The organism is Pseudomonadales bacterium (genome assembly GCA_024234215.1).
GTDB lineage: Bacteria > Pseudomonadota > Gammaproteobacteria > Pseudomonadales > UBA5862 > JACKOQ01.
Genome location: JACKOQ010000001.1, coordinates 168,102 through 224,838, shown reverse-complemented (window position 1 = coordinate 224,838; position 56,737 = coordinate 168,102). Strand labels below are relative to the sequence as shown.

Genomic DNA, 56,737 nt, shown 5'->3' with positions numbered 1-56,737 from the left:
TGCCAGAAAGAGGTCTCAGCCATGGCCCGCCACCCCCGGTCGTGCAAGCACACTGCCGGCCTGCTCCAGCTTCCACAAACCAGTCACCCGCAGATCGCCGGTGGCGATGCGGTGACCCACCGCGATCAGGGCCAGCAGCGCATAGTAGAAGTCGAAATAGGCCAGCCCCAGAAAGAGTCCGGCGGCCGCATAGCCGATCAGCGCCACCTGCAGCATGGCGGCCAGGTCGCGCAGCCAGCGCTGCTGCGGATCATCTCCCACCAGCCGGATGGTGCGCCCGGCCAGCAGCAGCCCCGACAGCCCCAGCAGCAGGAACAGGGCAAGGCCGACAAAGCCATGCTCCCCCAGCACCTCGAAATAGATGCTGTGGGCATCGTGGACATCCCAGGGCACCGGAGCGTAAAGGCCAAAGACCGGCCCCTGGAAGCAGTCGAATCCGCCCCCCATGAGCCGATCCTGCGCCAAATTGAAGGCCATCTTCCAGGCGTTGATCCGCCCCAGCGCCGAGGCATCCTGGTCATAGGTTTCGATCGTGCTCATCCGATAGTGCCAACTGTCCGGCATGAAGCTGTAGATGAAGGCGCCGACGGCCACCATCGGCACCAGCAGCAGCAGCGAGCCGCGACTTTTGAAGAACAGATAGAGGCTCATCACCAGCACGGCGACAAAGGCGCCGCGCGACTGAGTCCCCACCACTGAGACAAAGCAGAGCAACATGCTCAACAGGCAAGCCTGCTTGGCCCAGCGTGCACTGGCCTGCAACTGCAGGTAGCGCAGCAGCGGAATGGTCATGATCAGCGCCAGGCCAATCTCGTTGTTGCCACCGATGAAGGTGCCACCCGGGCCATAGACTGCATAGCTGCCACCGCTGGTCAGCGTGAAGATGCCGCCCTTGACGCCGTAGAAGGCGAGCGACAGCGCCATCACCGCCACCAGCGCCTGGATCCGTTCGCGGCTGACCGCCAGCATCATCACCACGAAAGTCATCAGAAAAATTTTCCACACCTTGTCGAACTGCCGCCAGGCCAGTTCAGGAAAAAAAGCCGTGATATTGGTGATCAGCATCCAGAACAGGAACAGCAGCAGCAGGATGGTGATGCCATTGACCGGCACCTTCTTCTCTTCGCGGGTCAGCAGCAGCGCGGCCAGCGTGGCCAGCGCCACCAGCATCGCGAACGGGAACTCGCGCGCGAACCCCCAGCTCAGCTTGTGCGGGTTGAGATAGCTGAGCCACGACCACATCAGCACACCGAGAAAGGGGCGGCTCAGGATCAGCGGCAGGCTGCCCATCACCACGATCAGCACGAAGAAATCACGAAAGCCGCTCATTCGCACTCCTCACTCTGTTTCGCGGTCAGGCATTCGGTCGCCGGGGCGTTGCCTGGGTGACCGGCCAGCCGGCGGAACTGCTGTACCAATGTGCTGACCCGCTGTTCCCAGCCGTTGCGGCCCACATAGTTGGCCAGATAGCCATGGTCGACCTCGCATCCCAGCCACGCGTCGATCGCCGCGATCAGCGCCGCCTGATCCTCCAGCGCGACGATGGTGCCCAGGCGCGGATCATTGATCACCTCGGCATTGCCGCCGACATCGCTGGCCACCACCGGCAGGCCGCAGGCCAGTGCCTCGAGCAGCACATTGGCCCAGCCCTCGTTGCGGGTCGGCAGCACGAACAGGTCGGCCGCCGACAGCGGCAGCCGCAGCCGCTGCGGTGGCAGGGCCCCGAGAAAGTGAACCCGCCCCTCGAGCCCGAGCGCCTTCACCTGCTCGCGCAGTTGCGGCTCGATGTTGCCCTCGGCGCAGGGACCGCCCACCAGCAGGTAGTGCAGTTGCGGATGGCGCTGCAGCAGGGTCGGCAGCGCCGCGATGACCCGATGAAAACCCTTGCGCTCGACCAGACCACCGACGGTGATCAGGATCCGCGCCTGCGCCGGCAAGCCGAGTTCGGCACGGGCGGCCTGGCGGTCGAGCGGATGGAAGCACGCCCGATCGACGCCATTGGGCACCACCAGCAGCCGTTCCGGCGCCGCGCCCAGCTCCAGCGCCAGCCGGCGCAATGAATCGGAGACGGTAAAGAGCTGGGTCGCGCCAGTCACTGCCTGACGCAACCGGTTGCGCTGCACACCCTGGGCATGTGGCACCTCGGTGCCGCGCAGGGTGATGGTGACCGGTCGCTTCAGCCAGCGGCCGAGCAGCACCGCCGCATAGCCATCGGGGTAGCCGAAGTGGGCATCGATCAGGTCGATCTGCCCGGCGGCGCGCAGCCGACGCAGCAGCGGCCAGCAGCAGAGCGCCATCGACAGGCCATCCCAGCGCCGGCCGATCGCCGGCAGCGCCAGAAAGCGCGGATGGTGGATGGTGATGCCCTGCTGCTGCTCGATGGCGGGCGCCTGCGGCCGGTAGCCGGGCCGGAACCGGCGAATCAGCCCCTGACCGGGAAACCACGGCTGCGGGCTGACCACCTGCAGCGGCAGTTCGCGGGCCACCCGGAACATCCGTTCGCGGATGAACAGTCCGGCCTGCGGCTGCACCACGCTGGGAAACAGCGTGCTGAACAGCAGCAGATGGGGCCGGCTGTCGCTGGACATCAGGCTGCCGTCAGCAGTCGGGCATAGAGGTCGCGGTAACGGGCCACGCTGGCGGGCCAGTTGCGCTCCTGCTCGACAAAGGCGCGGCCGGCGGCGCGGATCTTCGGCCATTCATCGGGCTGGGCCAGAATCTGCTCGGCGCGCCGGGCCAGCGCGGCGGCATCGCCGGCGGGAAAGAGCCAGCCGGTGCGGCCATCCTCGATCAGCTCGCGGTGGCCACCGACATCGGAGGCCAGCAGCAGCTTCTGCTGCGCCATCGCCTCCAGCGGCTTCAGCGGCGTCACCAGATCGGTCAGCCGCATCGAATGGCGCGGATAGAGCAGCAGGTCGATCAGGCTGTAGTAGCGGTTGACCTCCTGGTGCGGCACCCGGCCGGTGAAGATCACCCGCTGGCCGAGGCCGAGCCGCTCGACCTGCGCCCGCAGCGCCTGCTCCTGCGGTCCGCCACCGACCAGCAGCAGCTTCACCGCCGGGTCACCGATCTGTGCCAGTGCCGCCACCGCCAGATCGAGCCCCTCGTAGCCATAGAAGGAGCCGACGAAACCGAGCACCCGCTGGCCGGTCAGCCCCAGTTGCGCCTGCAACGCCGCATCGGGCTCGTCCGCGCTGCCGAACTGGGCCAGATCGACCGCGTTGGGGATCACCGTGATCTTCCCGGCGGCGATGCCGCGGCCGATGATCTCGTCACGCAGACCGGCACAGATGGTGGTGATGGCATCGGCACGGCGAAACACCCAGCTCTCCATCAGCCGGGTCAGCCGGTAGCGCACACCCCATTCACGGCTGGTGCCATGGTCGACGGCAGCATCCTCCCAGAAGGCGCGGCACTCGTAGACCACCGGCAGCCGATGGCGGCGGCCGGCGCGCAGCGCGGCAATGCCATCGAGCGCCGGTGAATGGGCATGCAGCAGGTCGGGGCGCAGCTCCTCGATCACCTGATCGAGTCGCCGGCCGAGCGCCGCGATCACCGCAAGCGGTTCGGGCAGCCAGCCACCGCCCGCCGCAGTGGCTGGCGTGCGGTGGAACAGCAGGCCATCGACCTCCTCACGCTCCAGCGTGCAGCCGGTCTGCTTGGGCCCAGTGAGGTGCGAGGTCTGCCAGCCGAGCGCGCGCTGCTGCCTCAGGATGTTGCGGGTGCGGAAGGTGTAGCCGCTCTGCAGCGGAATCGAATGGTCGAGGATGTGCAGGATGTGCATGGCCGACTCACTGCACGCCGAGGTGACGCAGTGAGGATTCGAACATCAGCAGCGACCAGAGTGCGGCACTGTGGTCGCGCCGCCCCGACTGATGCTGTTCGACCAGTTGGGTGATGCTGTCGCCGTTGAACAGGCCGCTGTCGGCCAGCACCCCCTCCAGCAGCGAACGGCGCAGCCGCTCCTTGAGCGGACCACGGAACCAGTTGGCCAGCGGCACCGCAAAGCCCATCTTGTCGCGGTAGAGAATCTCGTTGGAGAGATGCGGCTCCAGCGCCCGCTTCAGCAGGTATTTGCCCTGCTGGCCCCGCAGCTTGAAATCCGCGGGCAGACCGGAGGCCCACTCGATCAGCGGATGGTCGAGCAGCGGCTCGCGCACCTCCAGCGCATGGGCCATGCTGGCACGGTCGACCTTGGTGAGGATGTCGCCGACCAGATAGGTCTTCATGTCGATGTACTGCACCCGCGCCAGCGGATCCTCGGTGGGGGCCCGCTCTGCATGGTGGCGGAACAGTTCGACGGCACGGTAGCCCTGCAGCTGCCGCTTGAAGGCATCGCTGTAGAGCTGATCACGCTGCGCATCGACCAGAATCGAGAAGTTGTGGAAATAGCCCTCGATCGGGTCGCGCGCCAGCGCCTGAAAGGTGCTCTGGGCACGCAGATAGCGTGGCGCCCAGTCGAGCTTGGGATAGAGACGGCCGAGGGTGCCGAACAGCGGACGGCGGATGGTGCGCGGCAGCAGTCCGCGCAGCCGCTCCTCATTCATGTGCCAGCGGTAGCGGCGGTAACCGGCGAAGTTCTCATCGCCGCCATCACCGGAGAGCGCGACCGTCACCCGTTCGCGCGCCAGTTGGCAGACGCGGTAGGTCGGCAGTGCGGAGCTGTCGGCGAAGGGTTCGTCATAGAGCGCCGCCAGCCGGTCGATCAGATCGAAATCGTTGGGATCGACCCGTTTGACATGGTGCTGGGTGTGGTAGCGCTCTGCCACCTGCAGCGCATAGCTCGACTCGTCGAAGGCCGCGACATCGAAACCGATCGAGCAGGTGTTGACCGGCTCCTGCTGCGCCTGGGCCATCATCGCCACCACCGCGCTCGAATCGACACCTCCGGACAGAAAGGCGCCCAGCGGCACCTCGGCGATCATGCGAATGGTCACCGCCTCGCGCAGCCGCTCGATCAGCTCTTCGGCCAGTTCGGCCTCGCTGGCCTGCGGCAGCGGTGTGAACGGAATGTCCCAATACTCGCGGGAGGCCGGCACGCCCTGACCGCGTTGCAAGCAGAGGGTGTGGCCAGCCGGCAGCTTCTGTACGCTGGAGAGAATGCATTTCGGATCAGGCACATAGCCCAGAGCGAAGTACTCCTCGATCGCCGTCGGGTCGAGGCGGCGCGACAGCCGTGGATCGCACAGCAGCACCTTCAACTCCGAACCGAACAGCAGCCAGCCATCGATCAGTGCGTAGTAGAGCGGCTTGACGCCGAGCCGGTCACGGGCCAGAAACAGCGTCTGCCGTGGTCGATCCCAGAGTGCGAAGGCGAACATGCCGCGAAAGTGGTCGACACACTGCTCGCCCCAGACTGCCCAGCCGGCCAGGATCACCTCGGTGTCGCTGTGGGTGCGGAACTGCTGGCCCAAGGCCTGCAACTTCTTGCGCACTTCGATGAAGTTGTAGATCTCGCCGTTGAACACCACCACCCGTTCGCCATCGGCGCTGTGCATCGGCTGCTGGCCGGCGGAGAGGTCGATGATCGACAGCCGGCGGTGCGCCAGACCGACACCGGCTTCGAGGTGATAACCACCCTCGTCAGGACCGCGATGGAACTGACTCTGGTTCATCCGCTCCAGCAGTGCCCGGTCAGGCTCACGCCGATCGGTCAGGTCGACGATCCCGGCAATTCCACACATTTGGCTTTCCAGTCAATCAGTTGAGTCAGTTCGAGCATGCAGTCCGGCCGCTGTCGAGTCGGTGAACGCAAGTTGCCGATAGAGCCCGCGGTAGCGCTCCACCATGCGGGCGAGGCTCAGCTCGCGCTCGATGCGGGCCCGGCCGGCCGCACCATGGCGCGCACGCAGCGGCGCATCTTCGACATAGTCGAGCACGGCCTGCACCATGCTCTCCGGTTCATCCAGCGGCACCAGTTGCCCGGTCACCCCCGGCTCCACCAGCTCCCGGTTGCCGCCGACCGCGGTGGCCACCACCGGCAGGCCGCAGGCCATGGCTTCGAGAATGGTGTTGGAGATGCCCTCGGCCAGTGACGGCAGCACGAAGAGGTCGAAGCTCTGCATCCATTCGGCGATGTTCTGCTGCGCACCCGCCAGGTAGAGGGCGTGCGCGTGGCCGCTCTTTTGCAGTATAGCCTGCACCGCTTCGCGCTGCGGGCCAGCGCCGACGATGACCAGCCGCGCCCGCTGGCGCAGCTCCGGCCGCTGCTGCAGCAGTTGGCCAAAGGCGTGGGCCAGCGCCACATGGTTCTTCACCTCGGCGAGCCGCCCCACCGAGCCGATGACGACGCCCTGCTCGGGGACGAAACCGGCCGGCAGCAGTGTGTCGCGCCGCCGCGGCAGCGGCTGGAACTGCTCGGCATCGACGCCGTTGATGATCCGCTCGATCTTGCCGGCGGCCACGCCGATCTCATCGTGCAGGTAGCGCTCACCCTCGACCGACAGGGCGATGTAGCGGTCGATCAGCGGCACGAAGAGACGCCGCAGCATGCGGTAACGGCGGTTTTTGCCATGCAGATCGGCCATGTCCCAGCCATGTTCGCCATGCAGCCGCGCCGGCACCCGCGCCAGCCAGCCGATGGCCTGCGCCTCCAGCGTCGCCAGGTTGCGGGTGTGCAGAACGGCCGGACGCAACTGCCGCAACAGCCGGCCGAGTTGCCACAGCATCGCCCAGTCCTGCCCCGGCCGTTTGTGCAGCGCATGGTAGCTGACGGCGGGATGGTGGATGCGGCGGCAGAACTGCGGGTTGTAGTCGGTCAGGCAGATCACGGCATGACGGTACTCACTGCCCAGCCGGTTGATCAGGTTGACGACGCCATTCTCCAGCCCACCGATGTCGAAGCGATGCACGACATGGGCGATCAGCGGCGGTGCGGTGGCTTCAGCCATATTGCCGCTGGATCCAGTCACGGTAGCTGCCATCCATCACCTCACGCCACCAGGCCTCATGGTCGAGGTACCAGGTGACGGTCCGGGCGATGCCCGACTCGAAGCTCTCCAGCGGCCTGAACTGCAATGCCTGCTCGATCTTGCGGGCATCGATCGCATAGCGGCGGTCATGGCCGGCGCGGTCCTGCACATGGGTGATCAGCGTGCGGCTGGCCAGACCCCGCGCAGCCGGCGCATCCGGAAAGCGCACTGCCAGCTCGGGGTTGGCGGCAAAGGCCTGATCGAGCAGCGTGCAGAGGGTGGTGACCACCTCCAGGTTGCTCTTTTCGTTGTTACCGCCGATGTTGTAGGTCTCACCGAGCTGGCCGCGCTCGATCACCGCCTCGATGCCGCGGCAGTGGTCGGTGACATAGAGCCAGTCGCGAATCTGCTGGCCATCGCCATAGATCGGCAATGGACGGCCGAACAGGATGTTGATCAGGCAGAGCGGAATCAGCTTCTCGGGAAAGTGGTAGGGGCCATAGTTGTTGGAGCAGTTGCTGGTGGTGGTGCGCAACCCGTAGGTGTGGTGGTAGGCGCGCACCAGGTGGTCCGATGCCGCCTTGCTCGCCGAATAGGGTGAATTGGGGGCGTAGGGGGTGGTCTCGGCAAAGGGCGGATCGGTCGGCGCCAGCGTGCCATAGACCTCGTCGGTTGAGACATGGTGAAAGTGGTGCGCCTCCACCCTGTTCTGCCCCAGCCAGACGCTGCGGGCTGCCTTCAGCAGGCTGTGGGTGCCGACGACATTGGTGTCGATGAAGGCATCGGGTCCAGTGATCGAACGGTCGACATGGCTCTCGGCCGCGAAGTGGACCAGCGTGTCGATCCGCTCTTCGCGCAGCAGTTGCTCGACCAGCTCGGTGTCGCAGATCGAGCCCTTGACGAAGCGCAACCGCGGGTCATCGGCGACCGGTTGCAGACTGCGCAGGTTGCCGGCATAGGTGAGGGCATCCAGCACCAGCAGCCGGTCGTCGCGATGGCCCGCCAGCCAGTGGTGAACGAAGTTGGCGCCAATGAAACCGGCGCCGCCGGTGACCAGCAGCCGTCGTGGTCGGTGATTCATCTCTGCAGCTCCTTCAGCATGGTACGCAGTTCGACCCGCCAGTGGTCGGGGGTGAAGCCGAATGCCGCCCAGCTCGCCTGCTTGTCGAGCACGCTGTAGGCAGGGCGACGCGCCGGTGTCGGATAGTCGGCAGTGGTGATCGGTCTGATCTGCAGCGGTCGCTGCAGCAGTCCCAACGCCAGCGCCTCTTCCATGATGGCGACGGCGAAGTCATACCAGCTGGCCACGCCGGCATCGGTGTAGTGGTGGATGCCGCGCAGTGCCGGCTGGCCGGCAGCGGCCCACACGGCACGGGCCAGCGTGGCGGCATGGGTCGGGGTGCCGATCTGATCGGCGACCACGCCGAGGCTGTCGCGCTCCGCCATCAGCCGCAGCATCGTCTTGACGAAGTTGCTGCCATGGCTGGCGTAGACCCAGGCGGTGCGGATGATCAGCCAGTCGAGCTGGCTGGAGGCCAGCAGCAGCGCTTCGGCGGCCTGCTTGCTGGCGCCATAGACGCCAAGGGGTGCGGGCGGATCCTCAGTGCGGTAGGGTCGGCTCTGCCGGCCATCGAAGACGAAGTCGGTCGAGATCTGCATCAGCCGGACAGCGCTGGCACTGCAGGCCGCCGCCAGCGCCGCCACCGCCTGGGCATTGATCCGCTGCGCCAGCTCCGGCTCCTGTTCGGCGCGGTCGACGGCGGTGTAGGCTGCCGCGTTGATCAGCAGTGCCGGGCGGTGCTGCTCGATCAGCGCGGCAAGGCCCTCGGGTCGGGCCAGATCGAGTGCGGCACGATCGAGCGCGACCAGCTCGACCGTGGCCGGCGCGCTGCGGATCAACGCGTGACCGAGTTGGCCAGTGGCACCGGTCAGCAGCACCTTCATGGATAGAGCTCCGCGTCGACCAGCCACTGTCCCTGCTGATCCTTGGCCGACAGCAGTGGCGGCTGCTCGGGCAGCAGCGGCCAGTCGATGGCGAGGTCAGGGTCATCCCAGCGCAGGCTGCGCTCATGTTGCGGGGCGTAGTAGTCGGTGCATTTGTAGACGAACTCGGCCACGTCGCTCAGCACATAGAAGCCATGGGCAAAGCCGGGCGGCACCCAGAGCATGCGCGGCTGCTCCGCCGACAGCAGCACCCCGACCCAGCGGCCGAAGGTGGGCGAGCTGCGGCGGATGTCGACCGCGACATCGTAGACCTCGCCCAGCGTCACCCGCACCAGCTTGCCCTGCGGCTGCTGCAACTGGTAATGCAGACCGCGCAGCACCCCCTGGGCCGAACGGCTGTGGTTGTCCTGCACGAAGTCGAGATCGAGCCCGGCGGCAGCGAAGTGGCGACGCTGCCAGGTCTCCATGAAGAAACCGCGCGCATCGCCGAAGCGCTGTGGCTCGATCAGCACGACCTCGGCGATCTCGGTGGGGATGAACTTCATGGTGCGGGCTCCTGCTGTCGGCTCAACAGGCCGAGAAGATAGCTGCCATAGCCGCTCTTCTTCAATGGCTCGGCCAGCCGGGCCAGCTGTGCGGCATCGATGAAACCCATCCGGTAGGCGATCTCTTCGGGGCAGGCGATCTTCAGTCCCTGCCGCTCCTCGACCACCCGGATGAAGTGGGCCGCATCGAGCAGCGAGTTGTGGGTGCCGGTATCGAGCCAGGCGGTGCCACGGCTGAACAGTTCGACGGTGAGGCGGTTGCGCTCCAGGTAGGTCTGATTGACGTCGGTGATCTCGAGCTCGCCGCGCGGTGAGGGGCGCACCGCCTTGGCGATCTCCACCACCTGGTTGTCGTAGAAGTAGAGGCCGGTCACCGCATAGTGCGACTTCGGTTGCTGCGGCTTCTCTTCGAGCGAGACGACGCGGCCGGCGGTGTCGAACTCCACCACGCCGTAGCGCTCTGGGTCCTGCACGTAGTAGCCGAAAACGGTGGCGCCCTCGCTGCGGCTGGCGGCAGTTTGCAGCTTCTTCGACAACCCCTCGCCATAAAAGATGTTGTCGCCAAGGATCAGGCAGACCGGGCTGCGACCGATGAAGGACTCGCCAATGATGAAGGCCTGCGCCAGGCCATCCGGGCTCGGCTGCACCGCATAGCTGAGATTGATGCCCCAGTTGGCACCATCGCCAAGCAGCCGCTGAAAGGCCGCCTGATCGGCCGGGGTGGTGATGATCAGAATATCGCGGATACCGGCCAGCATCAGCGTGGCCAGCGGATAGTAGATCATCGGCTTGTCATAGACCGGCATCAGCTGCTTGCTGACGGTCAGTGTCAACGGATGCAGCCGGGTGCCGGAGCCACCGGCGAGGATGATCCCTTTCGGGGGGTGGGTGACGGGGTTGCTCATCGGGCTGGTTTTTCCATCTGTGATTGCTGGTTCAAAGTCTCGGTCAAGAACTGTGCCACGGCCTGCAGCCGCTGGCGGTCGGCGACACTGTCGGTTTCGCTGTAGGGGGTGAAGATCACCACCCCCACCGCCCGGGTGTCGCCCAGAATCAGCCGGTTGTAGGCGGTCAGCAGTTTGCCCCAGTAGGGATCGGTGGTCTGGGTCGGACCGATCCGGTTCCACGACCAGACCAGCAGCTGCTGTGGCCCATCGAGGCGTCCCTCGCGCACCCGGGTCAATCCCGGCAGCGCCTCGGCCTCGATCAGTCGATCGACCGGTTGATGCCAGCGCGGATGCTTCTGCGGAATCAGCACATTCTGCGAGTTGATCAGTTCGGCATCCTGCCGCTGCAGCGGATAGTAGGCCAGATAGACGCCGACCCACTGACCCTGCTGCCGGTACCAGCCGAGCTGCTCCTGCGCCATGCCCTGATAGTGGGGCTTCCAGTCGGGCGGTGGCGTGCCATCGAGCCGCCGCCAGTCGCCGAGTCGCTCAGGCAGGCTTGGTGCTGCGGCGGTCGGCACCGTCGTGCTCTGCTCACTCCACTGCTCCAGCAGCGGCCAGCCGCCGATCAGCAGCGCGGTGACCAGCAGCGTGCTCCACGCACTGGCCGTGGCGCCAACCGTCGATCTGCTGCGACCCGGTGCTGGTGCGCGGTGAGCGGGCGGCTCGCTCCAGACCATACCGATGGCGAACAGGATGAACATCACCAGACCAAAGAAGACCCAACCATAGATGTAGTGATCGACGCCCAGCGCCAGCTTCATGTCACTGTAGTGGGCAATCATGACGATCATGAAGGCGCGCAGCCCGTTGGCGACGATCGGCACGACGATGAACAGCAGCATGAACAGCAGTCGACGACCGGTCGAGCGGAAGTTGAGGTAGCTGAACAGCGCGCCCAGCGCGATCGAGGCGATCAGATAGCGCACGCCGCTGCAGCCCTCGACCACCGACCAGTTGCCACTCGGCAGCGTGAAGAAGGTGCCCTCGGCGAAGATCGGGATGCCGGTCAGCTTCACCGCGTTGATGGTGAAGAAGGCGGTGAACTGCATCAGCGGTGGAATGAGCCCCTCGCCAAAGGGCACCATGAAGAAGAGATAACCGAGCGGAAAAAGCAGCCGCCAGACCACCGCGCTGCCGAGCACGGCCCACACCGCCAGTGGCAGCATCGCCACCCAGGCCGCCTGCTCGACGACGGCCACATCGACCAGCCGCGCCAGAAACCAGCCCAGCCCGGTCGGCAGCAACAGCAGCCAGGGCCAGCGGCTGGCACTTGGCGTCAACGCCGCCAGTTCGCCGCGGCGCAGCCAGATCAGATAGAGGGTGATCGGCAGGATCAAAAAGGCGTGGGTGAAGGTCTCCGAACGCTCCCAGATCTGCACCATCGAGCTGAAGGTCGGCCAGAAACCGGCAAACAGCAGCGTCAGCAGCAGCGCCAGTCGCAGCAGTGGCCAGCGCCAGGCGAGGATGGGTTGCAGAGGGTCAGTGGCCATGGAGACTCCTTGGGGCGCGATTTTCGATCACGCTGTCGAGCAGATGGTAGCTGTTCTGCCAACTGTAGTGGCTCAGCATGGTCTGGCGGCCCAGCGCCCCCAGGCTGTCGAGCCGCTCTGAAGTCAGCAGCCGGTCGATCCGCTCGACCATCGCCTCGGCGCCCTCGGCGACGATCTCCTGCATCCATGGCTGTGGCGTGATGCCCTCGAGCGCCGCAGCCGAGACCACGATCGGTCGGCCCATCGCCATCGCCTCCAGCACCTTGTTCTGAATGCCCCGCGCCACCCGCAGCGGCGCGACCGCCAGCCGCGCATGTTGCAGATAGGGCCGCACATCGGCCACGCGACCGGTCACCACCACATCGGGCGTGCGCGCCAGCGCCAGCACCTGGGGCGCCGGATTGGAGCCAACGATGTAGAAGCGCAGTGCCGGATGGCGGGCCTTGAGGCGGGGGAAGATCGCCTGCGCGAACCAGCCGACCGCATCGACATTGGCCCAGTAGTCCATCGCACCGGTGAAGACCAGCACCTGCTCCTGCGGATCATAGGGGGATGGCAGGCTGGCATCGGGCGCGAAGTAGTCGAGATCGACGCCATTGGGCACGCTCAGCACCCGCTCGGCGCTCTCGGGCGCGAAGCCGCGGAACAGCGTGGCCTCATGCTCGGAGACGAACAGCGACGCCTGAAACTGCCGGGCGATGCCGCGCTCGAACCGCAGCAGCGTGCGCTGTTCGCGCTGATAGAGCCAGCGCAGCGGCGGGCGATGGCGCTCGCTGTATTGACGCCATTTGTCCGAGTCGACATCGACGAAGTCGATCACCCGATGCAGACCGCGATGCCGCGCAGCCGTCAGGTACTGCGCCATCGGCGACGAGAACAGGAAGGCCTTGCCGATCGGTTCGCGCCGCAGCGTGGCCTCGACCCAGCGGCGCAGGGTCGCGCTGCGGTAGTGGAAATTGGTCAGCGGGGCACCGCGCAACAGCCCCCGTGCGGCCGCCACCGGCAGCGTGCCGCGGCGCAGCCGGATGAAGCAGCTGTCGGCGCAGAGGGCTTCGAGCCGGGCGCGGTGCGGCAGATCGGCCGCGTCATCGATGAAGGTGCCGAGAAACAGCCGATAGCGCTCGGCCAGATGGCGCAGAAAGTGGTAGGAGCGCACCTTGTCGCCCTTGTCGGGCGGATAGGGAATGCGGTGGGCGAGAAACAGCAGCGGCTCCCTGGTCATGGCTCAACCCAGATAGCGCGAGACCCAGGGGCCGATCCACTGACTCAGCCACAGTGGCAGCCGCTGCCAGGTGTTGATCAGCAGGCGATACTTGGGGTTGAGCGGGTTGAGGTCGGGCAGCGCCTGGCCCTTGACCAGGTGGTATTCGTAATAGAGCGGCTCCGGCGTGAAGCCCCAGTTCTTCTTGAAGTCGTAGGCGCCGGTGCCGATCTTGCTGCGGCCATAGTCGAACAGCCTGATGCCACGCCCTGCCGCATGGCACATCAATGCCCAGTACATGAAGTCATTGGCCTTGCAGGCACGGGCCGCCTCGGTGCCGCCGCCATAGTAGGGCAGCACCTGATCGCGAAAGTAGAAGCTCATGACGCTGGCCACCGTCTCGCCCTGCCGGGTGATGGTGAGAATCTCGCACTCATCGCCAAACACCTCGCGCAGCACCCGGAAGTACTTTCGGGAGAAGACCGGCGTGCCCAGGTTGCGCACGCTGCTGCTGTAGGCATGAAAGAAACGGTCGATGCCGGTGTCGATTTCGCTGTGCAGTCCGGCGTCGATGCCCTTGCGCACCACCGCCCGCTGCTTGCGCGGAATCGCCTTGAGGTTCTGCTCGTCGTCGGCCGAGATCTCCTTGCGAAAGGTGACATAGAGCTCCTTGCAGGGCCAGTCGGGCGCCTGCCGGCTCATGCTGCGCAGTTCGAGGTGGTCGACCCCCAGCTCGGTCGCGAGCCGGGTGGCGGCATCGAGCAGTGCATCGCGATGGTGGGGCGCAGTGGCGATGGGTCCGCCATAGACACAGAAGGGGGTCGAAACCAGTGAGTGGCCGAACAGCCGACTCTTCACCTCTGCCAGCGGCAGCACAGCCTCGATCTGCCCCTGCTGCTCCAGATAGAGAAAGTGGGTCCGGTGGCCGAAGGCCTGCTCCAGCACCTGCTGCCAGCCGCTGAGATGAAAGAAGGTGCCCTCCGGCCGGGCGCGCACGAAGGCATCCCAGCGGGCGCGGTTCGACACATCGAGCGGATGGATGGCGTGGTCGGTGGTCAAGCGTCTCTCCTCAAAAGCGGGCGTCCCAGACACTGCAAGCCGGCGTTGTCACGGCAACGGCCGATCTATTCGGACAGAAAGACGCGGTCCATTCGATCCCAGTGAAAATCACCCAGCAGCCGGGAAACCCGTGACTCCATCCGCTCGAGGTTGATGTAGTGACGAAAGCGGCTCCTGAAGCCGGCGCCGGCCGGGCGCGGTTGATCCGGATCGATCTCCCATGGATGAAAATAGAACAGTCCCGGAGACTTTTCCTGCTGGTTGAACCGCAGCAGCGCCTGGCGGTAGAGCTGGTAGGGCAGCAGACGGAAATAACCACCGCCACCGATCGGCCAGTTGCGCCCGCCGAGCCGCAGCGTGGTGATCGGGATCTCGGTCAGGCCGCTGGAGCAGCGATAGGGAAAGCGCGGAGCATCGGGCATGCCGTAGAGGTCATGCCGCACCGGATAGACACTGGAGCTGTAACGGTGACCGGCTTCGGCGATCTCATCGTGCGCCCAGGGGGTAGTGACATCGATCGAGTAGCTGGGGGCGCGGTAACCATGGACCGCCATGCCTGAGAGGTCCTCGATCAGCGCCTTGGCATGGCGGATGTCGCTGCGGAACGCTTCGCGTGACTGGCTGTTGACGCGGGCATGGGCATAGCCATGGTTGGCCAGCTCATGCCCTTCGGCGGCGATGTCGCGCACCAGTTGCGGCAGCCGTTCGGCAACCCAGCCCAGCAGAAAGAAGGTCGCCTTGATGCCGCGCTCGGCAAAGAGCGCCATCACCCGACGGGTGTTCTGATCGACCCGCAGTGGATAGCTGTCCCAGCGGGCCGGATCGATCAGCCCCTCGAAGGCCGCCACCTGAAAAAAATCCTCCACATCCAGCGTCATGGCATTGGTCTGCCGCACTGGCGCCACCGATTCGCCCTGCTTCATAGTGGCAGATCACCGCGATCGAGCCATGCCAGCAGGTCATCGACAATCCGCTCGGCGGCATGGCCATCCCACAGCTCCGGCGCCCGGCCACGCTTGCCACCGCTGGCGAGGATCTCCTCGACCTGGGCCAGGATGGTGGCCGGATCGCGTCCCACCAGCGTGTTGGTGCCTTCGGTGAGGGTGATCGGCCGTTCGGTGTTCTCGCGCAGTGTCAGACAGGGCACGCCGAGGGCGGTGGTCTCCTCCTGGATGCCGCCCGAATCGGTCAGTACCAGACGGGCATCGCGCATCAGACCGAGCATCTCCAGATAGCCGAGCGGCTCCACCGGCAGCAGCGTCTCGCCATCGAGCAACGACTCCAGCCGCTGCTGGACGATCTGGGCGCGGGTGCGTGGATGCAGCGGAAAGATCAGCGGCAACCGGCGGCCGATCTGATTCAGCGTCTCCAGCAGCCGACGCAACACCTGCGGATCATCCACATTGGCCGGACGATGCAGAGTGACGACGCCATGGCCGGCGCCGCGTACCGCCACCTGCCGCTGCGGTTGTGCCAGCGCCGGAATCTGCGCCAGCGGCAGTGCCGCCCGGCTGTGATGGTGCAGGGTGTCGATCATCACATTGCCGACGAAACGGCAGCGGCTGGATTCGATGCCTTCGCGCAGCAGGTTGTCGAAGGCACTGCGTTCGGTCAGATAGAGCCGTGCCGACAGCTGATCGGTGATCAGCCGGTTGATCTCTTCCGGCATCGAGCGGTCACCGCTGCGCAGGCCAGCCTCGACATGCACCACCGGGATGCCCCGCTTGATCGCCGTCAGCGCGCAGGCCACCGTGGAGTTGACATCACCCACCACCAGGATGGCGGCGGGCCGCACCCGCTCCAGCACCGGCTCGAACTGCAACATGATCTGGGCGGTCTGCACGGCATGGCTGCCGGAGCCGACACCAAGGTCGATGTCGGGCTGCGGAATCTGCAACTGCTCGAAAAACTGCCGCTTCATCGATTCGTCGTAGTGCTGCCCGGTGTGCAGCAGCAGGGCAGGACGTTGCGGCGCACGCGCGCGCCACGCCGCCATGATCGGAGCGATCTTCATGAAATTGGGGCGGGCCCCGACGACACAGAGCAGTGGCGCGCTCATCGTGGGCAGTTCAGAGCGAGCTTTTCAAGGCGTGGACGACACTTCGCAACAGGCTGATCTTCTTGTTGAAGTTCTTCTCCAGCACCTCGATCACATATTCGATGTCGTGAATGCGCTTGTCGAGTTCGCTCATCGACAACGGCGCCGTGCGTGGAAGCTGCGATTCACTGCCGCTTTCGAACTCATCGTCATCGGCATCGTCACGGACCGGCGAGCGGGTCATCGGCAGTGGTCGATTGCTGCCATTCTCCTGGGCCAGCTCGCGCTCGACCACTGCGACCGCCTCGCTGCTCAGCGTCTTCAGCTCTTCGAGATAGCCGTAGAGCAGCAGCCGGTCACAAAAACTGTTGATGCGCCGCGGCACCCCCTGGGTGTGGCGGTGAATCTCATCGAAGGCAGCGTCGGTGATCTCCGGATTGTCGCCCTGCCAGCCGACCAGCTTCAGCCGATGCTCGATGTAGGCACGGGTCTCCAGCTGATCCAGCGGCGTCAGATGGCAGGAGGCGATGATGCGCTGGCGCAACTGCTCCATGTTCGGCGACTGCACGATGTGGCGGAACTCCTCCTGACCCAGCAGAAAACTCTGCAGCAGCGGGCGGTTCTCGATCTGGAAGTTGGAGAGCATGCGCAGCTCCTCGACCGTCGCCGGCGGCAGGTTCTGCGCCTCGTCGACCACCAGCAGCACCCGTCGCCCCTCACGGTCGGCCTGGCGCAGAAAGGCCTCGAACTGATGCAGCAGCGCCGCCTTGGTCAACCCTTCGGTCGGCAGGTTGAAGGCAGTCGAGATCATCTTCAGCATCTCGTCGGCCTGCAGGTTGGAGGTGACCAGTTGGGCCGCGATCACATCTTCATAGCCGAGGTCGGCAAACAGGTTGCGGATCAGCGTGGTCTTGCCGGTGCCGACACCACCAGTAATGACGACAAAGCCCTCACCCTGACTGAGACCATAGCGCAGGTAGGACATCGCACGCTTGTGCGCCTTGCTGCCATAGAAGAAGCGCGGGTCCGGGCTGACCTGAAACGGCTTGGCGCTGAATTGATAGAACTCTTCGTACATGGTGACGGCCTCAAAAACGCATGTTGCCGCTCAACGTCAGGCGATTTTCCCGATAATCGTTGAGCAGGCTGCCCTGGGCATCGTTGCTGATGCGGCGGTAGGTCGCCGACAGTGATGCATCCCGTGTGACTGTCTGGGTCAGGCCCAGATGAAACTCGTCGTAGTCGAGCTTTTCGCCGGTCATGAAGTCGCGGGTCAACCAGCTCACACCGGTCGTCAGACTGGTCCGGCCACTGAGACTGAGGGTCCAGTCGAAATTGGCGCCGCGATCCTGGGATTCGTTGGATGAGGTCAGATAGGTGCGATCGACCTGATAGCCGTTGAGACTGAAGGCGGAACGACCCCGCTGGTAACCCCAGGTCGCGGTGTAGCGCTTTTCAAGAAATTGATCATCGGCGATCACACCCACCGGCAGAAAGAGTCCGATGAGTTGCTGGTTGATCCCCAGCTGCACTGGCTGGTTCGGATTGACGAACACGCACTGTGCCGGATTGAAGGTGGTGCCGCTGGGACAGATCAGGGTGCCGATCTGCTGATTCTGCAGCAGGTTCTGCCGCGTATTGGTCACCTCTTCCTCATACTTCAGCGAGAATGACGAGCGACGCAGCCGGTGGGTCAGCGAGAAATCGTAGGCCGGACCATAAAAGTCCTCATTGTAGCCACCCTCCAGATGCCAGCGCCGGCTGGGATCCCATGAAGCACGGCCACCGAACGAACCCTTGTTCTCTGTCTCACTCAGGGTGTCATCGTCGTACTCACGCACCTGGTAGAACAGGTCGAACTGGCTCTTGCGCGAGGGTACCCAGCCGATGGTCGCCCGGTAGTAGTGGTTGTTGGGCTGGCGATTGTCGGCGACCAGTGTGCTGTTGGGCGTGTAGCTGTATTCGCTGTAACCTGCGGTGCCGGAGAAGCGCAGCCGCTTGCCGGCCCAGACACCGAGGGTGGCATCGCCATTCTGCTGGCCACCATCCTGCTGGCTGTTCGCGTAGTCGATGTTGTTGTCGAGGTAGTTGGCGCTCCAGAACAGCGGCATTCCCGCCGAACCGCTGGTCAGATTGAAGGTCAGCGTGCTGCCCTGACTCTGGTTCAGATTGCCACTGCCACCGGAGTAGTCGACATAATCGACGCCATAACCCACCTCATAGCTTCCCCAGCCACCCAGCCGCTGGGTCCAGCGCGGTTGGAAATAGCCGCGCCAGGCGGTGGTGATGTTCTGCTCATTGCCCAGCAGATCGGCATTCACCGACCGGGTCGGGTCGATCAGCTCCTGCGATGCCAGCACGCCGGCATCGAGAAAGAGATGCTGTTTGATCGCCTCCCACTGACCCGCTCCGTTAAGGCTATGGTAGGTGTTGTCGAGGCCGCTCTGCTGCAGGTGGGTCAGCTGCGTCAACCTGTAGCCGAGGTTCAGTTTGGAGCGTCCGCTGTTGCGCTCCAGATCGAAACCGGGCCGGGCGATCAGGATGGTGTCCGAGTCGCGGTCGTTCTTTTCGAGAAAGATGTTGTCGGTGTAGGTCAGGTCGACATTGACCGAGGGTGCCGCGCGCCAGCTCACGGCATGGCAGGGCAGTCCGATCACCAACAACAGCGCTCCACCCAGTCGATACCATCCACGGTGCATGTCGTTACTGTCCATAGCCATAGTAATAGTAGCCATAGCCATCGCTGGCATGGTGGCTCTTGTTCAGAATCAGACCGACATCGACACTGGTACCCATCAGTGACAGGGACTTTTTCACGTCAGCCTGCGGGGTGAGCCCTTCGGCCACCACCAGCACCACCTGCCCTGCCAGTTGTGCCAGCACGCTGGCTTCGGTGGTGCTCAGCAGTGGCGGGGAGTCGATGACGATGATCCGATCGGCATAGCGGGTGGCCAGTTCATGGACCAACTGCTCCATTCTCTTGCTCGCCAGCAGCTCGGTGGTCAGATGGTGACGTTTGCCGGCCTGCATCAGGGTGAACTGGGGAATGTTGGTCTTGTACATCAGTTCGCCGGGCGTGTCGCTGTCGCCGGTCAGGTAATCGACCAGGCCAGCACCCTCTTCGACCCCCAGTTTCTTGGCGACGGTCGATTTCAGCACGTCGGCGTCGATCAGCAACACCCGATGGTTGCGCTCCTCGGCAATGCTGAGCGCCAGGTTGATGGCATTGAAGGTTTTGCCCTCGCCCGGACGCGCACTGGTCACCATGATGATATTGCGGTGATTGCGCTGCTTGTCCGGCAATCCGGCGACCTTCTTCAGCAGCGGCCGCTTGATGTGGCGGTACTCCTCTTTCAGCCGGGTCCGCTCGTCATCAGGGATGATCAGACCCCCTTCACGCAGATGGTCGAAATCGATCTCGACATAGCGACTGCTCTTGACTTCGCAGTAGGGCCGCGACTGCGCTTCTGGATCGATCTCCGGCATGGCCTGCGCGGTGACGGAATGCGGCGGTTCATCAGGCAATCTGACCACGGCGCCGCTGCCCGGACGGCGCCGGGCTTCGCTCTGCTCGCCGCGGCGCTCCTGGAGTTTCTTGAAGGCTTTTTCGATGGTGTCCATAAGGTGATTCAGTGTGGATTGCAGCCAACGAACGATGCAGTGCTCGGGGTTGTTCCGTCAGCCCCTGATGAAAGCATAGTAGGAAGCAAGCGCGGCGTAGACCGCCACCAGCAGCAACACGCCTGCGACAAACAGGATGTTCTCCAGCCGGTGCCGCTTGCGCAGGGCAGAGCTGGCCACGAAGGAGACGGTACCGAGCACCTGCAGGTTGGTCATCTGCGCCAGCAGCAGTGTGCTGGTGAAGGTGGGGCGCAACACCGCGAAAAGCGTCGCCACGCCAAGACCAAGCAGCAATCCGCCGCCCAGTGTGGCCGACATCAGCAACAGTCGGTTGGGACCGGCCGGCGCCGTCGGCACGCGGGGCGGGTCGATGACCCGGAACTGGATGTCGTTTGCGTCCTCTTCGACCTTTTGCGAGATCAGCGCCGACTCGCGCCGACCGAGGAACTCTTCATACTTCTGCTTGGCGATGCCGTAGTCGCGGTTCAGGTTGGCAAGATCGGCCTCGATCTGCGGCACAGTGTCGACCCGGTTCTGCAGATCGCGTACCTTCTGTTCATAGGACTGGACCCGGGCATTGAGCGATGCCAGTTCGGCCTCGGCCTGCGAGAAGGCGAGCTTGAGCTGCTGCCTGAGCGGATCGGGGGTGCTGCTGAATTCGCTCTGCGGCTGCTGGGCCTGGGTCTGCAGATCCTTCTGACGCAGCTCTTCGAGATTTTTCAGCGTGCTGCGTATCTCCACCACGCTGGGATGGTTTTCGGTGTATTTGAGCAGCAGGCTGTCGAGCTGCTCATTCAGCCGCGCGATGCGGCCATCGTATTGGGTGCTGCCGGAGCCTGCGCCGGGTGTCGGCAACAGCAGTTCATCATCGCCACCGGACGAACTCGCGCTCGCCTGCACCTGTTCGCGCAGGGCGTCGCGGCGCTGCTGCATCTCCTTCACCTGCAGGCGCGCCGCCTCCAGCTGCTCCGTTGCACTCTTCAGCTCCCCGAAGTAGCCGCCACTGCCGGACATGAAGGCGAAATTCTTCTGCTTGAACTCCTTCAGCCGATCCTCGGATTCGCGCAGACGGGCTTCATACTCCTCGATCTGCTTGTCGAGGAAGCGCTGCGCACTGGCGGCGGCACCATCGCCCTTGCCCTCGCCGATGGTGTTCTCGACGAAGGTGGTCACCACCGCCTGCACCACCCGCTTGGCGCGCTCCGGGTCGGAGTCGGGATAGTTGATCGAGTAGAGATTCTCCTCGCTGTCCCGCTTCATGTGAATGCGGTTGCCGACCGAGGCGATCAGGGCTTCGAACTCCTCATCGGCCCCGGCCGAGAGATCGAGATCGGCCATGCGGATGATTTTTTCGAGATTGGGACGGCTCAACAGCGTGCGCTCCATCAGCCGCACCTGCTGATTGACATCCATCTCGATGGTCAGACCGCGCAGCAGCGGCTTGAGCAGACTCTTGGTGTCGACATAGACCCGGGCCGAGGCCTCATACTGATCGGGAAGCCGCTGAACCACCACCCAGCCAATCGCGCAGACCAGCCAGGCGCTGCCCAATATCCACCACTTGCGGCGCAGAATGTCGCGCAGATAGGAGAGGACCAGTTCGATCTGTTCGTTCACTGCCAGGACTCGTTGGAAAGTGGAACCACGGGGGCGCCCTGGCCGCCGGCCACAGACCGGGGTTGGGCAGATTCAGGCTGGTCTTAGAACCAGGCCTCCGGAATGATCAGGATGTCACCGGGCCGCATGTCGACATTGGCGGAGATGTCGCCACCGTTGACCAGATCATCCAGGCGCACCCGGTAGACCTCCTGCTGGCCATTGACGATCCGCGCCAACTGCACCCGATTGGCATCGGCGAAGTCGGTCACGCCACCCACCGCGATCATCACATCAAGCAGCGTCATGTGCTGTTTGTAGGGCAGCGATTGTGGTCGGGCCGCCTGCCCGATGATGCGGATCTGCTCGGAATAGGGGCCGTTGAAGCCACCGACCATGATGGTCACGATCGGGTCTTTTACGTACTTGGCCAGCGCCACCTCGACCTGTCGCGCCATCTGCGTCGGCGTCTTGCCGGTCACTGGCAGATCTTCCATCAGTGGCGTGCTGATCTTGCCATCGGGCCGGACGGTGACCGACATCGACACTTCGGGGTTGTTCCAGACGAAGATCTGCAGCGAGTCGCCGGGACCGATCAGGTAGTCGTAATCGGCCCGGTCGGCATTGAAGGAGGGGTGAAGCGTGGCGGGCGGCAGGGTTTGCTGACCGCTGTTCAATGTGCCACAGCCCGCAAGCATGGTGGCACAGATCAAACCCGCAACGAAATGGCCTCTGTTATTCATGCGCTCCCCCGACACTCCATGATTGAATTCGCCCAGCCGGCATCATGGCCGGCATCAAGTCCTGAAAGAGTAGCGCATGGCGCAGAAAAAGCCCAATGAGCACCCGCAACCCCGGCCATGACATGACATGACCGCACACTGCAACACTTGTCCGACGCGGCATGGGTGATCGGCGTCACGCCTGCCCTCGAGGGTTACAGCATGATGGCAGGTTGTGTGGCGGGGCGGTGTGGTGATTTCTGGGGTTGTGGATCGAGGTCGCCAAGCCGTCGGCAGAAGGGTTCACTGTAGTAGAAACGGCGCAACTGGGGTGACTCGGTCATGATCCTCTGTCGTGACCTCTCCACATCCACCAGGTAGGGATGGCGGGTGCCATTCAGTTCGCAAGGTTCACCCACCTGATCGGTGTGGATCATGCACTGTTGCAGTCTTCTGGCCAGTGCGCGGGTGGTCAGAAAATACCACTGTCCGATCTCCTCATCCTGGCTGACGCTGAAGGCCGCACGCACCATGCCCCAGAAGATGCCTGGCTCGTAGGCGGCACCCTTGGCAGCGCGCTTCATGTCCCAGAAGTTGCCGCTGTGGCTGCGCAAAACGCAGAGCCGCGAGAGTTCGACGATGCTCTGCCCCGGCAGCTGTGTCCACCACCCCGGTGCGACCTGGCAATGTGAATGCAGCGGCAGTTGGCCACTGCTGCTCCTGACCAGTCGCATCGCGGCCACATACTCTCCACTCAACCGACAGCGCACGATGAATTTGAACGAGAAGGGATCCCAGCGATCATGCTCAAGACCTTCCGGGAACTGCTGCCGATCCTCGAAACCGCGCTCTTCGCAATAGACGCGGTAACGCACGGCAAAATGGAGATCTTCGCTGTGCACGCCGTTGGCCAGGAACACTTGGTAATGGTCATCGAACAGCATGACTCTCTCCAACTCCACGGATTTTGAAGATCGAACGACCATCCTGTGCGCCGGATCACAGTGGGTGCCGGCTGATGAGCGGACTGCGGACTAGACTCAAACCCACAAGCGGAGGCTTTTCAACCATCCCATCGGCACAGTGATTCCTTCACCATGATCGTTCAACCACGCCCTCTTCATCTTCCTGCGCAGGCGACTGCTCCATCTTTTCAAAGTTCCGCGGCGCAAGCAACAGACTTGATCAATTTCTCTACACCACCTGCCGTGGCCGAGATGGTCTGCACGCTGGCATCGGAGCATCCGGCCCGGCTGTTCTGGAGCCACTTCACCCCGCTCTACGCCGACAGCGAGGCGTTGCGCGATCAGGTGTTTCGCATCCGTCACGAAGTCTTTTGCGAGGAGTTCGGCTTCGAACCACTGAGCGCGGATCAGCGGGAACGCGATGAGTTCGATCCGATCGCCCACCATTTTCTGCTCGGACACAACCAGTCGCAGCAGTTTGCCGGCTGCGTGCGTCTGATCGTCCCCCGTCCGGAAGCCAATCAGAGCATGCTGCCGATCGCCCGTTTCTGCTGGCCTCATCTCGATCCCTATGTGCAGATGCTGCTGCAGAGCCGGGCCCGTTGCGGAGAGATCTCCCGTCTGGCGGTCAGAGCCCGCTACCGACGTCGCCAGAGTGATCCGCACACGCCAGAGGGTGGTGCACTCCAGGCAGAGGCGGCAGATCGATCGGCCGATCGTCGACTCTTTCCCTTTGTCTCCTTCGGCATCTATCTCTGCATCGGCGCCGCGCTGGAGCTGCTGCATCAGCGCGGCCAACTGGATGCCGCGCTGATCATGATGGAGCCCAAACTTTACAGAAATTTGAAGCAGCAGGGCTTCAACTTTCAGCCAGCGGGACCGGTGATCGATTACCATGGCCGCCGGGCGCCCTTCGTGATCACCGAGCAGACCCTGGCACCCAGGCTGTCAAGCGAAATGCAGCTGCTGAAAACGTCGATCGCCGTGGCGCTGGCGCCGGTCATCCAGCCGTAATTCCACCCTTCGGCCCCGCATATGAACATCAACCTCACCAGGAAAATTCTTCAGCACCGCACCTTTTCCATCGTCTCGATGCTGCTGCTGATCGTGTTTGGCAGCTACGGCATCCGCTTTCTCAGTCTCACGGTCGACTACCGCGAATACTTTTCCGCCACCGATCCGCAACTGGCCGCCTACAACAGGATTCAGGCCGACTATTCGAACAATGACAACATCCTGATCGCGATTCGGGCCAGGCAGGGCGATCTGTTCAACCGGCCACTGCTGGCGCTGATCGAGGCACTGACCACCGCCGGCTGGAGCCTGCCCTACAGCCACCGCGTCGACTCGATCACCAACTTCCAGTACAGCCGGGCCGAAGGCGATGAGCTGGTGGTGGAGCCGCTCTTCGCCCACCTCGACCGGATGAATGAGGCCACCATTGCCCAGCGGCGGCAGGTCGCGCTGCAGGAGCCGCGGCTGCGTGGCCTGCTGCTGGCAACCGATGCGCAGGCGACCGCGGTCAACATCTCCTTCACGCTGCCACACCAGGATGACCTGGCCGAGACCGCCGCGGCGGTGGGTGCAACCCGCGCACTGGTCGAGCGCTTCGCGCGCCAGCATCCCGATGTCGAATTCCATCTCGGCGGGCAGCTGATCACCAATCAGGCCTTTCCGGAGGCGACCTCGCAGGACACCACCCGGCTGTTTCCGCTGGTGCTGCTGGTGATGACACTGATGATCGCCCTGGCCATTCCACACCTGTGGTCGGTGCTGCTGGTGGTGCTGCTGATGCTCTTTTCGGTGACGGTCGCGCTCGGCACCGTCGGCTGGTTCGGGGTCAGATTGACGCCTGACAGCATCGCCGGCTCGGCGATGATCATGCCGATCGCCATTGCCAATGCGGTCCACCTGCTGCTGGCCTATTTTCACCGCCTGCAAAAGGGCGTGCAGCCGCTCGAGGCGATGGCGCAGAGCATCACCGCCAACTTCATGCCGATGTTCCTCACCGCCTTCACCACGGTGGTCGGTTTTCTGGCCGTCAACTTCAGCGACTCGCCACCCTATCGGCTGATGAGCAACATCGTCGCCATCGGTCAGACCGTGACCTTCATCCTCACCTTCCTGCTGCTGGCGCCGGTCGCCACCTTCATGCAGCGCCGCGTGGAGATCCGCAGCGTGCAGGATCGGCTCGACCCACTGATGTGCTGGCTGAGCCGCTGTACCACCCGGCACCAGAAGGCACTGCTGCTGTTCATGGGGATTTCGACAGTGCTGGCCATTCCATTGACGATGGCCAACCGGGTCAGTGACAACCCGCTCGACTGGTTCTCCGAACAGGTGCCATTCCGCCAGGATGTCGACTGGATCAACCGGCACCTCTCCGGTGTCACCTTCATCGACTACCCGCTCGCCGCAGGGGGTGACATGGGCATCACCGAACCGGCGTTTCTGCAGAAGCTGGATGCCTTCACCCACTGGCTGCGCAGCCAGCCACGGGTGCGGCACGTGGCCAGCATCAGCGACACCTTCAAGCAGCTGAATCAGGAGATGAACCAGGGCGAGACCGCCCACTACCGCATTCCCGAAAGCCGCGAATTGGCCAGCCAATATCTGCTGCTGTATGAGATGTCGTTGCCATTCGGGCTCGATCTGACCAACCAGCTCAATTTCGACAAGTCGAGCACCCGGGTCAGCGTGGCGCTCGACAAGCTCTCCACCGTCGAGACCATCGCCTTCGACCAGCAGGTGCAGCAGTGGATGCAGGCCAACCTGCCGCCGCAGATGCGCTCTCAAGGCTCGGGGCTGTCGGTGATGCTGGCGCACATGACCGACCGCAACACCCGCTATATGCTCTATGGTGCCGTCGTCGCCAAGCTGCTGATGGCGCTGACGCTGCTGCTGGCCTTCAGGTCATGGAAGATCAGCCTTGTCGGCCTGGTGCCCAACATGGTGCCGGCCTTCTATGCCTTTGCGATCTGGTGGTTCTGTGTGGCCGAGGTGGGGCTGGCGCTGTCGATGGTGCTGTCGATGACCTTCGGCATCATCGTCGACAACACCATCCATCTGATCGACAAATATGACCAGGCACGCCGGACGCAGGGTCATGCCCATGCCGAGGCAACCCTCTACAGCTATCGCGAAGCCGGTCCCGGGGTGGTGGTGTCGAGCCTGTCGCTCTGCTGCGGCTTTGCGGTGCTGATGGTCTCCGACTTCACCCAGAATGCCCAGCTCGGGCTGATGACGACGCTGATCATGCTGCTGGCACTCGGCACCAATCTGCTGTTTCTGCCGCCGCTGCTGGCCTGTTTCACGCCGGCACGCTGGCGACATCTGCAAAGCGCTCAGCCAGCATCGGGGATGCAAGGTCAGGAGTCGGATTCGCCGAGCGGCGCGTAACGGCCCGGCGCGATGATCCCACGCGGATCGAGCGCCTGTTTGATCTTCAGCGCCATCCGCCAGTGCGGGGTGTCGGCATCGATCAACGCCGACATCGCATCGACATGCAGCCGATAGGGAAAGAAACCCTGCTGACGTCCAGCCGCCAGCAGGGCGTCGTAGCAGGCGCGGGCGCGGGCGGTCGCCACCGCATCGCTGCGGTCGAACAGGATCGGCACCGTGCTGTCGAAGCAGCGCGGCGAGATCGACGTAAAGGTGATCAGCGGCTCGATGCCATGTTCGGGGCAGATGCGTTCGACCATCTCCCGATAGCGCGCCACCGCCTCCGGCCGCATCGGCACCAGCGGCGCGTACCAGATCAAGCCACAGCCATCGCGGGCCGGGTGGTAGTCACCCGCCGGCAGCGGCTGCCGGCTGCGCCAGTAGGCCAGTGGCAGGGCGATCTCGCTCGGTTCGCCGGCCACCACCCGCAGGCTGCGGTCGAGCGTCTCGACCAGACCGGCCAGATGACGCCCCGGCGCACCGGGCAGCCGCTGGGTCCACGGCAGCAGCCGGTGGATGGTCGAGGGGGCCAGGAACAGTGTCCGGCTCGCCACCCCCTTCAACTGGCGGGCAATCACCTTGCGGGCGGCCCGCAGCAGCGGCTTCTCGCCGTAAAGCGCCCCAAAACCCATCCAGGCCGACACCCGGTTTCGCCGCGCCAGTTGTTGCACCAATGCATCGGACATGATGCCGCCGGGCGCAATTTGTTCGTGCGGATAGGGCTCCATCATCGACAGCAGCCGCCGGCTGTTCATCAGGTTGACGCCGCCGAGCAGACCCGGCAGCCGGTGCAGCAGCTGCTGGATCGCCTGCACCGCTGCCGCCAGCTTCTGGTCGTCATCGAGCCAGAAGTAGAGCGCCAACATCGACTGCGGTTCGGGCACCAGTTGAAAGGTCATCCGGGTGACGATGCCGAGGTTGCTCTGGTTGAAGAGTCCATCGAGGTGGGGACCGATACCCCATTTGAAGCAGCCCTCGATCTCGTCATGGCCGAGCGTGGCCAGCGCCCCTCGGTAGAGGGTGCCATCGGGCAGCACCGCTTCGAGCGACTGGATCGCGGCACAGTGGTCGGCCACCGGGGTGATGCCATAGCCGCGCTCCAGCGCGTTTCCGATCAGGCTGCAATCGGGCCCGGCGCCGGTCACCGGCACCAGAAAGCGCCGTGGCTGCTGTTGCAGATGGCGCCACAGATCGCCCTGGGTCACCCCCGGTTCGACGGTCAGCAGCGCCAGATCGGGGTCGAGATGCAGAATCCGCTTCATGCGCGACAGATCGACCAGCAGGCAGCCGTCGGTCACCGGCAGCGCGCTGCCGTAGCCCCAGTTGCGTCCGCTGCTGATCGGGTAGAGCGGCAGACCATGGTCACCGGCCAGCCGCACCACCGCCTGCACCTGCCCGGTCGAAGCCGGTCGCACCACTCCCAGCAGTTGGCGCCTGCTGCCCAGAGTGTCGGCCAGATAGCCGTGGATCTGTTCGTCGAGCAGCAGATGTTCCGCACCCACGACGGCGACCAGTTGCGCCTGCAAATCGGCGCTGAGCCGAGGGTGTTGCATCGTCGAACCCTGTTTTTCTGAGCCGCGTCGAGAAAAATCCCTACCCGGGCAGATGCAGCGTGCCCGACGTCACCGAAACCACGCTGCCGCCGACCCGCAGCTTCAGCCCCTTGCCGGGCTTTTTGTCCATCTCGGCATGGAGCAGGCTCTTGCGGGTGGCGTCGAAGCCACGCTCGACGGTAAAGGTGTAGGTGCCTTGGCGCGTGCTGGGCTGTTCGGCCAGGTAGGCGGCAAAGGCGGGCAGTGCCGCCCCGACCGGCGGGTCGTCGTGGGGGCCGACCTGCGGTCCCACCAGCCGGGCATGGAAGTTGGCCTCGCTGCTTTCGGTCTGGCGGCAGAACAGCAGGATCTGCTGGGCCAGCATCGAGGGGGCGAGCGATTCGGCCCAGGCGCCGTGGTTGAAGCGGGCCTGCTGCAGTGCATCCAGTGAGCGCAGCGGCACGATCAGATAGGGATGGTCACAGGAGACCAGCAGCGGCCGGAACTTGTCCAAGCCGATGGCGCGGCGCTCGAGCGAGAGGATCGCCGCCAGCTCTTCATCGGTCGGAACGAAGCGGTCGACCACCGGATGCACCGTATGGGTGAACTGCACGAAGTTGGGCTGGCTCTGACTGACGGTGAGGTGCACCTCCACCGGACCGAAGTTGTGTAGCAGATCGAGCCGGGTGTCGCCCTCCTGCAACGGGATGGCGCCGATGGAGCCCAGCACATGGCCAGCGGCCAGCACCGTGTGGCCGGCGAAATCGACCTCACGGTCCGGTGTGAAAATGCGCACCCGCCGCTGCTGGGGGGTGTCGGTCGAGAGCACGAACAGCGTTTCCGACAGGTTCATCTCACTGGCGATCTGCTGCATCTGCTCAGGTTCCAGACCATCCGCAACCGGAAAGACCGCCACCTGGGCGCCGCCAAAGGGGTGGTTGGTAAAGACATCGGTGGTGTGAAAGGCCAGCTCCATCGATTCGCTCCTCAATCTCATGTTGATGCCCCATCAGCCGGGCAGTGGCAATGGCGATGTCTGGGTGCCATCGCCTCGTCGCTCATGTTAAATGATACGTTGCGCGAACGTTGCACGGCTGATGCAGATCAACCACTTGCTGTGGGGTCACACCTCGAAGCGGTAGCTGTCGCCATCGCGCACGATGCGCCCGGCGGTCGGCGTGGCGAAGTGGGTGCCCAGCACCAGGGTGGCGCCATCGCTGAAGCGGTTGAGAAACTCATGGCGGGTCGCTCGCGCCTGATCGGGGTCGACATCGGCGATGTCACGCCACTGCGGTCGTGCCACCTGCAGCGGATGGTGCAGCATGTCGCCGGTGATGACCGCCCGTGCACCCTGTGACGTGACCATGACACTGACATGGCCCGGCGTGTGACCCGGGGTGGGAATCAGGCAGACCTCGTCGTTGATGCGGTGATTGGCATCGACCAGATCGACCAGGCCGGCAGCGAAGATCGGCAGGATGGAGTCGGCACGGGCCTCCTTGCCGAAGGGATCCTCTTCGTTTTGCCAGTAGCCCCACTCCGCCTCGCCGATCAGATAGCGGGCATTGGGAAAGGTGGGCAACCACTGCGTTCCTGACTTCATGGTGTTCCAGCCGACATGGTCGACATGCAGGTGGGTGCAGAGCACCCGGTCGATCGACTCGCGCGGCGCGCCGAGGCTGGCCAGCTCTTCGAGATATCGCCCCTCGCGCATGTTCCAGTCCGGCAATCCACGCGGTTTGTGGTTGCCTATGCAGGTGTCGACCAGAATGCGGGCACCGCACGACTCGATCAGAAAGGTGTGGATGCTGAGCGCAAAGGTGCCGTCATCGTTGAGAAAGTGCGGCTTGAGCCAGTGCATCAGTGGCGCCAGATTCTCCAGCGTGGCATCGGGCACCAGCGCGGTGGCCGGAATGCGGCTGACCAGATCGACCACCCGGGTGATGGTTGCCGCGCCGATTTTCCAGACTTCCATATAGAGGCTCCTGTTATTGTCATGGCTGTCATCGTGCGGCGAACTGCCCGGCCCGCACCCGTATGGAAGCAGCCGCGCCGGCAAAACGCAATCGATGCGCTGTTTCGAGCCTGGCATGGTTTTGGGTAGGATGCAGCAGACGGAACCTGGAATTGCTGAGTTCCGGACCTCGACAATAACCACAACAAGGAGCATTCAGCCATGACGCGACTCGCAGACAAGTTCGCACTGGTGACCGGCGGGGCCTCGGGCCTGGGGCGGGCCCAATCCCTGACCATGGCGCGCGAAGGCGCCGCCGTTGCCGTCACCGACCTCAACATCGCCGGCGCCGAGGCGGTCGCGGCCGAGATTCGTGCGCAGGGTGGCCGCGCCATTGCCCTGCCGCACGATGTGGCCGACGAGTCGAGCTGGCAGGAGGTGATGGGACAGACGCTGAATCAGTTCGGCCGGCTCAGCATCCTGGTCAACAACGCCGGCATTGCCGCCAGCGTCGATGCCGAAGAAGGCAGCCTGGCCGACTGGCGCCATCTGATGAGCATCAACCTCGACGGGGTCTTTCTCGGCGTCAAGCATGGCATCCGTGCGCTGAAGCAGAGCGGGGGCGGCTCGATCATCAATATCTCCTCGATCATGGGGCTGATCGGCTCACCCGGCAGTGGCGCCTACAATGCCAGCAAGGGCGGGGTGCGGCTGCTGACAAAATCGGCGGCGCTCTACTGTGCCAAGGCGGGATATGGCATCCGCGTCAATTCGGTCCATCCGGGCTTCATCGACACGCCGATGATCCAGCGCATCATGCAGGGGCCGCAGGCCGAGGCCGCCCGGCAGAACCTGATTGCACTGCACCCGATCGGCCGGCTCGGGGTGCCGCAGGACATCGCCAATGGCGTGCTCTTCCTCGCCTCGGATGAGTCGGCCTTCGTCACCGGCTCCGAACTGGTGATCGATGGCGGCTACACCGCCCAGTAAGATTGCCCTCCATCACCACGCGGCGGCAGCGGGCGACCCAATCAGTACCCGCTGCCGCCGGTTGGATGGCGTGACGATCAGCCCAGATCGAACCGGTCGGCATTCATCACCTTGACCCAGGCGGCGACGAAGTCGCGGACGAACTTCCCGGCCGCGTCGTCGCTGGCGTAGACCTCGGCGATTGCGCGCAGCTCGGCGTTCGAGCCGAACACCAGATCCGCCCGCGTGCCGGTCCACTTGACGGCGCCGGTGGCTCGATCATGCGCCTCGTAGAGCCCCGCGCCGGCCGCCTTCCACTCCACGCCCATGTCGAGCAGGTTGACGAAGAAGTCGTTCGTCAACACGCCGGGGCGGGTGGTGAGAACACCGTGCCGCGAGCCACCGTGCACGGCGCCGAGCGCGCGCAGGCCGCCGACCAGCACGGTCATCTCCGGCGCAGTGAGCGTGAGCAACTGCGCGCGGTCGAGCAGCAGCTCCTCGGCCGGGCTTGTGACGCCTGCTTTCATGTAATTGCGGAAGCCGTCCGCGGCCGGCTCCAGCACGGCGAAGGACTCCACATCCGTCTGCTCGGCCGTCGCGTCGCCGCGACCGGGCGCGAACGGCACCGTGATGTCGGACCCGGCCGCCTTGGCCGCCTGCTCGATGCCGACGTTGCCACCGAGCACGATCACGTCCGCCACGCTGGCGCCGGTCGCGGCGGCAATACCTTCGAGCACGCCCAGCACGCGGGCCAGCCGCGCCGGCTCGTTGGCTTCCCAGTCCTTCTGCGGCGCGAGGCGAATGCGCGCGCCGTTGGCGCCGCCGCGCTTGTCCGAACCGCGGAAGGTGCGCGCGCTGTCCCAGGCAGTGGCGACCAGATCGCTCACGCCAAGGCCGCTGGCGGCAATTTTGGCCTTCACCGCCGCCACGTCGTAGTCGCGCCGACCGGCCGGCACCGGGTCCTGCCAGATCAGCACCTCGCTCGGCACCTCGGGGCCGAGATAACGCCCGCGCGGCCCCATGTCGCGGTGCGTCAGCTTGAACCAGGCGCGGGCGAAGGCGTCGGCGAACTGGTCCGGGTTCTGCCAGAAGCGGCGCGCGATTGGCTCGTAGATCGGATCGAAGCGCAGGGAGAGATCCGCCGTGGTCATCATCGGCGGGTGCTTCTTGGACGGGTCGTGCGCGTCCGGGATCAGGTGCTCGGGTTTGCAGTTTTTCGGCGTCCACTGGTGCGCACCGGCCGGGCTCTTGGTCAGTTCCCACTCGTATCCGAACAGCATGTCGAAGTAGCCGTTGTCCCAGCGCGTCGGGTTCGGCTTCCAGGCGCCCTCGATGCCGCTGGTGGTGGTGTCGGCGCCCTTGCCGGTGCCAAAGGCGTTTTTCCAGCCGAGGCCCATTTCTTCGATCGCCGCGCCTTCGGGTTCGGCGCCGACGAGCTTCGGATCACCGGCGCCGTGCGCCTTGCCGAAGGTGTGGCCGCCGGCCACCAGCGCCACGGTCTCCTCGTCGTTCATCGCCATGCGGGCGAAGGTCTCGCGCACGTCGCGGCCGGAGGCCACCGGGTCGGGGTTGCCGTCCGGGCCTTCCGGATTCACGTAGATCAGGCCCATCTGCACCGCCGCGAGCGGGTTTTCCAGCTCGCGATTGCCCGAATAGCGGCTGTTCGGTTTGTCCGAGGTGGCCAGCCACTCGGCCTCGGCGCCCCAGTAGACGTCCTCCTCGGGTTCCCAGATGTCCTCGCGGCCGCCGCCGAAACCGAAGGTCTTGAAGCCCATCGACTCCAGCGCCACGTTGCCGGCCAGGATCATCAGGTCGGCCCAGGAGATGCGCTTGCCGTATTTGCGCTTGATCGGCCACAGCAGCCGGCGCGCCTTGTCGAGGTTGCCGTTGTCCGGCCAGCTGTTCAGCGGCGCGAAACGCTGGTTACCGGTGCCGGCGCCGCCGCGACCGTCGGCGATGCGGTAGGTGCCGGCGCTGTGCCAGGCCATGCGGATGAACAGGCCGCCGTAGTGGCCCCAGTCGGCCGGCCACCAGTCCTGCGAGTCGGTCATCAGGGCCTTCAGATCGGCCTTCAGCGCCGCGTAATCGAGCTTCTCGAACTCGGCGGCGTAGTCGAAGCCGGCGTCCATCGGGTCGGACTTGGCCGAGTGCTGGCTGAGAATCTTCAGGTTCAGCCGCTTCGGCCACCAGTTGCTGTTGGACTGCGCAGCCGCGGTGGTGCGGCTGCCGTGGAAGGGGCATTTGGGCTCGTTGGACATGGCGTGCTCCTGGGTCTTTGGCTATGAGAGTTGCCAATCTACTCAAGCTCTTTCCGTGGTTCCAATTGATTTTTTGGATGCGGTCGATAGCAAAGTTCTATCACCCCTGCAAGAAGACTTTCGAACTGGTCGGGCGCGCAAACACTTGGGCGCCAACGGTCAGATTGAGCGAACGCTGCTGGGCCCGCGGCAGTTCAACATGCAGCAGATCACTGTTGTGCTGCGATTGCAATTCGATGCGCAGCACCGAACCGGCCGTGCTGACATGGACGATCCGCGCCGCCATGGCGCCCTCGCTTGGCTGTTCGCTGAGTTCGATGTCATGCGGCCGCACATAGGCCACCGCCGCCTGATCGCGAATGTCGTGATGCTCGGGTGCCGCCACTCTGTAATCGCCAATGTGCGCCCAGCCATGGTCGACACGGCTGTGGAACAGATTCACATGGCCAATGAAGTCATACACGAATGGCGTGGCCGGATCGTTGTAGATCTCGTCCGGTGTGCCGGTCTGTTCGATGCGCCCCTTGTTGAGCACGACGATCCGATCGGCCACCTCCATCGCCTCTTCCTGGTCATGGGTGACGAAAATCGAAGTGATGTGCAGCTCATCATGCAGTGTGCGCAGCCAGCGCCGCAGATCCTTGCGGACCTTGGCATCCAGGGCGCCAAAGGGCTCATCCAGCAAGAGCACCCTCGGCTCGACCGCCAGTGCGCGGGCCAGGGCAATGCGCTGGCGCTGTCCGCCCGACAGTTGGTGGGGATAGCGGTCGGCCAGCCAGTCGAGCTGGACCAGTTCGAGCAACTCATGCACCCGTCTGACAATGGTGGCTTTGTCCGGCCGATGTTTTTTGGGACGCACACTGAGACCGAATGCCACATTGTCGAAGACCGTCATGTGTCGGAACAGCGCATAGTGCTGAAACACGAAACCGACATGACGTTCGCGCACATGCAACTGGGTGGTCTCTTCGCCAAAGAACGCAACACTGCCCGAATCGGGGCTTTCCAGCCCGGCAATGATGCGCAGCAAGGTGGTCTTGCCACAGCCGGAAGGGCCCAGCAGTGCAACCAATTCGCCACTGGGGAACTCCAACGTGACATTGTCGAGGGCAGTGAAATCGCCGAATTTCTTGTGCAGACTTTCAACCTGAATGCTCATCGAACTCCCCCTTTTGAACTCTTTTTGAACTCTGTCAATGGAGCACCGTGTTCCACCAAGGTATGTTCTCGCGCCGATCGCCATTCCAGCAGGCTTTTCAGCACCAGCGTGCCCAGTGCCAACAGGGTCAGCAGTGATGCGGTGGCGAAGGCGGCGGCGAATTGATATTCGTTGTACAGAATCTCGATGTGCAGGGGCAGTGTGCTGGTCTGCTCGCGAATCTTGCCGGAAACCACGCTTACCGCTCCGAACTCCCCCATGGCCCTGGCATTGCAAAGAATCAGCCCGTAGAGCAATCCCCATTTGATCGAAGGCAGGGTGACATGGCGGAACATTTTCCAGCCGCTGGCGCCCAGCGTAATGGCCGCCTCCTCCTGCTCCCTGCCCTGCTCCTGCATCAGTGGAATCAACTCCCGGGCAATGAATGGAAAGGTCACGAACATCGTCGCCAGCACGATGCCGGGAAGCGCGAACATGATCTGAATGTCATGCTGACTGAGCCAGGCTCCCAACAGGCCCTGACGATCGAACAGCAACATGTAGATCAGGCCCGCGATCACCGGTGAGACTGCAAAGGGCAGATCGATCAGGGTGATGACCAACTGCTTGCCACGAAAGTCGAACTTGGCGATGGCCCAGGCCGCCGCCAGACCGAAGATCAGGTTGCAGGGCACCGCGATCGCTGCCGCGACCAAGGTGAGCCAGATGGCGTGGCGTGCCGCCGGTTCGCTGATCGCCGCGAGATAGACTTCCAGACCCCTGGAGAAGGCCTCGCTGAAGACGAGGATCAGCGGCAAAAGCAGAAACAGGGCCAAAAAAACCAGCGCAATGGCAGTCAGCGTGCCGCGCACCCAGGCTGGTTCGCGGATTGCGAACCCTGCACTGCCTCGCCGCCCCAGACCCAGTGATGAAACCGTGCCGCCCATGTTCAACCTCCGGCGCGTCGGTGGCTCCAGTGCTGGAGCAGGTTGATCAACAACAGAAAAATGAATGAAAACAGCAACAGGGTCATGCCGAGCGCCGCGGCACCGGCGTAATCGAACTGCTCGAGCTTGGTCATGATCAGCAGCGGCGTGATTTCGGTGCGGTACGGCATGTTGCCGCTGATGAAGACCACCGAGCCGTATTCACCAACGCCCCGGGCAAAGGCCAGGGCAAAGCCGGTCAGCAGTGAGGGCAGCAGTGCCGGAAGGATGACGCGACTGAAGGTCTGCCAGCGTGAAGCGCCGAGGCTCGCTGCCACCTCCTCGACCTCGGCCTCCAGATCGGCCAATACCGGCTGCACGGTGCGCACGACGAAGGGCAGACCAATGAAGGTCAGCGCCACCGTGATGCCGAGCCAAGTGTAGGCGATCTTGATCTCCGCCATGGCAAACCAGCGCCCGACCCAGCCATCCGGTGCGTAAAGCGCAGTCAGGGCAATTCCGGCCACGGCCGTCGGCAGTGCAAAGGGCAAGTCGACCAGTGCATCGACCACCCGCTTTCCAAAGAAGTCATAGCGCACCAGTACCCAGGCCACCACCAGTCCGAAGCAGCCATTGAGAGCGGCCGCGATCAGTGCCGTGCCGAAGGTCAGCCGGTAACTGGCCAGCGAGCGAGGGTTGCTGATGACACTCCACAACTCTGGCAAGCTGAGCTCCATCGACTTGAGGAGCAGCCCAGCCAGCGGAATGAACACGATCAGGCTGGCATAGAAGGTGGCAAAGCCCAGCGAAAGGCCGAAGCCCGGCAGGGCCGATCGGCTGACCCAGCGCCGCTGGCTGCGGGTGAAGGAAGGTGGCGCCGCTGCCAGCGCCACGGGGGTGATTTCAGCCATCGGTGGTGGTCCAGTTGCAGGCGATGAGGGAAGGGTGAGATCGATGGATCACTGATAAATCTGATCGAAGATGCCGCCATCACCGAAATGCTCCGCCTGGACCCTGGCCCAGCCACCGACCTCCTCGATGGTGACCAGATCCAGTTTCGGAAAACTTCCGGCATGGGCGGCGGCCACCTCGCTGTCGCGCGGCCGATAGTGGTGTCTTGCAGCAATCTGTTGACCCTCCTTGCTGTAGAGGTACTCCAGATAGGCGCGGGCGACCTCGGCCGTTCCATTGGCCTTGGCATTTTCATCGATGACCGCCACCGAGGGTTCCGCCAGGATGGAGAAGCTCGGCACCACGATCTCCACCTTGTCGGCACCCAGTTCATTGATCGCCAGAAAGGCTTCGTTCTCCCAGGTGATCAGCACATCACCAATGCCACGCCTGACGAAGGTGGTGGTCGAACCGCGGGCACCGGTGTCCAGCACCGGAACGTTCTTGTAGATCGCGCGGACGAACTCCTTCGCACCTGCCGGGTTCTGTCCCTGCTTCTTTTCCGCGAAAGCCCAGGCCGCCAGATAGTTCCAGCGCGCGCCGCCCGAGGTTTTGGGGTTGGGGGTGATGACCTCCACACCGGCTCTGGCCAAGTCATTCCAATCCTTGATCTGTTTGGGGTTGCCCTTGCGGACCAGAAAGACGATGGTCGAGGTGTAGGGTGCGGAGTTGTTCGGCAATCGGCCGATCCACTCGTTCGGCAGCAGCCTGCCCGATTTGGCGATGGCATCGATATCACCCGCCAAGGCCAGCGTGACCACATCGGCCTTCAGTCCATCGATCACGGCACGTGACTGCGCACCCGATCCACCATGCGATTGATCGATGCTGACGCTGTCGCCGCTGCGTTCCTTCCAATGCCTGGCGAAGGCCGCGTTGAATTCCCGATAGAGTTCCCGCGTCGGGTCATAGGAGACGTTCAGCAGTTTGATCTCCTTCGCCGTCGCGCTGCTGGCCAGAAGACCGATCAACAGGGCCGCACTCAATTTTTCAATCAGTTTCATCAGACTGTTCTCCAGAGTCGTGTGATCAAAAACGCAGGTCGAAGCCGAGCGCCGCAGTGGAATCGGTGACGGCATCCGCCCCGATGCGCTCATCTCCCTCGGTTTTCACCGTGGCGGCGGCGATGAAGAGGCGGGTCGTGGCATTGAGGTTATAATCCAGACCCAAAACGTACCCATCCAGGTCGACATCGGCATAGCTGGCATTGCTCGGCGTGGTGCTGGAGTGGGCATACTGGACTCGGCCCACCCAAGGCCCGGAAATCTTCCACTGCCCATTCAGAATGTGCCCACGCTGTTTTTTGAAGGCGTTGCCCGATGCACCATCCCATTCGGAGAGCGGATTGAGGCCATTCTGCGCCCCCACCGTCGTGCCGCTGGTGCCGACGAAGGTCGAAAAACCACCGAGAACATCCACATCATCATGGGCCTCTGCCGTTTGATAGATGTCTCCCAGTTTCACCGGACCCAGGGTGATTTCCCCTACGAAACGCAAGGCATCGGTGGTCGAGATGTTGGAGTCGGCGGCAACTCCCACGAACCAGTCGGCCTTGCCGTAACTCAGCGAGACCGATCGACCCGAGGCAAAGCCATTGTCGTTCTGCTGGTTGGTGGCACTCACCGCCACCCCAGTCTCTTCTGCCTGGACAGCGGCGACATTGATCTCAAGCCCCCCGAACAGAATCGGTGAACTGTATTGGATGACATTGTCGGGACGGTTTTCGCCAACGATGTAGGTGCCAATGTCACCCAGCGGAAAATCGTTGAAGCGGTCGATGTCGCTGCGCTTGATCGTGTTGGTTTGCAGGCTCTTGAGCGGGGTATCGTTCTTGCCGGCGAGAACCGCACCCCAGTCGCCGCGCAGGCCGCCGTAGATGTTGCGCTGGCTCAGCTCGCGCCCATTGCTGTTGGTGCCATTGTCGACGTCGATGCCATATTCCAGACGGTAAAAGAGGGTGATGTCGGCGTTTGCATCGAAGTCACCCTGTATCCCCAAGCGTGAACCTGTACTCTCCAGCGCCGTGGTTTTCAACTCCTGTGTCGTACCGATGGCACCGCTGTGCCTGAAACCGGTAGCCGGTGGCGGCAGCGGTGCGAAATCGAGCTTTTCCAGATCATACTGATTGGCGGTCAGATAGATCTTTCCATAAAGCGTCGGAAAGCCGGCGAAGGCGTTGGCCGAGAGTGCAACCCCGGCGATCACCACCAGCGGAGCCTGTCTCTGCAGCGAGTTTCTGTAGCGTGATGGTGCGACCCACCACCTGCGATGAAATGACATGTCGATCTCCTGTCGTCATGTGTCACCTCCGGTGGTCCGGTCAGTTGATTGGATTGAAGTTTGAGCCGGTCTGGAACCGGTTACTGGCTATGGTGTGCGTCGCTCGCTCTGCCAGCGCTTTTTTTCACGACGCTCGATCTGCACGACCTGGCCGTTGTGAATCTGGATCTCCACCGAGCCGAACTGAATCGAATCGAGTTCTCTTTTGATCTCGGCAAGGATTGCATCGTCGGCATCACCGACGCGTCGTCCAGATCGTTCCGAAGTGTGGTTACTCATGGCGGCCTCTTGAGTGCTGTATCGGGGTGATGACCAGATGGCAACATGGTAAAGGCGCACTTATATATCAAAAAATAATATTTTTTTATTATCTTATTCTTTTTTATCGAGAGCGACCGAGCAGTGTCCCGCACAGCATCGCCTGCGCGTCAGCGGTCAGGGGTCGAAGCGGGCAAACAGGCCTGCGTCGTTGCTGAGCATCGAGAAAAGTGGAGCGTGGTCACTCGGTCCGTGACCATCAAAAAAGGCACTGGGATCCGATGCAGGTCAACGATCGGGCAGATCGATCCCGGCCAAGGTCGGACCGATCTGCCACGGCAGCACCAGGTCGGCCAGTTGATCCAGCGGCGTCGGTTCGCGGTTGATGATCACCAGCCGGGCGCCGCGCCCTTTGGCCAGTGCCGGCAGATCCGCCGCCGGATGGACCAGCAGTGATGAGCCGATGACGATGAACAGCTCGCAGCCGAGGCTGACGGCCTGGGCCCGACGCATCTGCGCCTCGGGCATCGGCTGGCCGAAGGAGATCACCGCGCTTTTGACGATGCCGCCGCAGCGGTCGCAGTAGGGCACGCTCTCGTCGCGCATGAAGTTGGCGCGGATCGGCGCCAGTTCGAACCGCTTGTGACACTCCAGACAGCAGGCATGCTGGTTGTTGCCGTGCAGCTCGATCAACTGCGCGCCGGGGACGCCGGCGGCCTGGTGCAGGCCATCGATGTTCTGGGTGATGACGCATCCGACCCGGCCCTGCTCGACCCATTCGGCGATGCGCCGATGGGCGATGTTGGGCTGGGCCTGACCGAACAGTCCCTCATTTTCCAGCGCGAAACGCATCCGCCACGACTCGCGCCGCTTCGCCTCGCTGGCCATGAACTCGCCGAAATCGATCGGCCGGTAGCGGCCCCAGAGGCCGCCGGGGCTGCGGAAGTCGGGAATGCCCGACTCGGTGCTGATGCCAGCGCCGGTGAAGATGACCGTCGAGCGGCTGTCGAGCAGCCATGCTCGCAGTGTATCGAGTGCGTCGTCGGGCGGGGTCATCGGTTCATCCGAGGTTCCAGCCTTCGCGCAGCCGCATGGCAGTGACCTCGGGGTAGACCATGGCGACCCGCTCCTCGATCACGAACTGCAGGTAGGAGGCATCGGCCGCGCTGGTCATCGGGTTGACGAAGATGCGCGGCACCACCCGGGCATTGAGCCAGTGGCGATCGGGCGCGCTGCCGATGGCGGCCGGAAAGAAGGCGAGGTTGAAGCTCCACAATCCATAGTCGGCAAAGCATTTGAGCAGCGTGTGCAGACCGCGGGCAAAGTAGAGGATCTCATCGGCACTCAGGTCGCTGAGCGTCGCCTTGCCGGGGAAGATCGCCTGGCAGTCGCCGATCATCCCCACTGGCGCATAGGGCACCAGCCACTGCACGCCGCCATGCTCGCCGATCCAGCGCTTGTCATGACGGCGCTCATGGTCGAGCAGGTCGGCATGGAAGGGTCGGCCGCTGCGTTCGAAGTAGGCCGCCTCGGCGGCCAGTTCGCGGCGCAGCGCATTGCCCGGATTGCTGGTGGAGAGCACCTGCATGTGCGGATGGATCAGTGAACTGCCCGAGGGGGGCATGTAGTTCCAGGTCACCATGTTGAAGAAGGGCACCTCGCGCGGTGTCGGCGCTGCTTCGAGCCGCTCGAAGAAGGCGCGGGCGACATTGAGGCCGTTGGCGATCACCTCGACCGGAAAATCATCCATCGGCACGAAGTGCTGGTCGGTGATGGCGGCCACCGCACTGACATCGTCATAGGGAAAGAGGTTGGGGAAGAGCCGCGCCGAGCCACAGGTGAGAAAGCCCTCCGCCAGCAGCTCCGGCGGATAGTGCGGCGTCACCTTCTCGATCAGGCCAGGACAGAAGGGACAGAAGCCCTTGGACTCCTCGACCATCCTGCTGAGGTCGGGTGCCGGCATCTTGTCGCGGGAGAAGTGGCAGATGCGGCTGCTCTGCCCAGTCAGCGGATCGTAGCGGAACTCGGTCTCGACGCTGTGCGGCGCGAAGTTCTGCCGTGGATCGAGAAAGGTGCTGCGTTTGACCTCGCTGCGGTAGGCCTCGTCAAGGGCGGTCGATGAAGCGGATCTTTTCATGGCGGAATCCCTGTTGCACATGGATCGGGACAGGCTCTGCGGCAATATTGCGAAGCAGCAGAGCGCTGTCAATCGCGGTGCGGGTCATCTGCGTCGGCGCGCTGAGCGCAGCCTCCATTCACAGCAGCACCTGCCAGTAGCCGACATCGATCCATCGATCGAACTTGAAGCCGACCTCCTGGAAATGGCCGACCTTGCGGAATCCGAACCGCTCATGCAGGGCCACGCTGGCCGGGTTCGGCAGTGCGATGCCGGCAATGGCCACATGGATGGCGCGGTCGCGCAACCGGTCGAGCAGCGCTCGGTAAAGCTGGCTGCCAACGCCCTGCCCGACAGCGACAGGGTCGAGGTAGACCGTGCTCTCGACGGTGAAGCGGTAGGCGCACCGCCCTTTCCAGCGGCTGGCATGGGCGTAGCCGACGATCCGCCCCTGCCGCTCGGCCACCAGCCAGGGCAGCGCGGCGGCCGCCACTTCGTCGATGCGCCCGGTCATGTCGCTGGCGTCGAGCGGCTGCTCTTCGAAGGTGATGAGCGTGTTGGCGATGTAGTGGTTGTAGATGTCGGCAAGGGCTGCGCCATCGCCCTGCGCAACCGGCCGGATCTGGCTGTTCAGGTTCGCCATCTGCTGCCGGTGTCAACCACTCGTGCACCCTTCGACGCTGTCCATGCAGTCAGTCGCCCGCTTCGGCGCTGCCCGGGCCGCCGGGGCGCTCCACCGCATAGTTGGTGCCGATCAGGCCACGCGCCTCGAGGTCACGGTAGGCCTGCTCCGAGTAGCCGAGCAGCTCCTTGTAGACATAGGTGTTGTCTTCACCGAGCGTCGGCGCACCGCGCTCCCAGCGCAGTTCCATGTCGGAGAAGAGATAGGCCTGCCGTGGATGGTTGTAGACGCCGGTGCTCTCCTGGCGCAATGGACGCAGCAGCCCGCGGTGGTTGACCTGCGGGTCGGCGAAGGTGTCGGCCTCGTTCTGCACCGGCGCGGCCGGCACGCCATGCTCCTGCAGCAGGTGGAAGATTTCGAGCTTGTTGCGGGAGTGGGTCCAGCCATTCAGATGGTGGTCGATCTGGTCATGGTGGGCATGGCGGCCATTGACGGTGGCGTAGGCCGGATCGCGGGCCCACTCCGGCGCGCCGATGGCCTGCACCAGCCGCTGCCAGTCGCCATCGTCGCGCACACTCAGCACCACCCACTGGTCGTCACCCTGGCAGCGGTAGCAGCCCTGCGGTGCATAGAGGTGGTGGCGGTTGCCGGGCGGCGGCAGGGTGCGGTTATTCATGCTGTAGTCGAGCACCACATCACCGATCTGATGCAGCATGGTCTCGGCCTGGGGAATCTCGATCAATCCGCCCTCGCCGGTGCGCCGCCGCCGATGCAGCGCACCCAGGATCATGAAGGCCGCCACCGTCGGGCTGACATCGTCCATGTGAAAGGTGGGCGAGGTGCGCGATGGGTCGGCATCGGGGTAGGCGCGCAGCCAGGTGAGTCCGGAGAGCGCCTCGAAGTGGGCACCAAAGCCGAGGTAGTTGGCATAGGGGCCGGTCAAGCCGAGGGGTGGCATCCGGCAGAGGATCAGCTTGGGGTTGATCGCACTGAGCTCCTTCCAGCTGAAACCGAGCCGGTCGCCGATGCGCTGGGCGTTGTTCTCGACCAGGATGTCGGAGATCTCGACCAGCCGGCGAAAGCCCTCCTTGCCCTCGGGGGTGTCGAGCTCCATGGTCGCGCTCAGCTTGTTGCGGTTGAGCACGTTGAAGGAGCTGGTGCGGTTGTAGGGTTGCGGCTGCGGCTCGCCACCGGGGTAGGACATGCGCGACAGCATGCCCATGCGCTTCACCATGTCCGCGGTGACATGGGGCTGGGCACGGGTGCTGGAGGGCACCCGGTGGGCCGATTCGATTCGAATCACCTCGGCACCGAGGTCGGCCAGATGCTGGGTGGCGGCCGGTCCGGCCCAGACCACGGTCAGATCGAGGACCCGGATGCCACTCAGAGGCAATGCACTGTTCATGTTGTGTTCTCCGTGACTCTCAGATGACGCCGGCGGCCTTGAGGCGGCTCAGTTCGGCGCCGCTCAAACCCAGTTCAGTGCCGTAGATGGCCTGGTTGTGCTCGCCCAGTCGTGGCGATGGCCAGCGCAGCGCAAAGCCGCTCTCCATGCGGGCCAAGGGGCCCGGATAGGTCAGCGGGCCGACCACCGGATGCTCCTGTTCGATCCAGAATTCACGGCTGCGGAAGTGGGCATCCTCCATCAGATCCTTGATGGTGTTGATCGGATAGACCGGCCACTGGTTGGCCAGCGCCTGCTGGAACAGCTCATGCCGGGTGTGGGCCGCAAGCCAGGGCTGGAACACCGCGTCGATCTCGGCCTTGAACTCCATGCTGTAGAGTGCGCCCGGTTCGGCCAGCCGTTTCATGAAGTCGGGCCGGTTGAGGGTGCGTGCCATCCGCTCCGCCCAGGCCGGGGTGGTCATCACCTGCACATAGCCATCGCGGCAGGGGAAGATGCCCGAGGGCAGCGCACCGGCCGAGAGCGACTCGCGACTCGACGACTCTCCGCTGTAGGCATGGCCCAGCAGCAATTGGGCGCGACGGTCGACGCTGGTCTGCTGCACCTCGGCCGCGGCCAGATCGATGTGCTGGCCACGCCCCTGATAGCGGGCAGCCATGAAACCGGCCGCCATCGCCAGCGCCAGATTGTTGCCCACCTGATGCTCGACCATCGAGGCGGCCTTCTTGATCGGATAGAGCTCGGCATCCCCGGTCATGTTCATGCCGCCCAGGGCGTAGTAGATGATGTCGTTGCCCTGATAGCCGGCATAGGGGCCATCCTGGCCAAAGGGGGTCAGGCTGGCCAGCACCAGATCGGGCTTGATCTCACGCAGCGTCTCGAAGCCGAGACCGCAGGCGGCCAGATGGCCGGGCGCGAAGCTCTCCACCACAATGTCGGCACTCTTCACCAGTTTGCGCAGCAGCTCCGCACCACTGGCACTGGTGATGTCGAGCGTGATGCCACGCTTGTTGCGGTTGAGATGCAGAAAGAGTGCACTGGCCTCTGGATCGGGGCGGTCACCCGGAAAGGGGCCATGCCGCCGTGCCGGGTCACCGCCGGGTGATTCGACCTTGATGACGTCGGCGCCGTAGTCGGCAAAGATGCGGCTGGCAAAGGGACCGGGGATCCCCTCGGAGAGATCGAGAATGCGAACGTCGTCAAACAGCTGGTCCATGCGCAACTCCTCATCGACTTCAGACGGCGGGTCTGAAGTCGCAAGCGGTGTTCAGGGTACCGATGGGGCACTGCCCATGCGGTGATGATGGACTCTTTTATTATCGTGCCGACCCGCGGCCGGCTGCTGTGAATCCATGGCCAGACTGCCCAATTGCCGGGGCCGCTGTCAAGCCTTGCCCCGCTGGCAAGCACCCAAGGTCGACGGGATTCCGCCGGTTGTCGGTTTTCGTCGCTCTGGCTATGCTTGCCGCAACGGACCCGCATTTGCCCACAGGAGAACCCGCATGAACTCGACCGACCACGCCGCGCTGCTGGCACCCAGCTACTTCATCGACAGCGACCATCCGGCGGTGGTGGAGTTCGCCATGCGCGCCATCGACGGCGCCCAAGAGAGCCGGGAGCGCGCGGTGCGCCTCTACTATGCCGTGCGTGATCAGATCCGCTACAACCCCTACGCGGCCGACATGAGCCGGGAAGCGATGAAGGCCAGCACGGTGGCGCAACGGGGTGAATCCTTCTGCGTGCCCAAATCGATTCTGCTCGCGGCCTGCGCGCGGGCGGTGGGCATTCCGAGTCGGCTCGGCTTTGCCGACGTGCGCAACCACCTCACCTCCAATCGGCTCAAGGAGTCGATGCGCGGTAACGATCTGTTCGTCTTCCACGGCCAGACCCTGATGTATGTCGATGGCCGCTGGAGCAAGAGCACGCCGGCCTTCAATCTTTCGCTCTGCCAGAAGATCAACATCCTGCCGCTGGAGTATGACGGCCAGACCGACTCGGTGTTTCACCCCTTCGATCAGGCCGGCAACCGCCACATGGAGTATGTGCGCGACCGCGGCCTGTATGACGACATGCCCTACGAAGCCTTTGCCACTGCGATGCAGCAGACCTACGGCAAGACCTTTGCCGAGAGTGCCGGCGTGCGCGATGGCAGCGCCGACGACTTCGAGGCCGAGGCCTACGCCGGCAGTTGAGGGCCAGCTCGCCTCACGCTCATCCTTTCAACTGGAGCGCGCCATTGCGGCGCGCGATGCTTTTTGCCCCGTCTCTCAATGACACCTCTCCCGCCATGAAAACGTCATGCAGATGTCATTTCTGATGCACATTTTCTGTGGATAACTTTCTGGATAATTCAGCCGCGTCCAACGCTAACTCAAGAAACAGCAGGCATTTTTTTCTTAGGTTGTTTTTTGATCAATAAAATAGTTGTTTATTTACAATGAGTTGAGCTGATCAAGCCTGAAATAACCAGTGTTTCTTGCAATTCACAGTCAGCATGCGCAAAATTTTTTCCTGTGTGAATAGATGTCAATGCTTGCACTGAAAAATTTCACAGGCCCCAAGCCGATTTCATTCATGAACAGGCTCACCATCCGCGCCTAGCACGTTGATTTCAGAATGGCTTTACCAGCCGCAATCCTGACGAAATCTTTTCCCGCCCCCTCATCCAGCGCAGCAAACACTACCCTTTTGGCTCGATCAGCGGATCGTCCACCGCATCAGCCAGCGGCGGCAAGAGCCGGACAATCCGCCGCAGTGCATCGAGTTCAGCCAGCAGGTCAAGCGCCAACGCAATGCCGGGCAGATTGATCTGCAACTCGCGTTCGAGATTGCGTGCCTTGCGCAGCCGTTCGAGGTCACTGTGGCTGAAACACCAGCTGATTGGCGCTCCTGTCGGCTCAACGATCGCTTCGCCGACCATCGCCATCACCCACTCGGCGGTGACATCGAGTTGCTGGCACAGCTCACCCAGGCGGTACTGATGGTGCTCGATCAGCACGGCCACCTGTTTTTCATCATCCTGTGTCGCCATGCTCAGACCCCCAGTTCGCTGCGCGGGCTGCAAGGTATCGTCTTCTCCATCGCGCGGTAGAGTTCACGCGCCGCCTGACTGCTGGCGGGCGGCACCACCACCTTCAGGGTCACATACTGGTCACCCGCCGGCGAGGCAGGCAGACCGCGCCCCTTCAGCCGCAACCTCCGCCCGCTTTGCGACCCTTCGGGGATCGCCAGCTCAACCACTCCACCCAGCGTCGGCACCTTGACCCTGGCACCGAGCGCGGCCTCCCACGGGGTGATCGGCAGTTCCAGATGGATGTCGGCCCCATCCACCCGATAGAGCCGATGGGGGGCAAAGCAGACTTCGAGGTAGAGGTCACCGGCCGGATTGCCGGGCTCACCCTGGCCACAGAGCCGAATCTTCTGCCCCTCGCGAACCCCCTTGGGAATGCGCAGCCGCAGCGCATGAGGCTGCATCTCCAGGTGGCCGGCACGGTTGATGGTAGGCCGTTGCAGCACCACCTCCCTGCTCGCCCCCTGATAGGCCTCTTCAAGGGTAATGGTGATCCTGGCGTGGTGATCCTCGGCGTGGCGCGCGGCTCGACCCCGGCCAGCGCGACGAGGTCCAGCTCGGCCGAACAGCTGTTCGAAGAAGTCGCTGAAACCTTGCGGATCATGGTCGGTAAAGCCACCACCGGTGAACTCGAAGCCGCTGTCCCAATTGGGCGGCGGGGTGAAATCCTGGCCTTCACGCCAATGTTCACCAAAACGGTCATAGGCGGCCCGCTTTTCCGGATCCTTCAGCACCTCGTAGGCTTCGCCGACCTCCTTGAACCGTGCCTCGGCATCCTCGGCCTTGCTGACGTCGGGATGGTACTTGCGCGCCAGCTTGCGGTAGGCGCGCTTGATCTCCTCCTGGGTGGCATCACGGGAGAGGCCGAGAATCTGGTAATAATCCTTGAATTGCATGGTTCAGCGTCACTTCGCGGTGAGGGACGGGTGATTCATGGTCAACATGGTCAATCTGCACGGTACTCTAATATGGATGCATTCGTGCCGGCTACAAGGTCGCCAGCGCGGCCAGTTCGCCATCACGCCGCTTGCCACCGGCTCTGCCGCAAACCACTGCAAACAGCGGCAGGGCTGCCGATTGCAATGGCGCAGCGAATGGTGACAATGGGATGTTTGGCCCGGCGCAAACAACAATAATCCAGCCATCCAGCAACCCCTTGAAGGAGACAATAGGGAGATGACCACTGCGACCCAATCCCATCAGACCGCCACCGCCCTGCTCGACTTCTATGCCAATAATGGCTGGGCAAACCGGGTGGGCATCCAGCTGCTCGAAGCGACGCCCGCCGCAGTCAGCCTGTTTCTCGGCTATGACGAGCGCAACCTCAACGCCCCCGGTGGCGTGGTCCATGGCGGCGTGATCGGCACCCTGATTCATGACGCCGGCCAGTTGCTGAGCAAGCTCCACTTCGCCCAGACCCCGATCAGGCAGATTCGCCCGCTCGACATCCAGATCAATTACATGATCGGTGCCAAGGAGGCCGACCTCACCGCCACCGCGACCCTGATCCGTGCGACCCGGGCGCTGGCCTTCATCGATGTCGAGGTGCAGAACCAGAACCGGCAGTGTGTCGCCCGCGCCCACACGCTGTTCCGCATCGCCCCGGCGGATGAAGAGGCGGTCGAACTCGACAGCGCGCTGCTGCATGAGCTGGCGGTGAAAAGTCCGCTGGCGCTGAATCAGATCGGAGAGATGATCAAGGGCAATGTCGCCCGCCATGCCGAGGGGTTGCAGGTGCTGGGGCTCGACCAGAGCCGGGTGCGCTTCACGCTCGATGATCTCGCCTCCAATCGCGACCATGAGGGTGCGCTGGCCGGCGGTGCGGTACTGCTGCTGCTCGATGATGCCGGGGTGTTCTGCTCCTTTGGTCAGATTCAGCGTGGCCGTGCCGCCACCGTCGATCTGAAGGTGAACTTCTGCCAGAGTCTCGCCGGTGAACAGGTGATCGCCTTTGGCCACTGCCTGAAGCGTCAGAGCGAGGCGATCACCAACCAGGTGCTGCTGTTCGGTGCCAGCAGCGGCCGGCTCGGTGCCATCGGCACCATGACCTTCTGGGGTTCATGAGGAAGCCGGTTGCAGGCAGGCATCACCGTGTGCCCTTTACCCTCCCTCACGGTGTGGGTAGATTAGACCGGTGGGCGCCAGCCGCCTGCCCCCATAACAGAGATAACAATCAAGGAGCGTTCCCATGTCAGACATGCGATTCGATGGCAAAGTCGCCATAGTCACCGGTGCCGGCGGCGGTCTCGGCCGCGCCCATGCGCTGCTGCTGGCCTCCCGTGGCGCCAAGGTGGTGGTCAATGACCTCGGCGGCGCGGTCGACGGCAGCGGTTCGTCACAGACCCCCGCCCAGAAGGTGGTCGAGGAGATCAAGGCGCTGGGCGGCCAAGCGGTGGCTGATGCCAACACCGTCGCCACCCAGGCCGGCGGCAAGGCGATCGTCGATGCCGCGCTCAAGGCCTTTGGCGCGGTCCACATCATCGTCAACAATGCCGGCATCCTGCGCGACAAATCCTTCCGCAACATGTCACCGGAGCTGTTCGACCCGGTGATCGACGTGCACCTCAAGGGCTGCGTCTGGACCACCCATGCCGCCTGGGAGCTGATGCGCGAGCAGAACTTCGGCCGCGTCATCAACACCTCGTCGGCCGCCGGCCTGTTCGGCAACTTCGGACAGACCAACTACTCGGCGGCCAAGATGGGCATCGTCGGTCTCACCAAGACGCTGGCCCTGGAAGGTGCCAAATACAACATCAAGTGCAACGTGCTGGCGCCCGGCGCACGCACCCGCATGACCGAGGATCTGATGGGAGAGCGGGCAGCCGCCATGGACCCCGAACTGGTCGCGCACACCGTCGCCTATCTGGCCCATGAGTCGTGCAGCCTGACCGGCGAGATTCTCTCCTCCTCCTCCGGCCGCGTGGCGCGGGTTTTTGTCGGCGCCTGCAAGGGCGTCACCAACCGCGAACAGATGAGCCCGGAGTTCATCCGTGACAATCTGGCCCAGATCATGAGCACCGATGGCTTCCATATCCCGGCCGGGGCGATGGACGAGATCAGCCAGCGCTGAGCCCCGACAGTTCCGCCACCATGGAGCGCAACTCACGCCCGGTCTACTCCACGCAGAGCGGGCGCATCCGCGAGCAGAAACCCCAGGCGCCCGCCGCGCCCAGCAGAGACGGCGTGGTGCGGGTTCGGCGTGAACGCAAGGGACGCGGTGGCAAAACGGTCACCGTCGTGCAGGGGGTTCCGCTGGATGAAACCGGACTGAAGGCGCTGGCGCAGCAACTGAAGCAGCGCTGCGGCAGCGGTGGCACCCTGAAGGATGGCGTCATCGAGATTCAGGGTGACCACCTCGAACTGCTGCTGGGCCTGCTTGGCGAGGCTGGCTTCAAGGTCAAGGCCGCCGGCGGCTGAACCGTCTGCAGATCAACCGGTCAGGCCAGCAGTTCGTCAAGTGGGAATGGCATGCTCACGCCATTCCCTTGGGCATAGTTGACGCCAGCCGCTCTCAGCCATGCCAATGTGGCGTCATCCTCGACGAATTCGGCAATGGTCAGCAGACCGGCCTGGGCAGAGATCTGCACGATGGCGGTGACGATCGACTGCTTCATCTCGTCCGCCAGCAGTTCGCGGACGAAGATGCCATCGATCTTGACCAGATCGATCGGCAGCCGATGCAGGTAGGCAAAGGATGAGACGCCGCTGCCGAAGTCATCGAGCGCGAAACGAAATCCCAATGCCTTGAATCGATTCAGAAATTCAACCGCATGGTTGAAGCTGGTGATGGCCGCGGTCTCGGTGATCTCGAAGCAGATGCGCTGCCGGGCCACCTCGACCTGGCTGATCTGTGCCAGCAGTGCGGCGTGGAAGGTCTCGTCACCCACCGAAAAGCCGGAGAGGTTGACCGCAAGGCGGATGTCGCCGAGCCGCGCCTCTTCACGCTTCAGCCACTCCAGCACCTTGCTCACCACCCAGCGGTCGATGCGCTGAATCAGCCCGTAGCGCTCCGCCGCCGGCACGAAGGCACCCGGTCCCACCAGTTTTCCATCCTCGGTGCGCAGCCGTACCAGCACTTCATAGTGCGGCTTGAGGTCGTCGGAGAGCGGCCGGATCTCCTGGCAGTAGAGCTCGAACTGGTCGGCGTCGAGCGCCTGCTGGATGCGGCTGACCCAGCTCATTTCACCCATTCGCCGGCTCAGCTCCTCATCGCTCGGCTCATAGCGGTGAAAGCGGTTGCGGCCGGCATCCTTGGCGGCAAAGCAGGCCGCGTCGGCATTGTTCATGATCTGGATCGTATCGCCATGCGCCGGATCGATCGGGGTGATGCCAAAGCTGATGCCCACCGCGTAGGTGTTGGCGTGCCAGACGAAGCGGTAGTCGGCCACGGTCGCGATCAGATCCGCCACCACCTTCTCGGCGCGTTCGATCTCGCAATTCTGCAGCAGCAGCCCGAACTCGTCGCCACCCACCCGCGCCAGCATGTCACGTTCACGCACCTTGGAGCGCATCAGGCTGGTGAGCTGGCGCAGCAGTTCATCGCCGGCCACATGACCGCAACTGTCATTGATCACCTTGAATTGGTCGAGATCACCCAGACAGAGCACATGCCGCGGACGGGTGGCGACGCTCTCTTCGAGCAGCGAGCTCAGTTCCGCCTCGAAGGCATGGCGGTTGTAGAGACCGGTCAGGGTGTCATGGGTGGCCTGATAGCTCAGCAACTGCGCGAACTGCCGGTCCTGGGTCACGTCGTGCAGCAGCACCACCACCCCGACCTGTTCATCGGCACGGTTGAGAATCGGTGCCAGGGAGCAGCCAAGGTGGAACTCATCACCATAGCGGTTGCACAGCACCAGCACCTCGCCACGGCTCTGCTGCGCCACCAACCGCAGCACATACTCGGCCAGATCGGCAATGTGGCGGCCCGCCTGGTCTTCCGCCGAGGAGATCAGCCGCGCCAGCGGCAACCCCGTCGCATCGCCTGCCGACCAGCCGAGCAGGCGTCCGGCCGCCTGGTTCAGATAGGTCACCCGGCCGTGCAGGTTGAGGGTGATCATGCTGTCGATGATCGACTCCAGCACCAACTGGGCGAAATTGCTCTCCTGCTGTAACTGCTCCCTGACCTGCCACTGTGTCTGCACATCCTGCATCAGCACGGTCAGGAAACGGCCATGCTGCCCTCTTCTGGATTCGGTCACGCTGACCAGCACCCGCGTCCGGTCGCCATCGCCCCGCAGCAGGGTCAGATCCTGCCGAAAGCCGTCGTGCAGCAGCACCCGTTTGTCCACGCCGCTCTGGTCAAAAGCCAGAAAATTCAGGATCGAAGCCCCCTGCACATCGGCCGCCGCCATGGCGAACAGCCGTTCGGCCGCCGGATTCATCTGCAACACCTGACCTGCGGTCGAACAGGTGATCAGACCTTCCTGAAGATCCCGCACCAACAGCCGTGCAAAATCCATGGAGCTCTCCAGGCGCTCCATCACCTCGTTGTATTTTCCGGCCAGCAGTCCAACCTCGTCACCTTCTTCGACCTTCAGGCGTCGATCCGGATATCCCTGCCGACCGTGCTGATCGACCTCGGCCAGCAGCCGCTCCATCCGCGGGCTGACCTCCACGGTGACATCGGGCTGTTTCATCTCCACCAACCGCCAGCGCCGAAATTGTGAAAACAGCAGCCAGGAGAGTCCTGCTCCCACCAGGGCAATCACAGTGACACCAAACAGTTGCAGGGTGATCTGAAGCCAGAATTCGCGGTCGGTCCATGGCGAAGAAGGCACTCCGGGCAGACCCGCAGTGATCAGACCCACCGTACCGCCCCCCAGCAGCACTGCCACACTGCACAGCGGATCGTCCAACCGCGATCGACGCAGCCAGTGGTTGATCATCAGCATGGTGGCGGCGGCAAATCCGCCCAGAAAGAGTGCTTCGAGCGGGACCAGCCGATGACCGCTGCCGCTGACCGAGATCATGCCTGCCAGGCCACCCTGCATTGAAATCATCCAGCGGATCTGTTGGCGACGCTGTGGCACCGAGAGGGCAGCCACCAATGTGCCCACCACGCCAGCCAGCAGGCTGTTGTTGACGGTGTCGATCAACTGACTGATCTGTGCACTCCCGGCGCTGATGTTCAATCCAATGCAGCCTGCCGCCAGCAGTAGACCTCCGGCGGCCATGGCGGGCAGCCGGTCGGCGGTGACTGGCGCGAGGCGATGTCCCGCCTCCTTGCGCAGATCGAACGCCCACAGAGCCGCCAGAATCAACCAACCCCCCAGCGTGTAGAGCATGCCCGCCCCGGTCAGATCGAGCGGAGCCCACCCGCTCAGCCAGTCTCCTCGGCCAGCGAACCCCAGGGTCGTCAGCGGGTGGATCAACCCGGCGATCGTCGCGGCAATCAGTGTCAATCCCCGCAGTTCGAGTCGATGACGCAGCACAGCCACCACCAGCGTGACGAGCGTGGCACAGCGCAACGGATCGAGTGGATGCTCGAGCAGCCGATCAGGCATCCACAGCAGCAAGACACCCCATGAGAGCAGCAAAGGCAGCACGAGTGCCGCCAGTTTTTCCAGAAAAAGATCGAATGGCTGAAGTCGCCGTGCCTGTCCGAACTGAATGGACAGGAGTCCGAGTTGGCCACACAACAGCAGCAAAATGCAGAAATTCGACCAGACTCGATCGATCTCGACCATCGCCATGGAAATGACCAGGATTTCTTGAATGGTGTCAGGGCGAGAGAACCCGCCAGCCTGTGTGCCGCCCTGCACGTTCAACCACGAAGAGCGAAGGACTCAGCCTATATTCCGTGAGCGCCCGCCTGCTTGAAAACTGTAACAGGACAAGACACAAAATTCGATCAGCCCTTCAGACCGATCCGTTGGTCGATCAGTCAGGACTCCATTACAAAAAAAAGCCCCGGCACTCGGCCAGGGCACACGGAACAAAAACCAGTACCGCTTGGCTGCGCCTGACAGGAGAAGTCAGGCAGCGAACAGGATCAGACCTTCTCGCGGATACGGGCCGATTTGCCCGAGCGGTCACGCAGGTAGTACAGCTTGGCCTTGCGGACATCGCCGCGACGCTTCACTTCGATCTCGCCGAGCATCGGGCTGTAGCTCTGAAAGGTCCGCTCGACCGCCACGCCATGGGAGATTTTGCGCACCACGAAAGAGGAGTTCAGGCCCCGGTTGTGCTTGGCGATCACCACCCCTTCAAAGGCCTGAAAGCGCTCGCGGGCCGCATCGACCTTGCTCGAATCCTTTTTGGGCGCCTTGGCGGCGGTTTTGCCCTTTTTGGCGGTCGAAGAGTCCTTGCCACTCTCCAGCACCCTGACCTGCACCACGACGGTGTCGCCCGGCGCAAACGCCGGCAGGACTCTCTGCATCTGTTCGGCTTCGATCTGGGTGATCAATGCGTTCTTGTTGCTCATCGCTGTTCATCCTCAAAGTGGGCTGACGCCCGTACCAGTGGGTTCGCGGCCAGACTGTTTCGCCGCGGCAAATCGTTCCAGAAATTCCAGTTCCGCCAGGCTGAGCCTGCACTCTTTCAACAGCTCCGGCCGGCGTAGCCAGCTTCGCACCAATGCCTGTTGCCGTCGCCAGCGCTCGATCGCTCCATGGTCACCGCTCAACAACACCTGGGGTGCCGCAGCGCCCTGATGACACTCCGGACGGGTATAGTGCGGATGGTCCAGCAGGCCGGTGCTGAATGAGTCACAGCGTGCAGACTGCGCATGCCCCAACGCACCCGGCAACAGCCGGGCCACACCGTCGATCAGCGCCATCGCGGCGATTTCCCCACCGCTCAGCACAAAGTCACCCAACGACCACTCTTCATCGACCTCGAGGTCGATCAACCGCTCATCGACACCTTCATAGCGGCCAGCAAGCAGCAGCACCGCCTCCATCCCTGCACAGCGCTCCAGCATGCTCTGGTCGATCCTGCGCCCCTGCGGCGAAAGATAGACCACGCTCGGTGGCTTCGGTGCCACGGCACGTGCGGCGCCGATCGCGGCCTGCAGCGGCGCCACCTTCATCACCATGCCAGGTCCACCGCCATAGGGCCGGTCATCGACCGTCTGGTGCAGATCGCTGGTGAACTGCCGTGGATTCCAGCACTCCACCTGCAACAGCCCCTGGACAATGGCCCGGCCGGTCACGCCGAGGGTCAGCACCGGTTGCAGCAGTTCCGGAAAGAGCGTCACCACGCCAAACCACATTGCTCTTGAACCGCCTGTTCAACTCTCAAAAATCGGCAGGCCAGTCGACATGCAGTTCGGCCTGCTCCAGATCCACCCGGATGACGACACGCTCGGGGAGGTAGGGGATCAATCGCTCCCGCTCATCGATGCTGCCTTCACCGGGACGGACCACGACCACATCGTTGGCACCGGTCTCGAACAGTCGATCGACCCAACCCAGCAGTTCGCCTTGCCGGTTGATCACCCGCATCCCTTCAAGCTGGTGCCAGTAGTAGTCTCCGGCTTCCAGCTCTGGCAGGGCCGTTGCCGGCACCGCCAACTCATCCCCCGCATAACCCAGCGCCTGATCACGGTCGTCGCAATCGGCGAATCGACCGATCAGGCCACGCCCCTGCACCTTGGCCTCGACCAGATCGATCTTCTGCCGGCCCTGCGCGGTCACCCGCCACAACTGGGGGTAATGCAGAAGGTTTTCCGGCGGTTCGGTGTAGGAGTGAATCTTGACCCACCCCTTGATACCGAATGCGGTGCTGACCTTGCCGAGCACCACCCATTCATCGGCCTTCACCCGCGCGAAGACTCTGGATCGGCTTACTGCTGCCGTGCCTGCTGGATCAGCTTCCTGGCACGGTCGGTCGGCTGGGCGCCCTGTGACAGCCAGTAGTCGATCCTCTCCAGTTCAACCTTGAGCTTGACCTCCTGCCCACGCGCCACCGGGTTGAAGAAACCCACCCGCTCACAGAAGCGGCCATCGCGCTTGTTGCGACTGTCGGTCACGGTCAGGTGATAAAAGGGACGCTTCTTGGCGCCGCTTCGTGCAAGTCGAATCTTTACCATTGTCGATATCGCTTCCTGGAGGATGCCCTGGAGAGTTTATTGAGCCCAACCAACCGCAACCGCGGGCACCGCACTGCCCAACAGCGTCTGCTTTGCTGGCCTTGACCTTAAAAGGGGGGTCATTCTATTGCATTTTCATCGCATTTCAAATCCTGCGGACTCCCGCCCGTTCGCCAGCGAAATCCGAGGTCGAGATCCATGCTGGCTCGTTGGCGGAAATCGACTCTGTCAACCATACTTTCAAGCAATCAACCTGCAATCCTTCCAGTTGCGTCATCCCCATCGTGGCCAGATCGAACCATGAGCGAACTACAGCGAAACTCCCCCAGAGCGCTCGGCATCAGCAGTCGACTCCAGCCAGCCATTCCGGGGCTGGATCAGTTTCTCGCCCAGTGTCACCGTCGTCGTTACACGAAAAACGCCACCATCATCAAGCAAGGCGACCCCTGCAATACGCTCTACTATCTCTGCAAAGGCTCGGTGACTGTCGCACTCGAAGAGCAGGAGGGCAAGGAGATGGTGGTCTGTTATCTCAACGGTGGTGACTTTTTCGGCGAGATCGGCCTCTTCACCACCGAACCAGCGCGTTCGGCGATGGTTCGGGCCCGCACTGAATGCGAGGTCGCCGAAATCAGCTACGGCAAGTTCCAGCAACTGATCGAACAGCATCCAGCCATGCTGCACACCCTCGCCACGCAACTGGCCAATCGGCTGCGCGCCACCACCCGCAAGGCGAGCAACCTGACCTTTCTCGATGTGACCGGGCGCGTGGCGCGCACGCTGCTCGACCTGTGCAAGCAGCCGGATGCGATGTCGCATCCTGATGGCATGCAGATCAAGGTCACCCGGCAGGAGATCGGCCGCATGGTGGGCTGCTCGCGGGAGATGGTAGGACGTGTGCTCAAGGATCTGGAGCAGCAGGGTCTGGTCACTGCGCGCGGCAAGACGATGGTGGTGTATGGAACCCGTTGATGCGGCGACTGGCAGTTCGGCAACCCAGGCCATCCGCGCACTGCTGCGCCACCCCGAACTAAGCCGGCTCGGCTGCGCGCATCCACTGCGCTGTGCAGCCAACCAGACGGTGATCCAGGAGGGCACGCAGTGTGGCAAGCTTTATCTGGTCGACAGCGGCCAGCTGCGGATTCTGAATGGAGTGCTGCTGGAGGGTGCCCGACAGATTCAGCCGGGTGTGGCCGATGTCGGTCCCGGCGAGCTGATCGGTGAACTGGCGATGTTCGATGGCGCGCCCCATGCCGCCTCGGTCGTCACCCTCACGACTGCCGAGCTGACCGAGATCGACAGTGAAATCCTGCTGCGCTTCATGGACCGCCACCCCGAGCTGGGCTACCCGGTGATGAAGGCGCTGATCGAGGCCCTGATCGGCCGCTTTCGCCGGACCAGCCGCAAGGTCTCCTCGCTTTTTGCCTGGGGACTCAAGGCGCACCGCATCGATCAGCATCTGTAGCGCCGCCCTGGCAGCACTGCTTTTCAGAAGCTCTCCAGGGCATCGGCCACCCGCTCGACCGCGGTCACCGTCATGCCGGCGATCGGCTGCCGGGGTGCGTTGGCACTCGGCACGATGGCGCGGGTGAAGCCGTGCTTGGCCGCCTCCTGCAGCCGTTCGATGCCACTGGGCACCGGACGAATCTCCCCGGCCAGCCCCACTTCGCCGAAAACCAGCAGATCCTGCGGCAGCGGCCGGTTGCGAAAGCTCGACACCAGCGCCAGCACCAGCGCCAGATCG

56 protein-coding genes (2 of these 56 only partly in view) are annotated in these 56,737 nt (G+C 63.6%); 11 read left to right on the top strand and 45 right to left on the bottom strand.

All coding sequences use genetic code 11. The features are described from left to right. The 21 genes from H7A13_01130 to H7A13_01030 all read right to left on the bottom strand — a co-directional run. Window positions 1-23, bottom strand: partial view of a sulfotransferase gene (locus H7A13_01130; GenBank protein ID MCP5331956.1) — the 5' end (the start) only. Its footprint begins 907 nt before the window's first position; the window shows 23 of its 930 coding nt (coding positions 1-23); it begins with the start codon at window positions 21-23; its stop codon lies off the left edge, out of view. Further along, window positions 16-1,329, bottom strand: coding sequence for a putative O-glycosylation ligase, exosortase A system-associated (locus H7A13_01125; GenBank protein MCP5331955.1), 1,314 nt, complete (start codon window positions 1,327-1,329; stop codon window positions 16-18). Before H7A13_01125 ends, H7A13_01130 begins: the two co-directional genes overlap by 8 nt. Continuing rightward, a complete protein-coding gene (locus H7A13_01120) occupies window positions 1,326-2,588 on the bottom strand; it encodes a glycosyltransferase (GenBank protein MCP5331954.1) in 1,263 nt (420 codons plus the stop codon). The genes H7A13_01125 and H7A13_01120 overlap by 4 nt, the downstream gene beginning before the upstream one ends. After that, on the bottom strand, window positions 2,588-3,784 hold the full coding sequence (locus tag H7A13_01115) for a glycosyltransferase, exosortase A system-associated (GenBank protein ID MCP5331953.1): 1,197 nt from the start codon (window positions 3,782-3,784) through the stop codon (window positions 2,588-2,590). Before H7A13_01115 ends, H7A13_01120 begins: the two co-directional genes overlap by 1 nt. Window positions 3,785-3,791: 7 nt before the next feature. Next, window positions 3,792-5,684: an amidotransferase 1, exosortase A system-associated gene (locus tag H7A13_01110; protein MCP5331952.1), complete on the bottom strand. Its 1,893-nt coding sequence runs from the start codon at window positions 5,682-5,684 to the stop codon at window positions 3,792-3,794. A gap of 12 nt (window positions 5,685-5,696) precedes the next feature. Next, window positions 5,697-6,890 carry a TIGR03088 family PEP-CTERM/XrtA system glycosyltransferase gene (locus H7A13_01105; GenBank protein ID MCP5331951.1) on the bottom strand — a complete coding sequence of 398 codons (1,194 nt, stop codon included), beginning with the start codon at window positions 6,888-6,890 and terminating at the stop codon, window positions 5,697-5,699. After that, entirely contained in the window at window positions 6,883-7,992 is a 1,110-nt protein-coding gene (gene rfbB, locus H7A13_01100; GenBank protein ID MCP5331950.1) for a dTDP-glucose 4,6-dehydratase, read from the bottom strand. Before rfbB ends, H7A13_01105 begins: the two co-directional genes overlap by 8 nt. After that, window positions 7,989-8,855, bottom strand: coding sequence for a dTDP-4-dehydrorhamnose reductase (gene rfbD, locus H7A13_01095; protein ID MCP5331949.1), 867 nt, complete (start codon window positions 8,853-8,855; stop codon window positions 7,989-7,991). Before rfbD ends, rfbB begins: the two co-directional genes overlap by 4 nt. Next, entirely contained in the window at window positions 8,852-9,400 is a 549-nt protein-coding gene (gene rfbC / locus H7A13_01090; protein ID MCP5331948.1) for a dTDP-4-dehydrorhamnose 3,5-epimerase, read from the bottom strand. The genes rfbD and rfbC overlap by 4 nt, the downstream gene beginning before the upstream one ends. Then, window positions 9,397-10,305 carry a glucose-1-phosphate thymidylyltransferase RfbA gene (gene rfbA / locus H7A13_01085; GenBank protein ID MCP5331947.1) on the bottom strand — a complete coding sequence of 303 codons (909 nt, stop codon included), beginning with the start codon at window positions 10,303-10,305 and terminating at the stop codon, window positions 9,397-9,399. Before rfbA ends, rfbC begins: the two co-directional genes overlap by 4 nt. Continuing rightward, window positions 10,302-11,840: an exosortase A gene (gene xrtA / locus H7A13_01080; GenBank protein ID MCP5331946.1), complete on the bottom strand. Its 1,539-nt coding sequence runs from the start codon at window positions 11,838-11,840 to the stop codon at window positions 10,302-10,304. Before xrtA ends, rfbA begins: the two co-directional genes overlap by 4 nt. Further along, entirely contained in the window at window positions 11,830-13,062 is a 1,233-nt protein-coding gene (locus H7A13_01075; GenBank protein MCP5331945.1) for a TIGR03087 family PEP-CTERM/XrtA system glycosyltransferase, read from the bottom strand. Before H7A13_01075 ends, xrtA begins: the two co-directional genes overlap by 11 nt. 3 nt (window positions 13,063-13,065) lie before the next feature. Further along, on the bottom strand, window positions 13,066-14,100 hold the full coding sequence (locus H7A13_01070; protein MCP5331944.1) for a FemAB family PEP-CTERM system-associated protein: 1,035 nt from the start codon (window positions 14,098-14,100) through the stop codon (window positions 13,066-13,068). A gap of 65 nt (window positions 14,101-14,165) precedes the next feature. Continuing rightward, the gene (locus tag H7A13_01065; protein ID MCP5331943.1) at window positions 14,166-15,023 is read right to left on the bottom strand and encodes a DUF3473 domain-containing protein; all 858 of its coding nucleotides are present in this window, start codon (window positions 15,021-15,023) and stop codon (window positions 14,166-14,168) included. Further along, a complete protein-coding gene (gene wecB, locus H7A13_01060; protein ID MCP5331942.1) occupies window positions 15,020-16,159 on the bottom strand; it encodes a UDP-N-acetylglucosamine 2-epimerase (non-hydrolyzing) in 1,140 nt (379 codons plus the stop codon). Before wecB ends, H7A13_01065 begins: the two co-directional genes overlap by 4 nt. Before the next feature lie 10 nt (window positions 16,160-16,169). Beyond that, the gene (locus H7A13_01055; GenBank protein MCP5331941.1) at window positions 16,170-17,216 is read right to left on the bottom strand and encodes an AAA family ATPase; all 1,047 of its coding nucleotides are present in this window, start codon (window positions 17,214-17,216) and stop codon (window positions 16,170-16,172) included. A 10-nt stretch (window positions 17,217-17,226) separates the two neighbouring features. Continuing rightward, window positions 17,227-18,837 carry a TIGR03016 family PEP-CTERM system-associated outer membrane protein gene (locus H7A13_01050; GenBank protein MCP5331940.1) on the bottom strand — a complete coding sequence of 537 codons (1,611 nt, stop codon included), beginning with the start codon at window positions 18,835-18,837 and terminating at the stop codon, window positions 17,227-17,229. Between the two features lie 4 nt (window positions 18,838-18,841). After that, window positions 18,842-19,759 (bottom strand): polysaccharide biosynthesis tyrosine autokinase, encoded by a 918-nt coding sequence (locus H7A13_01045; protein MCP5331939.1) that lies wholly within the window; start codon window positions 19,757-19,759, stop codon window positions 18,842-18,844. Window positions 19,760-19,816: 57 nt separating this feature from the next. Continuing rightward, a complete protein-coding gene (locus H7A13_01040) occupies window positions 19,817-21,376 on the bottom strand; it encodes a chain length-determining protein (protein MCP5331938.1) in 1,560 nt (519 codons plus the stop codon). Window positions 21,377-21,459: 83 nt separating this feature from the next. Then, window positions 21,460-22,098, bottom strand: coding sequence for a polysaccharide biosynthesis/export family protein (locus tag H7A13_01035; protein MCP5331937.1), 639 nt, complete (start codon window positions 22,096-22,098; stop codon window positions 21,460-21,462). A 194-nt stretch (window positions 22,099-22,292) separates the two neighbouring features. Further along, a complete protein-coding gene (locus H7A13_01030; protein MCP5331936.1) occupies window positions 22,293-23,021 on the bottom strand; it encodes a PEP-CTERM/exosortase system-associated acyltransferase in 729 nt (242 codons plus the stop codon). 237 nt (window positions 23,022-23,258) lie between these two features. On the opposite strand from H7A13_01030, the gene H7A13_01025 reads away from it, so the two are divergent. Further along, a complete protein-coding gene (locus H7A13_01025; protein MCP5331935.1) occupies window positions 23,259-24,056 on the top strand; it encodes a PEP-CTERM/exosortase system-associated acyltransferase in 798 nt (265 codons plus the stop codon). A gap of 21 nt (window positions 24,057-24,077) precedes the next feature. Further along, window positions 24,078-26,441 (top strand): MMPL family transporter, encoded by a 2,364-nt coding sequence (locus tag H7A13_01020; protein MCP5331934.1) that lies wholly within the window; start codon window positions 24,078-24,080, stop codon window positions 26,439-26,441. On the opposite strand, the gene H7A13_01015 is transcribed toward H7A13_01020, so the two are convergent. The 3 genes from H7A13_01015 to H7A13_01005 all read right to left on the bottom strand — a co-directional run bounded on the left by H7A13_01015 (window position 26,411) and on the right by H7A13_01005 (window position 29,990). Then, window positions 26,411-28,036, bottom strand: a complete 1,626-nt coding sequence (locus tag H7A13_01015) for an FAD-binding oxidoreductase (protein MCP5331933.1) — start codon at window positions 28,034-28,036, stop codon at window positions 26,411-26,413. The genes H7A13_01020 and H7A13_01015 overlap by 31 nt on opposite strands. A 40-nt stretch (window positions 28,037-28,076) precedes the next feature. Continuing rightward, the gene (locus H7A13_01010; GenBank protein MCP5331932.1) at window positions 28,077-28,991 is read right to left on the bottom strand and encodes a PhzF family phenazine biosynthesis protein; all 915 of its coding nucleotides are present in this window, start codon (window positions 28,989-28,991) and stop codon (window positions 28,077-28,079) included. A gap of 147 nt (window positions 28,992-29,138) precedes the next feature. Continuing rightward, window positions 29,139-29,990: an MBL fold metallo-hydrolase gene (locus H7A13_01005; GenBank protein ID MCP5331931.1), complete on the bottom strand. Its 852-nt coding sequence runs from the start codon at window positions 29,988-29,990 to the stop codon at window positions 29,139-29,141. 201 nt (window positions 29,991-30,191) lie between these two features. Between H7A13_01005 and H7A13_01000 the strand changes: the two genes are divergently transcribed. Beyond that, entirely contained in the window at window positions 30,192-30,959 is a 768-nt protein-coding gene (locus tag H7A13_01000) for a glucose 1-dehydrogenase (protein ID MCP5331930.1), read from the top strand. Window positions 30,960-31,036: 77 nt separating this feature from the next. On the opposite strand, the gene katG is transcribed toward H7A13_01000, so the two are convergent. From katG to H7A13_00935, 13 genes are all read right to left on the bottom strand, one after another. Beyond that, entirely contained in the window at window positions 31,037-33,196 is a 2,160-nt protein-coding gene (gene katG, locus H7A13_00995) for a catalase/peroxidase HPI (protein ID MCP5331929.1), read from the bottom strand. Window positions 33,197-33,296: 100 nt separating this feature from the next. Beyond that, window positions 33,297-34,355, bottom strand: a complete 1,059-nt coding sequence (locus tag H7A13_00990; protein MCP5331928.1) for a sulfate ABC transporter ATP-binding protein — start codon at window positions 34,353-34,355, stop codon at window positions 33,297-33,299. Then, complete coding sequence (gene cysW / locus H7A13_00985; GenBank protein MCP5331927.1) at window positions 34,352-35,281, bottom strand: sulfate ABC transporter permease subunit CysW; 930 nt, start codon at window positions 35,279-35,281, stop codon at window positions 34,352-34,354. The genes H7A13_00990 and cysW overlap by 4 nt, the downstream gene beginning before the upstream one ends. Window positions 35,282-35,283: 2 nt before the next feature. Further along, entirely contained in the window at window positions 35,284-36,171 is an 888-nt protein-coding gene (gene cysT, locus H7A13_00980) for a sulfate ABC transporter permease subunit CysT (protein MCP5331926.1), read from the bottom strand. 48 nt (window positions 36,172-36,219) lie between these two features. After that, a complete protein-coding gene (locus H7A13_00975) occupies window positions 36,220-37,215 on the bottom strand; it encodes a sulfate ABC transporter substrate-binding protein (protein ID MCP5331925.1) in 996 nt (331 codons plus the stop codon). 25 nt (window positions 37,216-37,240) lie between these two features. Further along, window positions 37,241-38,491 carry a porin gene (locus H7A13_00970; protein MCP5331924.1) on the bottom strand — a complete coding sequence of 417 codons (1,251 nt, stop codon included), beginning with the start codon at window positions 38,489-38,491 and terminating at the stop codon, window positions 37,241-37,243. 87 nt (window positions 38,492-38,578) lie between these two features. Continuing rightward, window positions 38,579-38,770, bottom strand: coding sequence for a YezD family protein (locus tag H7A13_00965; GenBank protein ID MCP5331923.1), 192 nt, complete (start codon window positions 38,768-38,770; stop codon window positions 38,579-38,581). A gap of 267 nt (window positions 38,771-39,037) precedes the next feature. Beyond that, complete coding sequence (locus tag H7A13_00960) at window positions 39,038-39,805, bottom strand: NAD-dependent deacetylase (GenBank protein MCP5331922.1); 768 nt, start codon at window positions 39,803-39,805, stop codon at window positions 39,038-39,040. Between the two features lie 4 nt (window positions 39,806-39,809). Further along, window positions 39,810-40,886, bottom strand: a complete 1,077-nt coding sequence (locus H7A13_00955; GenBank protein MCP5331921.1) for a hypothetical protein — start codon at window positions 40,884-40,886, stop codon at window positions 39,810-39,812. Beyond that, window positions 40,855-41,004, bottom strand: coding sequence for a hypothetical protein (locus H7A13_00950; protein ID MCP5331920.1), 150 nt, complete (start codon window positions 41,002-41,004; stop codon window positions 40,855-40,857). The genes H7A13_00955 and H7A13_00950 overlap by 32 nt, the downstream gene beginning before the upstream one ends. After that, entirely contained in the window at window positions 41,005-41,508 is a 504-nt protein-coding gene (locus H7A13_00945) for an N-acetyltransferase (GenBank protein MCP5331919.1), read from the bottom strand. A gap of 49 nt (window positions 41,509-41,557) precedes the next feature. Then, window positions 41,558-42,892, bottom strand: coding sequence for a CoA transferase (locus tag H7A13_00940; protein MCP5331918.1), 1,335 nt, complete (start codon window positions 42,890-42,892; stop codon window positions 41,558-41,560). A gap of 19 nt (window positions 42,893-42,911) precedes the next feature. Next, the gene (locus H7A13_00935; protein MCP5331917.1) at window positions 42,912-44,108 is read right to left on the bottom strand and encodes a CoA transferase; all 1,197 of its coding nucleotides are present in this window, start codon (window positions 44,106-44,108) and stop codon (window positions 42,912-42,914) included. A gap of 286 nt (window positions 44,109-44,394) precedes the next feature. Between H7A13_00935 and H7A13_00930 the strand changes: the two genes are divergently transcribed. After that, complete coding sequence (locus H7A13_00930; protein ID MCP5331916.1) at window positions 44,395-45,084, top strand: transglutaminase family protein; 690 nt, start codon at window positions 44,395-44,397, stop codon at window positions 45,082-45,084. A 488-nt stretch (window positions 45,085-45,572) separates the two neighbouring features. Here H7A13_00930 and H7A13_00925 read toward each other — a convergent pair whose 3' ends face one another. Both H7A13_00925 and H7A13_00920 read right to left on the bottom strand, forming a co-directional pair. Then, a complete protein-coding gene (locus H7A13_00925; GenBank protein MCP5331915.1) occupies window positions 45,573-45,923 on the bottom strand; it encodes a hypothetical protein in 351 nt (116 codons plus the stop codon). Between the two features lie 2 nt (window positions 45,924-45,925). Further along, window positions 45,926-46,858, bottom strand: coding sequence for a DnaJ domain-containing protein (locus H7A13_00920; protein MCP5331914.1), 933 nt, complete (start codon window positions 46,856-46,858; stop codon window positions 45,926-45,928). A gap of 37 nt (window positions 46,859-46,895) precedes the next feature. Between H7A13_00920 and H7A13_00915 the strand changes: the two genes are divergently transcribed. From H7A13_00915 to yciH, 4 genes are all read left to right on the top strand, one after another. Beyond that, on the top strand, window positions 46,896-47,063 hold the full coding sequence (locus tag H7A13_00915) for a hypothetical protein (protein MCP5331913.1): 168 nt from the start codon (window positions 46,896-46,898) through the stop codon (window positions 47,061-47,063). A 75-nt stretch (window positions 47,064-47,138) separates the two neighbouring features. Then, window positions 47,139-48,026, top strand: a complete 888-nt coding sequence (locus tag H7A13_00910; protein ID MCP5331912.1) for a hotdog fold thioesterase — start codon at window positions 47,139-47,141, stop codon at window positions 48,024-48,026. A 124-nt stretch (window positions 48,027-48,150) separates the two neighbouring features. After that, complete coding sequence (locus H7A13_00905) at window positions 48,151-49,032, top strand: SDR family oxidoreductase (protein ID MCP5331911.1); 882 nt, start codon at window positions 48,151-48,153, stop codon at window positions 49,030-49,032. Between the two features lie 20 nt (window positions 49,033-49,052). Beyond that, complete coding sequence (yciH, locus tag H7A13_00900) at window positions 49,053-49,379, top strand: stress response translation initiation inhibitor YciH (protein ID MCP5331910.1); 327 nt, start codon at window positions 49,053-49,055, stop codon at window positions 49,377-49,379. 20 nt (window positions 49,380-49,399) lie between these two features. Here the strand turns inward: yciH and H7A13_00895 are convergent, their stop codons facing one another. Beyond that, window positions 49,400-52,507 carry an EAL domain-containing protein gene (locus tag H7A13_00895; protein MCP5331909.1) on the bottom strand — a complete coding sequence of 1,036 codons (3,108 nt, stop codon included), beginning with the start codon at window positions 52,505-52,507 and terminating at the stop codon, window positions 49,400-49,402. A gap of 81 nt (window positions 52,508-52,588) precedes the next feature. Between H7A13_00895 and H7A13_00890 the strand changes: the two genes are divergently transcribed. Beyond that, window positions 52,589-52,765, top strand: coding sequence for a hypothetical protein (locus tag H7A13_00890; GenBank protein ID MCP5331908.1), 177 nt, complete (start codon window positions 52,589-52,591; stop codon window positions 52,763-52,765). 188 nt (window positions 52,766-52,953) lie between these two features. Here the strand turns inward: H7A13_00890 and rplS are convergent, their stop codons facing one another. Genes rplS through rpsP form a run of 4 tightly spaced genes read right to left on the bottom strand, consistent with a single transcriptional unit; the run spans window position 52,954 to window position 54,993 of the window. Next, the gene (rplS, locus tag H7A13_00885; GenBank protein MCP5331907.1) at window positions 52,954-53,385 is read right to left on the bottom strand and encodes a 50S ribosomal protein L19; all 432 of its coding nucleotides are present in this window, start codon (window positions 53,383-53,385) and stop codon (window positions 52,954-52,956) included. Between the two features lie 12 nt (window positions 53,386-53,397). Beyond that, the gene (gene trmD / locus H7A13_00880) at window positions 53,398-54,174 is read right to left on the bottom strand and encodes a tRNA (guanosine(37)-N1)-methyltransferase TrmD (GenBank protein MCP5331906.1); all 777 of its coding nucleotides are present in this window, start codon (window positions 54,172-54,174) and stop codon (window positions 53,398-53,400) included. Window positions 54,175-54,199: 25 nt separating this feature from the next. After that, entirely contained in the window at window positions 54,200-54,724 is a 525-nt protein-coding gene (gene rimM / locus H7A13_00875) for a ribosome maturation factor RimM (GenBank protein MCP5331905.1), read from the bottom strand. A gap of 23 nt (window positions 54,725-54,747) precedes the next feature. Further along, window positions 54,748-54,993, bottom strand: a complete 246-nt coding sequence (gene rpsP / locus H7A13_00870) for a 30S ribosomal protein S16 (GenBank protein ID MCP5331904.1) — start codon at window positions 54,991-54,993, stop codon at window positions 54,748-54,750. A gap of 300 nt (window positions 54,994-55,293) precedes the next feature. Here rpsP and crp point away from each other — a divergent pair, with 300 nt between their 5' ends. Together crp and H7A13_00860 are read left to right on the top strand one after the other, a co-directional pair. After that, window positions 55,294-55,965, top strand: a complete 672-nt coding sequence (gene crp / locus H7A13_00865; protein MCP5331903.1) for a cAMP-activated global transcriptional regulator CRP — start codon at window positions 55,294-55,296, stop codon at window positions 55,963-55,965. Further along, window positions 55,952-56,458, top strand: coding sequence for a cyclic nucleotide-binding domain-containing protein (locus tag H7A13_00860; protein ID MCP5331902.1), 507 nt, complete (start codon window positions 55,952-55,954; stop codon window positions 56,456-56,458). Before crp ends, H7A13_00860 begins: the two co-directional genes overlap by 14 nt. A gap of 23 nt (window positions 56,459-56,481) precedes the next feature. Here the strand turns inward: H7A13_00860 and radA are convergent, their stop codons facing one another. Continuing rightward, on the bottom strand, window positions 56,482-56,737 hold the final stretch of the coding sequence (radA, locus tag H7A13_00855) for a DNA repair protein RadA (GenBank protein ID MCP5331901.1). The gene runs 1,094 nt beyond the window's last position; 256 of the gene's 1,350 nt are visible here — the last part of the coding sequence; its start codon lies beyond the right edge, outside the window; its stop codon occupies window positions 56,482-56,484.

Coding starts and splice junctions, on each gene's coding strand:
- H7A13_00975 (MCP5331925.1), bottom strand. CDS start 37,215: ATGAAACTGATTGAAAAATTGAGTGCGGCCCTGTTGATCGGTCTTCTG.
- cysT (MCP5331926.1), bottom strand. CDS start 36,171: ATGGCTGAAATCACCCCCGTGGCGCTGGCAGCGGCGCCACCTTCCTTC.
- trmD (MCP5331906.1), bottom strand. CDS start 54,174: ATGTGGTTTGGCGTGGTGACGCTCTTTCCGGAACTGCTGCAACCGGTG.
- H7A13_01055 (MCP5331941.1), bottom strand. CDS start 17,216: ATGTACGAAGAGTTCTATCAATTCAGCGCCAAGCCGTTTCAGGTCAGC.
- H7A13_01010 (MCP5331932.1), bottom strand. CDS start 28,991: ATGGAGCTGGCCTTTCACACCACCGATGTCTTTACCAACCACCCCTTT.
- H7A13_01000 (MCP5331930.1), top strand. CDS start 30,192: ATGACGCGACTCGCAGACAAGTTCGCACTGGTGACCGGCGGGGCCTCG.
- rpsP (MCP5331904.1), bottom strand. CDS start 54,993: ATGGTAAAGATTCGACTTGCACGAAGCGGCGCCAAGAAGCGTCCCTTT.
- H7A13_01065 (MCP5331943.1), bottom strand. CDS start 15,023: ATGAAGCAGGGCGAATCGGTGGCGCCAGTGCGGCAGACCAATGCCATG.
- H7A13_00950 (MCP5331920.1), bottom strand. CDS start 41,004: ATGGAGGCTGCGCTCAGCGCGCCGACGCAGATGACCCGCACCGCGATT.
- H7A13_01030 (MCP5331936.1), bottom strand. CDS start 23,021: ATGCTGTTCGATGACCATTACCAAGTGTTCCTGGCCAACGGCGTGCAC.
- wecB (MCP5331942.1), bottom strand. CDS start 16,159: ATGAGCGCGCCACTGCTCTGTGTCGTCGGGGCCCGCCCCAATTTCATG.
- H7A13_00960 (MCP5331922.1), bottom strand. CDS start 39,805: ATGACCCCGCCCGACGACGCACTCGATACACTGCGAGCATGGCTGCTC.
- H7A13_00990 (MCP5331928.1), bottom strand. CDS start 34,355: ATGAGCATTCAGGTTGAAAGTCTGCACAAGAAATTCGGCGATTTCACT.
- rfbC (MCP5331948.1), bottom strand. CDS start 9,400: ATGAAGTTCATCCCCACCGAGATCGCCGAGGTCGTGCTGATCGAGCCA.
- rplS (MCP5331907.1), bottom strand. CDS start 53,385: ATGAGCAACAAGAACGCATTGATCACCCAGATCGAAGCCGAACAGATG.
- H7A13_00955 (MCP5331921.1), bottom strand. CDS start 40,886: ATGAAAAGATCCGCTTCATCGACCGCCCTTGACGAGGCCTACCGCAGC.
- H7A13_01125 (MCP5331955.1), bottom strand. CDS start 1,329: ATGAGCGGCTTTCGTGATTTCTTCGTGCTGATCGTGGTGATGGGCAGC.
- rfbB (MCP5331950.1), bottom strand. CDS start 7,992: ATGAATCACCGACCACGACGGCTGCTGGTCACCGGCGGCGCCGGTTTC.
- H7A13_00920 (MCP5331914.1), bottom strand. CDS start 46,858: ATGCAATTCAAGGATTATTACCAGATTCTCGGCCTCTCCCGTGATGCC.
- H7A13_01050 (MCP5331940.1), bottom strand. CDS start 18,837: ATGCACCGTGGATGGTATCGACTGGGTGGAGCGCTGTTGTTGGTGATC.
- H7A13_01105 (MCP5331951.1), bottom strand. CDS start 6,890: ATGGCTGAAGCCACCGCACCGCCGCTGATCGCCCATGTCGTGCATCGC.
- H7A13_00935 (MCP5331917.1), bottom strand. CDS start 44,108: ATGGACCAGCTGTTTGACGACGTTCGCATTCTCGATCTCTCCGAGGGG.
- rfbA (MCP5331947.1), bottom strand. CDS start 10,305: ATGAGCAACCCCGTCACCCACCCCCCGAAAGGGATCATCCTCGCCGGT.
- H7A13_00860 (MCP5331902.1), top strand. CDS start 55,952: ATGGAACCCGTTGATGCGGCGACTGGCAGTTCGGCAACCCAGGCCATC.
- H7A13_00970 (MCP5331924.1), bottom strand. CDS start 38,491: ATGTCATTTCATCGCAGGTGGTGGGTCGCACCATCACGCTACAGAAAC.
- rfbD (MCP5331949.1), bottom strand. CDS start 8,855: ATGAAGGTGCTGCTGACCGGTGCCACTGGCCAACTCGGTCACGCGTTG.
- H7A13_01110 (MCP5331952.1), bottom strand. CDS start 5,684: ATGTGTGGAATTGCCGGGATCGTCGACCTGACCGATCGGCGTGAGCCT.
- katG (MCP5331929.1), bottom strand. CDS start 33,196: ATGTCCAACGAGCCCAAATGCCCCTTCCACGGCAGCCGCACCACCGCG.
- yciH (MCP5331910.1), top strand. CDS start 49,053: ATGGAGCGCAACTCACGCCCGGTCTACTCCACGCAGAGCGGGCGCATC.
- H7A13_01020 (MCP5331934.1), top strand. CDS start 24,078: ATGAACATCAACCTCACCAGGAAAATTCTTCAGCACCGCACCTTTTCC.
- H7A13_00945 (MCP5331919.1), bottom strand. CDS start 41,508: ATGGCGAACCTGAACAGCCAGATCCGGCCGGTTGCGCAGGGCGATGGC.
- H7A13_01045 (MCP5331939.1), bottom strand. CDS start 19,759: ATGGACACCATCGAAAAAGCCTTCAAGAAACTCCAGGAGCGCCGCGGC.
- crp (MCP5331903.1), top strand. CDS start 55,294: ATGAGCGAACTACAGCGAAACTCCCCCAGAGCGCTCGGCATCAGCAGT.
- H7A13_01015 (MCP5331933.1), bottom strand. CDS start 28,036: ATGCAACACCCTCGGCTCAGCGCCGATTTGCAGGCGCAACTGGTCGCC.
- H7A13_00905 (MCP5331911.1), top strand. CDS start 48,151: ATGTCAGACATGCGATTCGATGGCAAAGTCGCCATAGTCACCGGTGCC.
- H7A13_01120 (MCP5331954.1), bottom strand. CDS start 2,588: ATGTCCAGCGACAGCCGGCCCCATCTGCTGCTGTTCAGCACGCTGTTT.
- H7A13_00910 (MCP5331912.1), top strand. CDS start 47,139: ATGACCACTGCGACCCAATCCCATCAGACCGCCACCGCCCTGCTCGAC.
- H7A13_00915 (MCP5331913.1), top strand. CDS start 46,896: ATGGTCAACATGGTCAATCTGCACGGTACTCTAATATGGATGCATTCG.
- xrtA (MCP5331946.1), bottom strand. CDS start 11,840: ATGGCCACTGACCCTCTGCAACCCATCCTCGCCTGGCGCTGGCCACTG.
- H7A13_01075 (MCP5331945.1), bottom strand. CDS start 13,062: ATGACCAGGGAGCCGCTGCTGTTTCTCGCCCACCGCATTCCCTATCCG.
- H7A13_01005 (MCP5331931.1), bottom strand. CDS start 29,990: ATGGAAGTCTGGAAAATCGGCGCGGCAACCATCACCCGGGTGGTCGAT.
- H7A13_00925 (MCP5331915.1), bottom strand. CDS start 45,923: ATGGCGACACAGGATGATGAAAAACAGGTGGCCGTGCTGATCGAGCAC.
- H7A13_01035 (MCP5331937.1), bottom strand. CDS start 22,098: ATGAATAACAGAGGCCATTTCGTTGCGGGTTTGATCTGTGCCACCATG.
- cysW (MCP5331927.1), bottom strand. CDS start 35,281: ATGGGCGGCACGGTTTCATCACTGGGTCTGGGGCGGCGAGGCAGTGCA.
- H7A13_01115 (MCP5331953.1), bottom strand. CDS start 3,784: ATGCACATCCTGCACATCCTCGACCATTCGATTCCGCTGCAGAGCGGC.
- H7A13_00930 (MCP5331916.1), top strand. CDS start 44,395: ATGAACTCGACCGACCACGCCGCGCTGCTGGCACCCAGCTACTTCATC.
- H7A13_00965 (MCP5331923.1), bottom strand. CDS start 38,770: ATGAGTAACCACACTTCGGAACGATCTGGACGACGCGTCGGTGATGCC.
- H7A13_00940 (MCP5331918.1), bottom strand. CDS start 42,892: ATGAACAGTGCATTGCCTCTGAGTGGCATCCGGGTCCTCGATCTGACC.